Source organism: Aeromonas media (assembly GCF_000819985.1).
Taxonomy (GTDB): Bacteria; Pseudomonadota; Gammaproteobacteria; order Enterobacterales; family Aeromonadaceae; genus Aeromonas; species Aeromonas media.
This window is the reverse complement of record NZ_CDBZ01000155.1, coordinates 1-48,828: the sequence shown is the minus strand read 5'-3', so window position 1 is coordinate 48,828 and position 48,828 is coordinate 1. Positions and strand designations below refer to the sequence as shown.

The window sequence follows — 48,828 nt, the reverse complement described above, 5'->3', positions numbered from 1 at the left end:
GGGCGGAGGCATCCGCCACATCGTTGCCATCCAGGCCCACATAGGGCAGACCGACCGCCAGCGTGGTGGCCTTGGGGTTGAACCAGGTCACGGGTTCGAGTGCGATCAGGGAGCGAACCAGCGGGAATTGGGTAATGAGTGGTTGGACGTCGATATTTTTCATGGGATGTCTCGGTCTTGTTACACGATATAGGAGAGCAGGAAGGTACCGGCCAGCGCCATCAGGGAGGCGACAAAGGTGGCACTGGTGTAGTACTTGAGCGTTTCGTTCAGGGTGGCACCGCAATACTGTTTGACCAGCCAGAACAGGGAGTCTGTCACCATGGTGCAGCCGATGGCGCCTGAGCCGATGGCGAGCGTCATGATCTCGGGGCTTATCTCGGGGTAGTGCACCATGATGGGGGAGACGATGGCGGTGGCCCCCATCATGGCGACGGTGGCCGAGCCCACGGCGGCGTGCAATATGATGGCGACCAGCCAGGCCAGAAGTATGGGGTGCATGTCCAGCTGGGAGAGGATGGTCGCCAGGCTGTCCCCCAGGCCGCTGGCCTTGAGTACGCCGTTGAAGGCGCCACCCGCGCCGATGATCAGCAAGATGTTGGCAATGGAGGAGAAGCACCGCTCTGTCTGGTCCAGCAGCCCTTCCATCTTCATGCGCTGACGGATCCCCAGCACGTAATAGGCGGTGAAGGCGGCGATGAACATGGCGGTGATGGGGTTGCCGATAAACTCCAGCACGGTATAGAGGTGGCTTGCGTGATCCATGTTGAGCTCGGCCACCGTCTTGGCCAGCATCAACAAGATGGGCAGCAGCACGGTGAAGAGGGAGGCACTCAAGGTAGGGAGGCTTGCCTCATCGCGGGCCTGGATGTCGGCAAAGGCGGCGGGTACCTCCTTGAATGGCACCCGTTTACCCAGCATTTTGAGGAACAGCGGGCCGCCCACCAGGGAGGCAAAGAGTCCGACCGCGAGACCATAGACGATGACGGATCCCACATCGGCACCCAGCTGGTTGGTGACATAGAGGGCGGCCGGGTGGGGCGGCACTATGCAGTGCACGGCCATCAGGGCGGTACAGAGCGGAATGGCCAGGGTCAGCAGCGAGGTTCTGGTCTTGCGGGCGATGGAGAAGGCCAGCGGAATGAGCAGCACCACCCCGACCTCGACAAACAGCGTGATGCCGCACACCAGACCGACCAGCACCATGATCACCTGGGGCGAAAGCCAGCGGCACTTCTGCAGGGCGAGGCCGATGCGCTCCGCTGCCCCCGACACCTCCATCATCTTGCCGAGTATGGTACCAAGGCCGATGACGGCGGCGAGAAAGCCCAAGGTGCCGCCTATGCCCTCTTCCATGGCATTGACCATCTTGACGGGGTTCATTCCCATCATGGTGCCGACATAGAAGCTCGCCAGCAGCAAGGCGAGGAAAGGATGTACCTTGCCCTTCACTATGGTGACGACAATCAGAATGATGCTAGTCAGCAAGGTACCGACGACCCACACTTCAGAATTCATACTGCGCCTCGACAAGGATGATTAGAGATAAATGATGGGCCTATTGAACGGGAAGGGCGTCGGGCTGACAAATGATGAAAATGGCCTCTTGGATGAGCTGAGTTGATGCAAAGGTGCCACATTCATCACATTTAGCCGTATTTATGTGACTTGGGTTCGGTTAATTCATCTTAAATCGAGTCGTCCGGGATATCATGGCTGCGATGTTGAGCCGGTGATGGGGAAGGCTGATGTATACCGAAGACAACTATGTATCGAGAAACAAGCTGCTCAGCGGCTATCAGCTCGCCAAGCTGCACACCTTCGAGGCGGCGGCCCGCCATTGCTCGTTTGCACTGGCGGCGGATGAGCTGGCACTCAGCCCGAGTGCGGTGAGCCACAGGATCAGCGCCCTGGAAGAGGAGCTCGGCTTCAAGCTGTTCCAGCGCTTTCATCGCAAGGTGGTGCTGACGACGGAAGGGCAGCGGGTGTTCTGGGCGCTCAAGTCATCGCTGGAGTTCATCAACCAGGAGATCCTGGAGATCAAGAACCAGGAGCTGTCCGGTTCCCTGACCGTCTACTCCCGTCCCTCCATCGCCCAGTGCTGGCTGGTGCCGCGGCTCGCGGATTTTTCTCGCCTGCATCCCCAGATCGATCTCAACATCATGACAGGCAACGAGAACGTCAATCTGCACGGCTATGGTATCGATCTGACGATCTATTTCGATGACAAGGTGCCGGAGCGGCTCGCCATCCACCCGCTGATGGATGAATACATGGTGCCGGTGTGCAGCCCCGAATATGCCGAGCGACACCAGTTGCTGAATAACCCTGATCATTTGAGCCACTGTCGCCTGTTGCACGACAGGCAGGCCTGGGGATATGACTCGGATACCGACGAGTGGTGCAGCTGGGCCCGTCAGGCGGATGTCTCCCTCGATGGCTGCCAGTCGAGCATGGGCTTCGATCGTTCCGATCTCGCCATCATCGCCGCCATGAATCACGCCGGCGTGGCCATGGGCCGCAAGAACCTGGTGCGCCAGCGGCTGGAGCGCAACGAACTGGTGGAGCCTTTCCCGGGCAAGGCGGTTCGCTGCAATCAACGTTACTACATGGCCACGCTCCCCCATCGCCAATGCCCCAAGATCCAGGCATTCATCGAATGGATAAGCGCCCAGGCAAAGGAAATTGGCTGAGCCAGGGAGAAGAGTGCCCTTGATGCATGGCGCTGCACGGTTTGGCTATGGTGCTTTTTCATCCGATGCCCGGATGGTGCGGCCAATATTTGTACATGGAACACCGAGCTGTGTTGATGGCGAAATGGGGTGGGATATATACATGGCGGTGCTTGGATGGCACCTCTTTTATCTGGCTGATGAATACTTTGGGAAACTGGCACCGATTAAGCTGTGTTGAAGAAATAATGTCTGTTGAGTGGACCATCTGATAAGAGTGACGGCGTGAATTAACCACAGGGAATAATGACATCCAGGTGCCAGGAATTGCTCCGGCACTATAAAATCATTATGTTGTTATCGAGCGGACATGCTATTCTCAGAATGTGTAATCCCTGTGACATACAAAAATAATTCTGTGAGGAAGTAATGAACGAGTTTCTGAAGGTTCTGCTGAACATTCGCAGCTTGCGTGCTGCCATTCGTGAACTGCCGTTTGAGCAACTGCAAGAAGCGAAAGAAAAGTTTGATCTGGTATATAACGAGCGTGCCGAGTACGTAGAGCAAGAGCGGGCCGAGCAGGAAGAGCGTCAGCGCAAGCTGAGCGAGTTTACCGAGATGCTGCAACAGGCTGGCATCGATCCGCGCGAGCTGATCGGCAGCGTGGCCGCTCCGGCAGCTGCTGGCGCGACCAAGAGCAAGCGCGCTCCGCGCCCTGCCAAATACAAGTATCAGGAAGATGGCCAGGAGAAGACCTGGACCGGCCAGGGCCGCATGCCCAAAGCCATTGCCGAGCAAGTTGCGCTGGGCAAGGATCTGAACGACTTCCTGATCTGATTGCCAGGATCGCTTCATCAATAATGCCGCCCAAGGGGCGGCATTATTATTTTCAGGATCCTGTTGTTCTATTGTCCAGAGAAGATGACACCGAATTACGATTACCTATCCGGAATAGCCATGACCATCATGGGCCAATAAAAAGGATCCATTAGCGGGAAGCTAATCTCTGTGGCGTGTTGTCAGCCACACGATGAGGACTCATACAGCCCATTTGTTATCTCTGATGGCACAAGACAACAAATTAGCGGGCGTCACGATGGGATGAAATAGGTGGGGTTGCCGGTGTATCTCTCGCTCTGCCTGTCTGCCCATTTTTCTATCATGGGGAGACATTGTCCCTCTTGTACCAATTTCTTCCCTCATGACTGCTCTATTTGGCACCCTTGCCAGGACAATATGTGAATGTCATTTACCCAGGCCGAAGATGTGAATCGGGGTCTGGCGACCCCGCTGTGGAGAAATAGGCAATGTGTTAGCTGACAGGCTGGCTGACTTCATTGCGAAGGGGAATGGCGCGCCTGTTTGAACATTGACGACGCGCCTCGATGGCATCGGCCAGCATGGCCAGCAGGGTTTCACTCTCCTCCCAGCAGAGGCAGGCATCGGTGACCGACAAGCCATATTGCAGTTCACTCAGTGGCGCCGGTTTCTGGCTGCCCCCCTGCAGGAAGCTTTCGACCATGACGGCGGCGATGGTATTGCTCCCGCCCCGCAATTGGCGGCAGAGCTCCTCGGCGACCCGAAGCTGGTTCTGGTGCAATTTCTGGCTGTTGCCGTGGCTGCAATCCACCATCAGCCGAGGGTTGAGCCCCTGGCGCACCAGGCGCTCGGCCGCGTCCATCACGTCGCTCTGGTGGTAGTTTGGCAGGGTACCGCCACGCAATATGATATGGCCGCTTGGGTTGCCCTCGCTCTTGATCACCACCATGCCCCCCTGGCTGCCGGGGGCGGTGAACAGATGGGAGGCCTCGCTGGCCAGGATGGCATCGATGGCCACCCGGATGTTGCCATCCGTGCCGTTCTTGAAGCCGACCGGACAGGGCAGGGCCGAGGCCAGTTGTCTGTGTACCTGGGATTCTGTGGTGCGAGCACCGATCGCTCCCCAGCTGACGAGATCCGCCAGATAGAGGAAGCTGGTGGTATCGAGAAACTCGGTGGCGGTGGCCAGCCCCAGCCGGTTGATGTCGAGCAGCAGCTGGCGGGCCAGGCGGAGCCCGTGACCGATGTCGTTGCTGCCATCGAGATGAGGATCGAAGACCAGCCCCTTCCAGCCGACTGTGGTGCGCGGCTTCTCGAAATAGGTGCGCATCACTATTTGCAGCCTGTCCTCATAGGCGACGGCGAGCCGTGCCAGCCTCTTGGCATAGTCGAGGGCGGCGACGGGATCATGGATGGAGCAGGGGCCTATCACCACCAGCAGGCGATCGTCTGCCCCACTTAGGATCTGGCGCACCTGGTGGCGGTGGTGGTCAATGTGCTGCGCCATGTCGGCCGAGCAGGGATGCTGTGCCAACAGGTCGGCAGGGGTGGGGAGCGCCTCCACCGCGAAGGCGCGCATTACCGAATTCAAAACAGCCATCTGGGATTACCTTGCTGTGCAAATGGGGTCGACGACGTGTCTGGAACGCTCGGGCGTTTGGATCTGGGATCTGCGTCCGGCACACATCATCATTGTTGAGAGTGATTATCATTATCTTGCTGTCCGTCTCAAATGCAAGCACTACCGAGAGGATCACCAGAGATGGGGGGCGGGCCGTAAAAAGGAGGGGCGAATGGCAACCAGGCCCGCGCCCGAGCGGGAGAAGGCCTGATAAGTGCAAGGAATACAGGGTGTTATCAGCTATCCATCACGACGTGACGATCCTGATGGTAGGCGTCTTCATCCTTGCCGCTGCGCCAGTAAGGCACCGCATAGACCTGTGAACGATCTATCTCCAGCGCACGCCTGACATGACGGCGCAGAGGCACCACCAGACCCTCTTCCCCCCCGAACCAGAAATAGCTCCCCTCGGCGGCCATGGGCAGGGTGGTGAAGTGCTCCACCAGAGGGCCGGTCTGGTCCGGCGTGCCGACAAACCAGCGCAGGCTGACCCCTTCGGGCAGCGACAGATCCTGCACATCTTCCTGATGGGGCACCAACAGCGCGATATGGCCCCGGGCCTCTGCCGGCATCACCTCGGCCATGGCGCTGATGGCGGGCAGGGAGGTGAGATCGCCTGCCATGTAGTAGTGCTTGGCCACCTGCAACATGGGGTCCGGGCCGCCCGGGCCCGAGATGGCGAGCCTGTCCCCCGGCTTGGCGTGGAGGGCGAAACGGCTGGCGGGGCCGACATCGCCGTGCAGGGCGAAGTCGATGTCGATCTCCAGGGTCTCGCGGCGGAAGGCGCGGATGGTGAAAGTGCGGATCACGGGTTTCTGGCTCGGATCTTCCCAACGGGGCCCCTTGGGGGTCGGGGTTGGCAGCACTACCTCGCTCTGGCCCGGCCGGGGCAGCATGATCTTGATATGGGCACCGCCACAGCTGAAGGGGTAATCCGCCAGTTCAGGGCTGGTCAGGCAGACTCGGCGCAGATGAGGACTCACATCGTGGACATGCTTGACGGTGAGCAGGCGAGGGCGATTGACCGGGGCGGACTGTGACATTTGAGTACTCCTGACAGACGAGAGCGCTCATTTTTCATTAAATGAAAATTATTATCAATTGCTTTGTGGCGGGTGAGGGCAAGGGCAGCCAGCATGGAGGCCATGCTGGCTGCCGTGGGGTTGACCTGGCTCTAGCTCCGATCGCTGCCTCCCAGCGCCCGGTAGATCCCGGCCATGGTCTTTAGCTGGCTCTGTTGCTGGGCCAGCACGCCGAGCTCGGCATCCCACAGTCGATTCTGCTCGTCCAGCCAGGGCTGAACCCCGGTGGCGCCTGCCAGGAAACGGGCCCCCGCCAGCCGCTCGGCCTCTTTGGCGTAGGCCAGCTGCTGCTCGAGATAACGCAGTCGCTGCTCCCCCTGCTGGCGAGCGGCCAGGCCGTCTTCCACCTCCAGCAGGGCCGTATAGAGCTGCTTGCGAAACTCGGTCTCGGCTATCTGATAGTCAATCTCGGAGCTCGCGATGGAGAGCCGGGTCTTGTTGTACTCGAGGAAGGGAAGCGCCAGGGTCGCACCCAGGGTCCCCACCGGGTTCTGCAGCACCTGGGTCAGGGTGTCCGAGGTGGTGCTGGCGCCACCGGTGAGGCTGAGGGTGGGGTAGAAACCGGTACGGATCTCGTCACCCCTGGCCAGCGTCTTGCGAAGGCGCAGCTCGGCGGCCCGCACGTCTGGGCGCCTGCTCAGCACATCGGCCGGGATGCCGACCGCCAGCGTCGGAATGGGGCCCATGGCGAGGGAGGTCGGGGCGAACTCCAGCGGACCGCTGCTGCGGCCGAGCAGCAGGCGCAGGGCATTGCCGGCCTGCTCCCGTTGCAGGGTGAGGGAGGAGAGCTCCGCCTGTTTGCCGGCTTTCTGTTGGCTGGCCTGCACCAGATCGAGGCGGGTGACGGCCCCGGCGTCATATTTTGCCCGGGTCAGCCGCTCTATCCGCTCGTAGTTGGCCAGCTGACGCTCGCCCAGGGAGATGGCCGAGCCGAGGTAGGCCAGCTGCCAGTATTGCTCCAGGGTCTTGCCGATGAGCAGCAATCGGGTGGCGGCCAGATCCTGTTCGCTGGCTTGTGCCTCCCACTGCGCCTGATCCCTTGCCGCGGCCAGTCTGCCCCAGAGATCCACTTCATAGCTCAGGTTGAAGGAAGGGCCAAGGTTGCTGCTGGCGCTGCCATCCTTCATGTTCTTGTTGCCGCTCGCCCCCAGGCTGGCGTTGACCGACGGGGTGAGGTTGGTGTCGGCGAGATCGGCACCGAGCAGGGCGCTCTTGAGCCTGAGCCCCGCGACCTGCATGTCCGGGTTGGCCGCGAGCACCTCATCGACCAGCTGGTCGAGGGCGGGATCCCGGAACCCCTGCCACCAGAGCCCGGCCTGCAGGCCGCCAAGATCCCGGGCATCCTGCTGCCACGCTGGCGCCACGTCCAGTTCGGGCCTGTGGTAGGTGCTCTGCTGGCTGCAGGCACCGAGGCAGGTGGTGAGCACCAGGCTGAGCGCCATTCTCGACAAGAGGCTGCGCTGTTGGTTGGATGAGAGGCGAAGCCTCGGGCCGGACAAGTTGTGCATCATCATTCCCTCGCCAGTGCCTCGACCGGATCGAGCCGGGCCGCATTGCGGGCGGGCAGGTAACCAAACAGGATCCCGATGAGCGAGGAGCAACCGAAGGCCATCAGGATGGAGAAGAGCGAAAAGCGCATCTGGAAACTTTCCACGAGCAGGGAGAAGACAAACCCGATGAACATGGCAAGGCCGATACCGAGCAGGCCCCCCAGCAGGCTGACCATCACAGCCTCGATCAGAAACTGCTGCAGGATGTCGGACTGGCGGGCGCCGACGGCGATGCGGATCCCTATCTCGCGGGTGCGCTCCACCACGGACACCAGCATGATGTTCATCACCCCGACCCCACCGACGATGAGGGAGATCACCGCAATGGCGGAGACCAGCAGCGTCAGGGTGGCCGTGGTCTTCTCCACCGACTTGACGATGCTGTCGCTGCTGAAGGTGAAGAAATCCTTCACCCCGTGGCGCTGGGTCAAGAGCGCCACTGCGGCCTGCTCGGCCAGCGCGGGCTGGACCCCGTCCTTGACCCTTATGGTGATCTGGCTGAAGTGGCTCTGGGAGATGAGGCGGCTCATCACGGCGCTGTAAGGCAGCCAGACATTGACCGACTGGCTGCTGCGGCCGAAGCCGGTCTCCTGGCTGACGACCCCCACGATGCGCACCGGTAGGGTGCCGACCAGCACCACCTGGCCGACGGGATCCGTCTTGCCGAGCAGGCTCGTGATGGTCTTGCCATCCACCACGGCCACCGCCGCCCGGCTGCGGATGTCCCGCTCGTCGAGCAGTCGGCCCTGGGTGAGGGTCATCCCCTTGACCCGAAAGAAGTCGCTGCCGACTCCCACCACGCTGCCACTGCTGGTCTTGTTGCGATAACGGAGCTGACCCGAGGTGGCGATCTGGGGGCTGGCCCCCTCCAGATAGGGCTGGCCGAGCAGGGCGTCGAGATCCCGCTCGTTCAGGGTCTGGATGCTGGCGGCCTTCTCGTCGCCCCAGTCCTTGCCGGGGAAGATGTCGATGGTATTGGTGCCCATGGCGTTGATGTCGTCGATCACCTTGGCGCGGGCCCCCTGGCCCAGCGCCACCACGCTGACCACGGCGGCGATACCGATGATGATGCCGAGCATGGTGAGGAAGGTGCGCATGCGGTGGGCCAGCATGGCGTGCAGGGCCATGCGACCCGCCTCCCGGTAGCGATCCCAGCCCTGGCTGCCGCGTCTGGCGACTGACGCGGCTGGGATCCGGTCCGGCGCTGGCTCGTGGGCTTTCTGCCCGGCGGCTGGGTCGGTGGCGGCTTGTGCTATCTGCTGACGCTCTTCCACCCCGTGGGCTTTATCCGGGGAGATGGGGGAGCTGGCAGCCAGCTGGCCGCTGTCTTCCACCACGCGTCCGTCCCGCAGGGTGATGATGCGATTTGCGTGGTTGGCCACCGCCATGTCGTGGGTCACCAGAATGATGGTGTGACCCTGGGCGTGCAGTTCCTTCAGGATGGCCATCACCTCCTTGCCGCTGTGGCTGTCGAGGGCGCCGGTGGGCTCGTCCGCCAGGATCACCTCGCCGCCATTGGCCAGCGCCCGGGCTATGCTGACCCGCTGCTGCTGGCCGCCGGAGAGCTGGCCCGGCCTGTGGTGGCTGCGATCGCTCAAGCCCAGGCGGGTCAGCAGGGTGCGGGCACGTATCTGGCGCTCGGGGCGGGAGGTGCCGGCATAGATGGCGGGGATCTCCACGTTGGCGGCCGCATCCAGATGGGGCAGCAGATGGTAGCGCTGGAAGATGAAGCCGAAGTGGTGGCAACGCAGTCGTGCCAGGGCCAGGGCATCCAGGCCGGCGGTGTCCTGACCACGAAACAGGTATTGGCCGCCGCTCGGGCGATCGAGGCAGCCCAGCAGGTTCATCAGGGTGGACTTGCCAGAGCCGGAGGCACCGACGATGGCCACCATCTCCCCCGCCGCTATGGCCAGATCCAGCGGGTGCAGCACGGTCACCTCGTGCTCCCCGCTCTGATAGCGGCGCTCTATGCCCTTGAGCTGGATCAGGGGCTCGCTCACGGTGCCATCTCACTCTCATCGTGCTGGACGGGCTTGCCCTGATCCAGGATGACCTTGTCCTGCTCGTTCAGGCCGCTCACCACCTCTATCTTGATGTCATCCTTCATGCCGGTCTTGATGCGGCGGGTCTCTTTCTGCCCGTCCTCCTTGAGCAGGGTGACTTCATATTCGTGCTCCCCCAGCTTCTTGCCGAGGGCGGTCTGGGGGATGGCCAATACCTGTTTGCGTTCACCCAGCACTATGGTGACCTGGGTCGTCATGGCGACCCTCAGCTGATGGTCGGGGTTGGGCACATCGAACAGGGCGTAATAGTAGATGGCGGCATTGCTGGTGGTCGTGGTGTTGGCGCTCTGCTCGTTGATGTTGGTGGGGGCCAGCTCGACCGTGCGCAGGGTGCCGTGATAGCGGCGGTCCGGGTCTCCGATCAGGGTGAAGTAGACCGGCATGCCGGCTCTGACCTTGGTGACATCCGCCTCCGAGATCTGCGCCTTGACCGTCATGGTATCGAGGTTGGCGAGCTTGAGCAGGGTCGGGACCGTCTGGCTGGCGGCCAGGGTCTGCCCCTGGCGGGTCACTATGCTGACCACTGTGCCATCCATGGGGGCCTGGATGCGGTTATAGCCGAGCTCCGTCTTGGCACGCTCCACCTTGATCAGGGCGTTGTCTATATCGGCCTGGGTGCTTTGCAGTTCGGCCCGGGTGACGGCGAGCTGCGCTTCGGCGCTCTCAAGATCTGCTCGAGAGCTCGCCTCCTGCCGGAACATCTGCTGCTGGCGGCGCCAGGTCAACTCGTTCTGCTTGAGCTGGGCCTGCTTGATCTTGAGCTGGGCACGGCGGCTGACCAGTTCGGCCTCCGCGGTCTTGAGGTTGTTCTGGGCGATAAGGGGATCTATCTCTGCCAGCAGATCTCCCTGCTTGACCTGTTGCCCGGCTTCCACCGCCAGATAGGTGACCTGACCCGAGACTTGGGCTCCCACATCCACCTGCTCTATGGCCTGCAGTACACCGCTGGCCAGCACCGTCTGCTCCACATCCTGACGGGTCACTGTGGCGGTTAGCACCGGGCCCTGGGTCTTGCCGGGCCAGGCCAGCCAGACCACGAGGGCCAGCAGTGCCAGGGCAAGCAGGGCATATTTGCCTGGTTTTGGAAGAGTCTTCATTTATCACCTGAACGAAACGAGCGAAGGCGTGCAAGGGCGATATCCTGCAGCAAATGGCACTTAAAAAGAAGCGAGCAATGTGTAAGAAATCATGTAGATGAAGTTGTCAATTAAGGGGCCGGGTGACCGCCGGAGGAGAGGGGGAGGCCGGCATGATATCCGCTGGGGGCTGTGCAAGGGGGCGTGAGGTCTACCGAGGGGAGAAATGCAGGGAGCCCGCTCGTTGAGCGGGCTCCCGGGTACTCAGCCGACGGCCTTGAGCTGCTCGGCATAGGGCTCGTGGCAGATCTGGATATCGACGGGCAGCTTGTAGATAAGCAGGCGGGCCAAGGATCCCTCCATCCAGTGGTGGCGGCTGCCGACCAGCAGGAGCGAGGCAGGGTGGGTGCTCAGCCACTGGCCCAGATCCCTGACCACGTCATCGACCACCAGGCAGTGGTAATCCACCGGATGGGGCAGCAGGGTGATGAGTTCGCTGATGATGGCCTTGGCATCCAGGGTTCCCTGGGCACTGCGCTCTTCCTCGGACAGCGACAGGCTCTTGCGGCGCACCTTGCTGCTGTGCGTCAGGTGCAACAGGGTCAGAGCGCACCCCAGCCCCTGTGCCAGGCGGCTCGCCTTGGCCAGCGTCTCCTGCTCGTAATCCTTGCCTTCCAGCAACAGCACTATGTTGGTGTGGGTCATCAGCAGTTCTCCTTGGCATGGCGCGGGTCACCGGGGACAAAGGATCTGCCCCCTACCACAATGATCCCGCCCTGTATTGCATGGTTCTCACTCGTCTGTCTTGAGCGCCAGACTTCATCCTTTGTCGGGGAGGGCGCGCAAAATCACCTTTGTTTACATCAGCATAACAGACGCAGTTGAATGGAAAATGAAGACATGCCGTCCATGGCCCCCTTGATGGAGGAATGAGATTGGTAAAGGGTCCATGGGTAGCACAGCCGTGGGGTTTATCTTGGCTGTGCCTGGGGATCATGCTGCTCACCCGGCTTCGAGCCAAGGTGCAGGGATCCTATGCCGAAGGGGGGCAACCACAGTGGCGGTCGGCGGGCCGCCACTGTGACAGGGCCTGGCTGGGGGCTTATGACAGCTGTCTGGTCAACCAGGGAAGCCCCTCTTTCTTGCGGCTGAGGGCCCCCGCCAGGTGAACCGGCTCGGCTGGCAGTATGCCCCTGCTGGCAAAGTGGAGCTCGCTGCTCCCCCTGGCCAGATCGGTCAGCATCAAGACATAGCCGTCCAGCGAGTCCAGGGTCAGCCTCTGAGCCATGGCGTGATGCAGCTCCTCCATCCGGCTGTGGATCTGGCTCGGGTCCATCACGCAGATCTGGCTGACCATGAGGGAATGGCTCGCTATCTGATAGGCCTTCTCGTCGGCAACGAGCAGCTCACACAGGGGGGTATCGCCCAACTGGGTGCGCCGCTCCAGCAGGGTCTGGGCAAAGGGGGCCAGGACCAGATCGGCGATGGGCAGCAGCCGCTCGACCGCGAGCCTGTCCTCTGCCGTGGTGGTGGGGGAGGTGAAGTTGAAGGTGTCGCTGATGATGGCCCCAAGCAATAACCTGGCCTGGGCGCGGGACAGATTGTCATGGCCCATCAGCTCCAGCAGCACTGTGGCACTGCACCCGACCGCCCTGATCCAGGCGTCGAGGGGGCCACGGGTGATGAGGGTGCCGATGCGGTGGTGATCGATGAGGCCTTGCACATCGGCCTCGGCCAGCCCCTCCGGCCCCTGCTCCAGTTCGCTGAAATCCACCAGAAAGACCGGCTTGTTGGCGACGCTGCCCGTCAGAACCGGGGGGGCCGCCACGCCCGCCGTCTCCAGGATGAAGCGGGTCTCGGCAATGGGTTCACCCAATGCATAGGCCTGGGCGGGACGACCCTGACGGTTGAGCCAGTCGGCGGTGACCAGCGCGGTGCAGATGCTGTCGCTGTCGGGATTCTTGTGGCCAAAGACATGAAGCATGAGGTGGTTCCTGATGTCGGGTGATGGTCTCGGCCGCATGTCGCGGCGCCGGGCCAGAGGGGGCCATGGGGCCCGAGTCGGTTCCACTCTACTGTCTGGCGGCCAGGGGGGCAAATTCGGCCTCTCTTCGCTTGGGGCGCCGAGGGTTGGGGGAGGTGCCGGGAGCACGCCATCGACCCAAGCCCTTGGTAGTACTTGGCGCCTGGCTGCCAAGGCATAGGGTGGCTCTGTGCTAGTGCCGGGGGCTATGACTCTGCGCCTCGGGCGGGCCGTACAAGGGGGCCAGGATCCGCTGCTTTGGTCAGGCAACCGGGGCGGTTGATCACTGACCCCCGTACCGGTCGCCGGGTGGCTTGGTGGCTCTCCCTCCGGTTAGGTCACCATGAAGGTTGATGACATGCCACTTAGAGCTGGCGTCGGAAGGTTGATGACTCACTTACGCTCATGTCGACGAAGACTGGATGGCTCGCCGCCCCTGAGGCGGCGAGCGGCGTCGATGGCTTGCCCACTGCCCTCATGAGGCAAGCAGCTCGCGGGCATTGGCCAGGGTGTTGTCGGTGATCTGATCCCCCCCCAGCAGACGGGCCAGCTCGTTGAGGCGGGCACCCTGGTTGAGCGCCTGCATCTGGGTCTCCGTGGTCTTGCCGTCCGTGTGCTTGCTGACCACCATGTGCTGGTGACCCTTGCCGGCCACCTGGGGCAGGTGAGTGACCACCATCACCTGGGTGGATTCGCCGAGCTGACGCAGCAGGCGGCCCACCACGGCTGCCGTCGGGCCGCTGATCCCCACATCCACCTCGTCGAAAATCAGGGTGGGGGTGGAGATCTTGCGGGCACTGATCACCACCAGGGCGAGGCTGATGCGCGACAGCTCGCCGCCGGAGGCCACCTTGCCCAGCGGCTGGATAGGCTGCCCGGGGTTGGTGGTGACCATGAACTCCACCCGGTCTATGCCGAGGGGGGAGAGGCTGCTCTGGGCGTCGGGGCGCACCTCGATGGCGAAGCGGCCATCGGGCATCGCCAGTTCGTGCATGCTGGCGGTCACCTGGGTGGCCAGCTCCAGAGCATAGCGCTGACGGCTCTGGCTGAGCACCTCTGCCGCCTGGACAAAGGCCTGACGGGCCTCGGCCAGTTCATCCTCCATCCCCTCCAACCGCTCCTCATCGGAGTGGAGGCGGGCGAGATCGCTGGCCAGATCCTGGTGGAACTGGGCCAGCTCGGCGGGTTTGACGTGGTGCTTGCGGGCCAGGTTGATCGCCTTGGAGAGGCGGGCCTCCAGCTCGTTGAAACGCTCGGGGTCCAGCTCCAGCAGATCCAGATAGCTGCGCAGCTCGCTGTGGCTCTCCTGCACACCGATCAGGGCTTCATTCAGCATGCCGAGCACATTGCCAAGGCGGCTGTCCATGCCGACCAGGGTCTCGGCTCTGTCCACCGCCACCTGCAGCAGGCCGGCGATGGTGGTCTCTTCGTTGTCATAGAGCAGGTCGAGGCAATAGCCGCACTCCTGCATCAGCTCGGTGCCGTTGGCGAGACGCTGGTGCTCCTCTTCGATGGCTTCAAACTCCCCGGGTTGCAGGGCGAACTCATCCAGCTCCTGCACCTGATACTCGATGAGCTGGCGGCGGGCCTCCCGCTGCTGCTGCTCGGCCTTGAGGCGGTTGAGCTCGTTCTGCAGCTGGCGCCACTGCTGATAGTGCTGGCGCACTTCATCGAGCAGCAGGTGGTGACCGGCATAGCCGTCCAGCAGGGCGAGCTGATAGTCGGGTTTGAGCAACAGCTGATGCGCGTGCTGGCCGTGAACGTTGACCAGCAACTGGCCCAGGCTCTTGAGCTGCACCAGGGGGACGGGGACGCCGTTGATGTAGCTGCGCGAGCGGCCCTCGGCGGAGAGCACCCGCCGAACGATGCACTCCCCGTCGTTCTCCAGCTCGTTGGTGGCAAGCCAGGCGCGGGCGGCGGGATTGCCGTCCAGCAGGAAACGGGCACTGACTTCCGTCTTGTCGCTGCCCGGTCGCACCATGCTGGCTTCGGCCCGCTCGCCGAGGCAAAGGCCGAGGGCGTCGATGGCAATGGATTTGCCTGCCCCCGTCTCCCCTGTGATGCAGGTCATGCCGGATTGCAGATCGAGTTCGAGAAACTTGACGATGGCGAAGTTGTTGACGGTCAGCTGGGTCAGCATGGTCTCATCCTGTATGGGTCAACATTACTGTGTATGCATCCAGTATATACTGGTCTTATATACAGTAAAGTGTGCGTGGCGGGATTTTTTGTCGAGCAAAGGGATAAGGGGCTGTGCGAGGAGGTTGCGCAGAGAGTGACACTGAGCCGTCATGGCATCCCATGGGGGATGTGATCCTGAGGCAAGGTGCGCGATGAACCTGAATTCGTTCACCTTTATGGGGTCTTGTCGAGGCAGTGAACTTGTGGAGTCGGGGTGACTGAGACACACTCGAGACAGGCATGGCTCAGGTTCAACGGGCAGGCCACCGTGCCTCACACCAAGGATGCGTCACGATGATCCACACCCCGACCCTGCTGCTGATCTCCCTGGCAATCAATCTGATGTCGGCATTGCTCATGTTGTTCATCCACTTCTTGAAGCCGGGTCGGTGCAACTTTCTGTTCTGGTCCCTGTCGGCCTTTCTCTTCTCCCTCTCCATCCTGTTGCTCAGCCTGGGGATAGGGAGTGGTCATCCGGCCCTGGGGATCAGGGTCGGTGGCCTGGTCTCCCTCCTGAGCATATTGCTGTTGCTGGCCGGCTTTTATGCCCTCTATGGTCTGTCCTGGCGCCCCCGCACCCTGTGGGGAGGGGTTGCCCTGTTGCTGCTTGCCTATCTGGGGCTGTCTAGCCGCTTCGAGGTGCGCATTGTGCTGGCCCTGATGGAATCGGTGGTCTACCTCTGGTGTGCCTGCCTGATTGTCTCCCTCAGCCGGCACCAGAAGCGGGTGCTCCATGCCGTCGCTGCCATTTATCTGCTGCATTTCACCATACTGCTGAGCCAGGGGGTGCTGCTCTTGCTGGGGCCTGATAGTCGCATGGGCAACGGAGACGGGCTGCTCGATGGCATCTTCTTCATGCACATGGTGCTGACCATAGGCTCGGTACTGCTGTTGCCCCTGGTGGCCTATGTGGAGGCGGAGCAGGCACTGCTGGCCCTCTCGGAGCGGGATCCCCTCACCGGGGTGCTCAACCGGCGCGGCCTGTTCAGGCTGGGGGAGCGGGCGTTGCCGGGGCAGATGCGCTGCGTGGTGGTGCTCGACATAGACCATTTCAAGCGCGTCAATGATCGATTTGGTCACGGCTGTGGTGACGAGGTGATCCGCTACGTGGCCAGGGTGCTGGTGGCCGAGGCGCGCAAGGATGATCTGGTGGGGCGCATAGGTGGCGAGGAGTTCGCCCTCATCATGGGAGGGGTGAACGGCCAGATGGCCCATGACATCTGCGACCGGATCCGCCGTCAGATAGAGACGGGCTCCCGTCAGGGGGCCTGCCCGCCGTGCGAGGGGGTGACGGTCAGTGTGGGGGGCGTCTGCGCCTGTGCAGAGACAGGGTTGGCGCACTTGCTGACGAAGGCCGACGAGGCCATGTACAGGGTCAAGGCAGCGGGGAGAAATGGCGTGCATCTGCAGCTCGAACCCGGACCGCTTCGGCTGGTTGAGGGCGGCGAGGGCTAGGCCCTCGCCTTCAGGCTCGCGTCGGCCAGGGCCCGCTTTCTAGAACAGCTTGCTGCCCCAGCCGAGCTTGTTGCGCAACACGTGGAAGTAGCTGTAATCCAGCGGATGCACCAGGTGCAGCTTGTGCTGGCTCTTCTTGATGAGGATCTCGTCCCCCGGGTGGACCGCCAGGGTTACCTGACCGTCGCAGCTCACCTGCATGGCGTCATCCTGATTGTCCGGCGAGACCAGCAGCCGCACTTCGCTGTCCGCGTCCAGCACTATGGGACGGCTGCTCAGGGTGTGCGGGAACATGGGCACCAGCGTGATGGCGTTGAGCTTGGGGGTGAGGATGGCGCCCCCCGCCGACAGGGAGTAGGCGGTGGAGCCGGTGGGGGTGGCGACTATGATGCCGTCCGAGCGCTGGCTGTACATGAAGCTGCCATCGATATAGACCTCGAACTCTATCATGTGGGCTATCTTGCCCGGGTGCAGCACCGCCTCGTTGACCGCCAGGTTGCTCGACTTGCGCTCGCCGTGGCGATAGACGGCAGCCTCCAGCAGGAAGCGGTGCTCGCTCTTGAAGTGGCCGGAGAGCACCTGCTCCAGGGGCAGCAGGTAATCCTGGGGGGAGAGATCGGTCAGGAAGCCGAGGTTGCCCCGGTTCACCCCTATCACAGCCACATCGAACCGGGACAGCACCCGGGCCGCCCCCAGCATGTTGCCGTCACCGCCGACCACTATGGCCAGATCCGCCTGCTCACCGAGCTGCACCAGATCCATCACGTTGTCACCCAAGAGCCCTAAGGTCTGGGCGACCCGGCTCTCCAGCAGCACCCGAAAACCGCGGGTACTCAGGTATTGATGCAGGCCGCTGAGGGTCTGGTTGGCCCCTTCATGATGGGGCTTGCCGATCAGGGCGATGGTTTTGAACGGAGAATCCATAGGTTATCGGGTCTGGGGAAGTCTTGCGGGGAGTATACCGCGCTTTGCCGGGGATTTGTCTGTCTCCATGCCCCTTGGCGCAATCGGCCCCGAAAAGCGGCAACCTGGCCGGCTGGTGGCAGGCATTGCGCCTGATATGCCCTTTTCCCCTTGAAAGACGGGGCTGCGTCCCCATAATAGCGCCAACACAGGGTCCGTTGACGCGTGTCGCTTACCTGAACGTCAGCAACCCCTCGTAAGTAACCCCTGAATATTGGAGATGTCATGAGCCACGAAGAACAAAAGGTTGAAGCGATGGAGCAAGTGGAAGCCCAGCCAGTCGAGCCGACCGATGTAGACAGTGAAGTGACAGCCGAGCAGGCCCGCATTGCCGAGCTGGAGGCCCAGTTGGAGGCAGCCCAGCAGGCTTCCCTGGAAGAGCGTGAACGCGCCGTGCGTGCCGTCGCCGAGATGGAAAACCTGCGTCGCCGCGCCGCTCAGGACGTGGAGAAGGCCCACAAGTTCGCGCTGGAGAAGTTCGCCGGCGAGCTGCTGCCGGTGCTGGACAACCTGGAGCGTGCCATCGAGCTGGCCGACAAGGAAAATGAGGCGCTCAAGCCGATGATCGAAGGGGTCGAGCTGACCCTCAAATCCATGCAGAGCTCGGTGGCCAAGTTTGGCCTGCTCCCGCTGGATCCGCTGAACCAGCCGTTCGATCCCAACGCCCATCAGGCGATCAGCATGATCGACAATGCCGAAGTGGCGGCGAACACCGTCATCGCCGTGATGCAGAAGGGCTATGAACTCAACGGTCGGGTGATCCGTCCGGCCATGGTGATGGTCTCCAAGGCCCCGGCCTGAGCTCCGTCGCTGTGCTGAGCCCGCCGCTCGGCGGGCTTTTTATTGGTAGCGGCGCCATCAGGGTATTTTCTGGCGCCATTTGGCAAGCACTCTTGCGCCCAAGGGGCAAGAATGCGCGGTTTTTTAAGGTCAGGGCTTGAAGCGTCGGCTCGAGACCCCATATAGGTGGCAAGGCCACGGCGGCATCTGATTTCAGTGGCATGGAAACTTAGGTGACACGGAAAGAATTTGATGTCGGGTGCTTGAAAGCCACAGTGGCAGGCCCCACCTAGCCGTTAACGTATTTAAGGCGAGCCCCTCGCCAGTTTATTCAAAGTATTTGGAGATTCGTCAAATGGGTAAAATCATCGGTATTGACCTGGGTACTACCAACTCCTGCGTTGCTATTCTGGATGGCGACCATGCTCGCGTGATCGAGAACGCGGAAGGCGACCGTACTACTCCGTCCATCATTGCCTATGCCGATGACGGCGAAATCCTGGTTGGTCAGCCGGCCAAGCGCCAAGCCATCACCAACCCGAAAAACACGCTGTTCGCTATCAAGCGTCTGATTGGCCGTCGTTTCGAAGATGAAGAAGTACAGCGCGATCTGAAGATCATGCCGTACGCCATCGCCAAGGCTGACAACGGTGACGCCTGGGTAGAAGTCAAAGGCAAGAAAATGGCACCGCCGCAGATCTCTGCCGAAGTGCTGAAGAAGATGAAGAAGACCGCCGAGGATTACCTGGGCGAGCCGGTGACCGAAGCGGTCATCACAGTACCGGCCTACTTCAACGACGCCCAGCGTCAGGCCACCAAGGATGCCGGTCGCATCGCCGGTCTGGATGTAAAACGCATCATCAACGAACCGACTGCTGCGGCCTTCGCCTATGGCGTGAACAAGGTCAAGGGCGAGCGCAAGGTTGCCGTCTATGACCTGGGCGGCGGTACCTTCGACATCTCCATCATCGAGATCGACGAAGTGGAAGGTGAAACCACCTTCGAAGTACTGGCGACCAACGGTAACACCCACCTGGGTGGTGAAGACTTCGACAACCGCGTCATCAACTACCTGGTAGACGAGTTCAAGCGCGAGCAGGGCATCGACCTGCGCAACGACCAGCTGGCTCTGCAGCGTCTGAAAGATGCCGCCGAGAAAGCCAAGATCGAGCTCTCTTCCGCCCAGCAGACCGACGTCAACCTGCCGTACATCACCGCAGATGCCACAGGTCCGAAGCACATGAACATCAAGGTGACCCGCGCCAAGCTGGAATCCCTGGTGGAAGACATGGTGAAAGACTCCCTGGAGCCGGTCCGTGTCGCCCTGAAAGACTCCGGTCTGGCAGTTGGCGAGATCGACGACGTCATCCTGGTGGGTGGTCAGACCCGTATGCCGCTGGTTCAGAAGACCGTTGCCGACTTCTTTGGCAAAGAGCCGCGTAAAGACGTCAACCCGGACGAAGCCGTGGCCATGGGTGCTGCCATCCAGGGTGCCGTACTGTCCGGTGACAAGACAGACGTACTGCTGCTGGACGTGACCCCGCTCTCTCTGGGTATCGAAACCATGGGCAGCGTGATGACTGCGCTGATCGAGAAGAACACCACCATCCCGACCAAGAAGTCCCAGGTGTTCTCCACTGCCGAAGACAACCAGTCTGCCGTGACCATTCACGTGCTGCAGGGTGAGCGCAAGCGTGCCAGCGACAACAAGTCCCTGGGCCAGTTCAACCTGGAAGGCATCCGTCCGGCACCGCGCGGTCTGCCGCAGATCGAAGTGACCTTCGACATTGACGCCAACGGTATCCTGCACGTCTCCGCGAAAGACAAGGAGACCAACAAGGAGCAGAAGATCACCATCCAGGCCTCCTCTGGTCTGTCTGATGACGAGATCGAGCGCATGGTACGGGAAGCCGAAGCCAACGCGGCGGAAGACAAGAAGTTCGAAGAGCTGGTGCAGACCCGCAACCAGGCTGACGGTCTGGTCCACTCGGTCCGCAAGCAGGTCACCGAAGCCGGTGACGCCCTGCCTGCCGACGACAAGACCAAGATCGAAACTGCACTGTCCGAGCTGGAAGCCGTCATCAAGGGTGACGACAAGGCTGCCATCGAAGCCAAGCAACAGGCTCTGATGGAAGCGTCCCAGAAGCTGATGGAGATTGCCCAGCAGCAGGCTCAGGCGCAAGGCGCCGGTGCCGAGGCCGGTCACTCCTCTTCTTCCGCCAAGGCTGACGACGACGTGGTCGACGCCGAGTTCGAAGAAGTGAAAGACGACAAGAAATAAGCCCAACCCAGATGGGCAGAGCAGACTCTGCCCATCGGCTCAGTCAATGATTTCACGGGCGTTGGGTAACCAACGCCCGTCTGCATAACGGCTTAAGTAGAACAGGATGAGTATGTCGAAGCGCGATTTCTACGAAGTGCTCGGGGTATCGAAAGGTGCCGACGAGCGCGAGATCAAGAAGGCGTACAAGCGTCTGGCGATGAAGTATCACCCGGATCGCAATCAGGGTGATGCCGCATCGGAAGAGAAGTTCAAAGAGGTCAAGGAAGCCTACGAGGTCCTGACCGACGAGAACCTGCGTGCCCGCTATGACCAGTACGGTCATGCCGGCGTGGATCAGAGCCAGGGCGGCGGCCACGGTGGTGGTGCCGATTTCGGTGACATCTTCGGCGATGTGTTTGGTGACATCTTCGGTGGTCGTGGGGGTGGTCGTCGCGGCCCGGCCCGTGGCTCCGACCTGCGCTACAACATGGAGCTGACCCTGGAAGAGGCGGTGCGCGGGGTCTCCAAGGAGATCAAGATCCCGACCCAGGTCCATTGCGAGGTCTGCAACGGATCCGGTGCCCACACCGGCAGCCAGGCCCATACCTGCCCGACCTGCCACGGCTCCGGTCAGGTGCAGATGCGCCAGGGCTTCTTCGCGGTGCAGCAGGCCTGCCCCCACTGTCACGGTCGCGGCAAGATCATCAAGGATCCGTGCCGCAAGTGCCATGGGGAAGGGCGCTACCAGAAGACCAAGACCTTGTCGGTGAAGATCCCGGCGGGCGTCGATACCGGCGATCGCATCCGTCTCTCCGGCGAAGGGGAAGCGGGGGAGGCCGGCGCACCGGCCGGGGATCTCTACGTACAGGTCCACGTCAAGGAGCACGAGATCTTCGTGCGTGACGGCAACGATCTCTACTGCGAGGTGCCCATCAGCTTCACCACGGCGGCGCTCGGCGGCGAGATCGAAGTGCCGACCCTGGATGGCCGGGTCAAGCTCAAGGTCACGGCGGAAACCCAGACCGGCAAGCTGTTCCGCCTGCGGGGCAAGGGCGTCAAGTCCGTGCGCTCCGGCCAGGTGGGGGATCTGATGTGCAAGGTGGTGATCGAGACCCCGGTCAAGCTGACCGAGACCCAGAAAGATCTGCTGCGCCAGCTGGACGAGTCCTTCAGCGGTGCCGCCGCCAAGACCCACAAGCCGAAATCCGAAGGCTTCTTCGAAGGGGTGAAACGCTTCTTCGACGATCTGACCAAGTAATCGCTACCCGCGTGACCCAAGCCGGCCTTCAGTGCCGGCTTTCTTTTTGCCTGCCATTTGCCCCGGATCCGCCCTATTGAGTGGATCCCGATGAGGGATCCTCCTCACAACTCCCGGCGGTTTTCTCTGTGCAAACGTTACTCTGATCACAAGTGGCTGAAACGGTTTAGCTGGCATATTGAGTTAGCTAAAGCGGTTTAGCTATTCTCTGCTCGTCCATAACAACAGCGCCCGGACGGGCGGCAGATGACAGGTGAGGAAGATGACGATGTTCAAGAGCAAGTTGGCGCTGGCGGTGGCGCTGGGATTGGGGATGAGCAGCCCGCTGTGGGCGGCCGAGGGCGGTATAGAGGCGCGTCTGGCGGCGCTGGAGGCACGGGTGCAGGCGGCAGAGTCCCGCGCCGCCGCCGCCGAAGCGCGGGCCGACGAGGCCCAGAGCAAGGCGAGCGAAGCCCGGGAGACAGCCGTGGTGGCCAAGGCCCAGAGCGAGAAGGTGGACAAGCAGACCGCCGGTGCCCAGGGCTTCGAGTTTCACGGCTACGCCCGCTCGGGCCTCCTGGTCAACAGCAACGGCAACGGCGGGCGCGGCGGCCCTTACGTGACGCCGGCCGGCTCTGTGGGCGGGGCCGTGGGTCGCCTTGGCAACGAAGACGACACCTACATGGAAGCGAATCTGCTGAAGACCCAGACCTTTGATGACGGCAGCTGGGCCCGCTACAAGCTGATGCTGGCGGACGGAGTGGAGACCAGCAACGACTGGACCGCCAGCGATTCCAGCCTCAACACCCGTCAGGTGTTTGCCGAAATCGGCGACCTGGCGAGCTTCAGCGGCCCCTTCCAGCACTCTGTGCTCTGGGCGGGCAAGCGCTTCGATCGGGACAACTTCGACATCCACTGGCTCGACTCGGACGTGGTCTTCCTGGCCGGGACAGGTGGCGGCGTCTACGACGTGCAGCTGGCCGACAGCTGGAAGGCGAACTTCTCCCTCTACGGCCGTGACTACGGCGACATCAGCGCCAGCGGCCTCTCGGACATAGAGAGCTACATCCTCACCATGAACAACCGCTTCGGCAACTGGCAGTGGATGCTGAACGGCCTCTCCGCCAAGGACAACGAGGCGCGCATCAACGACGGTGGCGTTGGCAGCGAGGCGGCGAACAAGGGGGCGCACACCCTGGTGGCCTACCACGCCGACAGCTTCTTTGGCATCAACCCCGGCTTCTCCAAGGCGGCGGTGCTCTACGGTCATGGCCTGGGGGCCGAGCTCAAGGGGCTGGGCTCCGACAGCGAGTTGCTGGCGGACGCCGATGCGGTGCGCCTGGCTGTGTTCGGTGCAACCGATCTTGCTCCGCGCTGGCGTGTCGCCCCGGCCCTGCTGGCGGAGCAGAGCCTGGATCGCTACGTGAAGGGGGACGAGTATCAGTGGCTGACCCTCAACACCCGGGTGGCCCAGGTGCTGAGCCAGAACGTGGAGCTAGTCTACGAGGCCGCCTGGCAGTACATGGACCTGGATCCCAAGGGCTACAAGGGACGTCAGGCGGTGAGCGGCAACTTCACCAAGCTCACCTTCGCGCCCACCTTCAAGGCGCAGACCGCCGGTTTCTTCGAGCGGCCCGAGTTGCGGGTATTCGCCACCTGGATGGACTGGTCCTCCGAGCTCGACAGCTACGCCAGCGACGACGCCATGGGCCAGAACGATTTCACCGCCGGGGGTGAGTGGAACTTTGGCGTGCAGATGGAAACCTGGTTCTAGTTCGTTATCCCGATCACAAAAATGGCAGCAGGTGCCGGGATCTGTTGGTTAGCTAAAACGGTTTAGCTGATAATGCCGACCAAGAGAACAGAGCCCGGCTCTGGCAAATCCTGTGCAGCAGTGGAGTAGCAAGGTGACGAATCGTGTGTGGGTAATGGGGGATGCGGTGGTGGATCTTATCCCGGAAGGGGAGGTGCACTACCTCAAGTGTCCGGGTGGTGCGCCCGCCAATGTGGCGGTCGGGGTGGCACGGCTTGGTGGCGATGCGGCCTTTATCGGCCGGGTCGGCGCCGATCCGTTTGGCCGCTTTATGGCCGAGACCCTGGTGGCGGAGGGCGTCGATATCCGTCATCTGACCCAGGATCCGGCCCATCGCACCAGCACAGTGCTGGTTGCGCTCGATGACGAGGGTGAACGCAGCTTCACCTTCATGGTGCGCCCCAGTGCCGATCAGTTCCTGAGCCCCGCCGATCTGCCGGTCTTCCAGGCCGGGCAGTGGCTGCTGACCTGCTCCATCGCCCTGGCTAACGAGCCGGTGCGCGGCAGCTGCCGGCAGGCCATGGCGACCATACGGGCGGTCGGGGGGCGGGTCTGCTTCGACCCCAACCTGAGGCCCGAAGTGTGGGGCAACTCCGCCGAGATGCTGCCCGTGGTGCGCGAAGCCATCGCCCTGGCGGATGTGGTCAAGCTCTCGGTGGAGGAGCTGCAACTGCTGAGCGGTCTGGACGATCTGGCTGGGGGCTTGGCCACCATACAAGGGCCCGCCCTGGTGCTGGTGACCCGGGGGGCGGCCGGTGTGGTGGCCCGTTTGGGTGGAGAGCTGCTGGAGTGGGTAGGGCCCAAGGTGACCCCGCTCGACACCACGGGGGCAGGGGATGCCTTTGTCGCCGGTCTCCTGGCGGCGCTGGCCGGGCGTTCGTCACTACCGACGCTGGTCGAGCTGCCCGCCATCCTGGCTCAGGCCCACGGCTGCGGGGCGCTCGCCACCACCGCCAAGGGGGCCATGACGGCGCTGCCCACCCGCACCCAGCTGGATGAATTTTTGCTATTGGGCGCGATCGAGCGCAAGCGGCCGTTGATCTGCGGCTAGAACCACAGCTCAACAGCCCTTAATCTCATATGACAAGGGCCCGCCAACTGGCGGGTCATAAGAGGAATAATATGAATATCAGTGCGATAGCCAAGGATCTGGTGCCCCTGCTCGGGGGCAGTGAGAACATCGTCAGTGCCGCCCACTGCGCCACCCGGCTGCGGCTGGTGCTGGCGGACGACAGCAAGGTGAACAAGGCCGCCATCGACAAGCTGGACGGGGTCAAGGGGTGCTTCAGCAACGCGGGTCAAATCCAGGTGATCTTCGGCACTGGCCTGGTCAACAAGGTCTATGCGGAGTTTGTGGCGTTGACCGGTACAGGCACCGCCAGCAAGGCGGAGTTGACCGACATGGCGACGGCCAAGCTCAACGTGGCCCAGCGCCTGGCGCGGACGCTCTCCAACATCTTCGTCCCCATCATTCCAGCCATCGTCGCCTCGGGTCTGCTGATGGGGCTGCTCGGCATGGTGCGCACCTACGGCTGGGTCAATGCCGACAGCGCGCTGTTCGTCATGCTCGACATGTTCAGCTCGGCGGCCTTCATCATTTTGCCGATCCTGATCGGCTTTACCGCGGCGCGGGAGTTTGGCGGCAACCCCTACCTCGGGGCAACGCTGGGGGGCATTCTGACCCACCCGGCCCTGACCAACGCCTGGGGCGTGGCGGGCGGCTTCAAGACCATGGACTTCTTCGGCCTGGATGTGGCCATGATCGGCTATCAGGGCACCGTCTTCCCGGTGCTGCTGGCGGTCTGGTTCATGTCGCACCTGGAGAAACAGCTGCGCAAGCGCATTCCGGACGCCCTGGATCTGATCCTCACCCCGTTCTTGACCGTCATCATCACCGGCTTCGTGGCGCTGCTCTTCATCGGCCCCGCCGGGCGCGTGTTGGGGGATGGCATCTCCTTCGGTCTGAGCGCCCTCTATGAGCAGGCAGGCTGGCTGGCGGGGCTGGTGTTTGGCGGAACTTATTCGCTGATTGTCATCACCGGCATCCATCACAGCTTCCACGCTATCGAGGCGGGGCTGCTCACCAATCCGGCCATAGGCGTCAACTTCCTGCTGCCTATCTGGGCCATGGCCAACGTGGCCCAGGGCGGGGCCTGCCTGGCTGTCTACTTCAAGACCCGCGACGTGAAGATCAAGGCCATTACCGTGCCAGCGGCTATGTCCTGCCTGCTCGGCATTACGGAGGCGGCGATCTTCGGCGTCAACCTGCGCTACATCAAGCCCTTCCTCGCCGGCCTGTTCGGCGGGGCCTGCGGCGGTGCCTACGTGGTGGCCGCCAAGGTGGGCATGACGGCGGTGGGTCTGACTGGCATCCCCGGCATGGCCATCGTCCAGCCCATGAGCCTCATCCACTACGTCATCGGGCTGGTGATCGCCTTTGGCGCCGCCTTCGCCGCCTCCTACCTGCTCAAGTACAAGGTGGAGTGATGAAGGAAAGCCATTTTCTCAACCAGGTTGTCCGGTCACTGCTGGCCGGACAGCTCAAGGCGGCGGCCGATCCCCATCGGCCCCGCTGGCACCTGGCAGCCCCAGTGGGGCTGCTCAACGATCCCAACGGCTTTATCGAGCACGACGGGCGTTATCACCTCTTCTACCAGTGGAATCCGCTTGGTTGCGAGCATCGCAACAAGGGCTGGGGCCACGTCAGCTCCACCGATCTGCTGCATTGGCAGCACGAGCCGGTGGCGCTGTTGCCCACCGAAGCCTATGAGAGCCACGGCTGCTATTCCGGCTCGGCGGTCAGCGACGAGCAGGGGCGCCTGACCCTCATCTACACCGGCAACGTCAAATACCCGGATGGCAGCCGCACAGCCTATCAATGTCTGGCCCGCGCCGACGGTGAGGGCGGTTTTGCCAAACTGGGGTCTGTGCTGGATTTGCCGCAAGGCTACAGCGGCCATGTGCGAGACCCCAAAGTGTGGCACGACGGCCAGCAGTGGCTGATGGTGCTGGGTGCGCGCACCCTGGACGACAAGGGCGAGGTGCTGCTCTATCGCGGCGATGCGCTGGATGCCTGGACGCTGGTGGGCCCCATCGCCGGCAGCGGGCGCTGCGGCCTCGGTGAGTTTGGTTATATGTGGGAGTGCCCGGATCTGTTTGCGCTTGGTGAGTGCCATGTGCTGATCAGCTGCCCGCAGGGGATTGCCCCTATGGGCGAGGATTATCGCAACCTCTACCAGTGCGGCTGGCTGGCGGGCAGCTTCGATGGCACGCACTTCGCCCACGGGGCTTTCCACGAGCTGGACAGGGGCTTCGAGTTCTATGCGCCGCAAACCACCCAAGACAGTCAGGGGCGTCGCCTCTTGTTCGGCTGGCTGGGGCTGCCGGAGGAGAACGAGATGAGCCAGCCCACCATCCCCTATGGCTGGATCCACCAGATGAGCTGCCCGAGGGAGCTGTTCTGGCAGGATGAGTGGCTCTGCCAGCGGCCGGTGGCGGAGCTTGAGGCGCTCAAGGGAGAGCAGACCCGCTTCGAGGGGACGCTCGGCGAATTTCCGGGCCTTGCCATCGACTCGGCCTGGCTCGATCTGGATCTGTGCGGGGAGGGTAGCCTCTGGTTTGGCGCCGTGGCCGAACTGGTGTGGCAGCCGGGGCGTATCAATTTGCGGCGCCAGAACTGGCAGAACGGGGAGTGGGAGACCCGCAGCAGCCCATGGGCTGGCGGGCGGATCACCGTGCTGTGCGATCGCTCCAGTCTGGAGTGCTTCATCGATGACGGTCGCCAGAGCCTGTCTGCGCGCTACTTCCCCGGAGAAAAGCCGCAACTTTCATCGGGTAACGGCGATGATGGCTGCAAAATTTGCCTTGATTACTGGCCGCTGGCGGCCTGCCTAGTACAATAGCCCGGTTCTAGTCAGCCGGGAGGCCAGGTGGAGAAGAAGAAACGGATCACGATTGCCCAGATAGCCGAACTGGCGGGGGTGTCCAAGGCGACCGCCAGTCTGGTGCTCAACGGCAAGAGTGCGGAGTACCGGATCGCCGACGATACCCGCAAGCGCATTCAGGCGGTGGCGGACGAGTGTCACTACCTGCCGAGCTTTCACGCCCGCTCCCTGCGCGAGACCCGCAGTTACACCTGGGGCTTGGTGATCCCCGATCTCACCAACTTCGGGTTTGCCAGCATAGCGCGCGCCCTCGAGGCCCACTGCCGGGAGGCGGGCATCCAGCTGTTGATCGCCTGCTCCGAGGATGATCCCGCCCTCGAGCAGCGGGTGGTGGACAACCTGATCAGCCGTCAGGTGGATGGGCTGATTGTTGCCTCCAGCGGCCACAGCGATGACATCTATGCCCGCATTCACGACCGCCTGCCGGTGGTACAGCTCGACCGTCACATCGGGGAGTCGCGCCTGCCCATGGTGATCTCGGATGCCTGCAAGGCCACCGCCGAACTGGTGCGGGACATGGCGAGCGAGTGCGACGCCGAGATCTACTACTTTGGCGGCCTGCTGGATCTCTCCCCCAGCCGCCATCGGCTGGCGGGCTATGAGCTGGGGCTTCACCGCGCCGGGCTGGAGGCAGACCCGGCCCGGGTGCGCCATAGAGACTATCAGCCGAGCTCAGGTTATCAGCTGATGGCCGAGCTGGTGGCCGAGCTCGGTGCACCGCCCCGCGGGCTCTTCACCGCCTCCTTCACCCTGCTGGAAGGGGTGCTGCGCTACCTCAACGAGGCGGGATTGATGGAGACGGGGATGCGGCTCTGTACCTTCGACGATCACGACCTGCTTGACTGCATTCCCATGCGCATCGACTCGGTGGCCCAGGATTGTCCGGCGCTGGCCCGCGCTGCCTTCGAACTGATGCAGCAGCTGATTGCGGGTAACCCTCCTGCGCAGACCGCCCAGGTGATCACCCCCCGGGTGCGCTGGCGCAGTCGCCGCTAGTCACGCCGGCTCGTCAGTCCGATATGGAAAAGCCCCGCCAATCCTGGCGGGGCTTTTTGTTGGCCGACATGGCGGGCCTGCACCCTTCAATCCGTGGTGCTGGCGCGCCAGAAGATCTGCTTGATGCGGGGATGCTCTCCCAGCGTCTTCATCAAGGCGTCCAGCTCGTCGCCGTCGATGGAGGTGGCGAGCAGCACCGCCGAGATCTCGATGTCCTGGTCCCCGAACGGCTCGATATCCAGCTCGCTCAGGGGGTAGTTGGCCTGTTCCAGCTTCTGCTCAAGCCAGGGCAGCACCTCCTTCTGATGAGTGCGGCGGATCAGCGCCGTGACGCGGTAAGTCACCTCGGTGTCGGTATTGTCCACCGGATGACGGTTGATCTGATTGACCAGAGGACGCAGCAGGGTGTTGGCGGCCAGCACGAACAGGGCGCCGAGCACCGCCTCCATGGCGAATCCGGCGCCGCTGGCCGCCCCGACCGCCGCCACGCCCCACAGGGTGGCGGCGGTGTTGATGCCGCGGATGTTGCCCGATTCGCGCATGATGACGCCGGCACCGAGAAAGCCGATGCCGGAGACGATGTAGGCCACCACGTGCACCACTCCGTAGCTGCCGCCGTACAGGTCATAGATGCGTTGGGCCAGGTTGACGAACAGGGCCGCTCCCACGGCGACCAGCACGTTGGTGCGAAGGCCGGCGGTACGCTGTCGGTACTGACGCTCCAGTCCGACCAGGCTGCCCAGCACGAAGGCGAGCAACAGGCTGGCCAGGGTGTCGAGCAGGGCGAGAAAATCGAGTTGTTGCCACATTCTCATGAGGTACTCCTTCTGATCAGTGATGGCCTCGCGCAATCCATGATGGCACGCCAGGTGAGATGGCGGATGAATCGCAAGGATGTGCGTGCGATAGGCCTGCATGAAAAATGCACGCTGGGACGCGGTTCTGGCTCCGGGCATGCCAAGGGGGAAGGGAGCCTGCCTGGCCGGCCCCCGATAGTGCCGATGACCCGGATTACTGCGTGGGCAAGGTGAGCGCCGTCAGGTGCGCTCGGGATCGCCGTCGCGGCGCGGACGCAGTTCCCAGCGTACCGGATGGTCTGCCCCGACCTGATGGACAAATTGCACCAGATAGCGGCGCTGGGGCGGGGTGCACTGGAGGTTGAGCACCAGCTCACGCCCGCCACTGCGACCCGGTGTCATGGACTGCATGGGGTGCAGCCCGGCCGGTTGCAGGGTGTGGCTCACCATCTCCAGCACCTGCTCCATATCGGCGCGATCCTCGCAGCGGATCTGCAGCCGGTAGTGGTGCTGGCGCGGTTTGCCGCCCAGCCAGCGCGGCAGCATGCCAAGGCCGAGCTTGCTCAGCAGGGGATGAGCCCGGGTAGCAACGGAACCTGTTGCGACCGCGCGATCCGCAGCCGGTTTGATTGAGATAAAACGCATAGCAGCCTCCTTGTGGGAAGCAGAAACTATGCAGGCAAGGCGCCCGTGGCGGTTGGCCAGGGTCACCCGACGTCAAGTGTAAAAAGAGAAGAGGGGAGTGGATTTCCGCTTCTCGCAGGGTTGCGAGTTGCGGCAGAGGGACTCTGCGGCTAGCTCGCGACCGAGGTGCCGACGATGAGGGTCGGCGTGCATCTGTCACTTGATGAGTTGCCCACCGATGGTCTCCGCTAGTGATAAAGAGGCGATATGGTAGCCGATGTGGCAACTGGGGTAAACCTTGGGGCTCTGACAGCAACATATTGAAACAAAATGGGGTTTTACCACGAGGGAGCCATAGCTCCCTCGTTTTCATCGTCCGGTCTAGGCTATTTCATGCCCATGCGCTTCAGGATCATGGCGGCGGGGCAGAAGCCGGTGAACGCACTCTGTATCAGGTTGACCCCGACAAAGACGCTCAACCAGACAAAGCCCGGGTGGACCCAGGCCGTGAGCAGCAGCGACAGCAGCAACATGCCACCCGCGACCACTCTGACTCCGTTATCGACGGTCATTTCTCGTCTCCTTTTGTTTAGTGATTGCTAATTTAGAGTTGTTTTATACAATAGAACAAATATCAGCAATTGCTAATTTAATCTTATGAGCCACTTCGACGAGATGAACCGACATGCGACAGCCGCCGCCGGCCTGCTCAAGGCGCTGGCTCATCCCGTACGCCTGATGGTGCTCTGCCAGCTGGTGGAAGGGGAGAAGGGGGTCGGGGAGCTGCTGGCCCACAGCCAGCTCGGGCAGTCGGCCTTCTCCCAGCAACTGTCGGTATTGAAGCGCCAGGGCCTTATCCGCTCGCGCAAAGTCTCCCAGCAGATCTACTACTCCCTGGTGAGCGAGGCGGCGGCCGATGTGCTGGCGGCGCTGCAAACCCATTTTTGTCACTCAGATGAGGAAATTCGATGATGGAAAGCCAATGGCTGCTCTCGTTGGGGGGCGGCATGCTGGCGGGGCTCTCGGCCCTGATCCTGATGTTGTTCAACGGCCGGGTGGCCGGGATCAGCGGCATTCTGGCCGGTGCAATGCAGTACAAGACGCCCTGGCGGGTGCTGTTTCTGCTGGGATTGGGACTGGGGGCCTGGCTGGCGCTGACCCTGGGTTGGGCCACCATGCCCGCCTTTGATGCCTTGCCCGGCTGGCCCGTGGTGCTGCTGTCCGGCCTGCTGGTGGGCATCGGCACCCGCCTTGGCAATGGCTGCACCAGCGGTCACGGCATCTGCGGCATGGGGCGGCTGTCGACGCGCTCCGTGGTGGCGACGCTCACCTTTATGGGGATGGGCGTGGCGACCGTGTTCTTTACTCACCACATGTTTTGACGGGTTGATTGCCATGAAATTGCTGACAAGTGTGTTTGCGGGTCTGCTGTTCGGGCTGGGAATGGCCCTCTCCGGGATGATGGATCCGGCGCGGGTCACCGGGTTTCTCGATCTGGCCGGTGCCTGGGATCCCAGCCTGGCCTTCGTGATGGGAGGGGCCCTGGCTGTCTTCATGCCGGGCTACTTCCTGCTGGTGAAACCCCGTCGTCTGAGCCTGCTGGGGGAACCCATGGCCCGGGTTCCCGCTCCCGTGCTGGATCGCCGCCTGATTGGCGGGGCCGCACTGTTCGGGATCGGTTGGGGCCTGGTCGGCATCTGTCCAGGGCCTGCCTTGAGTCTCATTTCCAGCGGACAGCCCATGATATTGTTGTTCATCGGGGCCATGGCGGCCGGGATCCTGCTGGTGGACAAGGTCTGGAACAGGGTGCTGGAGAAGGCTCGCCAGCACCGTATTGCCTGAGTTTTCAAGGTGCCAATGAGCCAGGGAAGGAGAATCATGATGAACACAATCCGGTTGCTGGTGACCACCCTGCTGGTCATGACATCCCCCCTGGTGGTGCCCGAGGAGGCCAAGGGGGCGCTGACGCTGACCCCGCAGCGCGTCACCGACTGGCTCACTTTGAGCGGTACCGTGAGCGCCATTCATCAGGGGACGGTCGCGGCCCAGACCAGTGGCCGCGTCTCCCGCATGCTGGTGGATGTGAACGACGAGGTACAGGCCGGGCAGCCCCTGCTCGAGATAAGCGGCAAGGAGCAGTCTGCCGCCGTGACCGGCGCCGAGGCGCGGGTGGCCAGGGCCCAGGCCCAGCAGGTGGAGGCCGAGCGCCAGCTCACCCGTTATCAGGCCCTCATCGCCAAGGGGGTGATCACCCGGGCCCAGCTCGACAACGCCCAGGCAACGGATCGGGCCGCCCGCGCCGAGGTCAATGCCGCCGAGGCCGCCCTCATCCAGGCCCGGGAAGCCTACGGCTATACCCGTATCCTCGCCCCCTACGCCGGGGTGGTGACCAAGCGGCTGGTGGAGCTGGGGGAGACGGTGGCCCCCGGTACGCCGCTGCTATCCGGTTTCTCCCTTGGCGAGCTGAGGGTGGAGCTGGAGCTGCCCCAGTCCGCACTGGCTCTCGCCGGCCAGCCGTCGGATGTGCAGGTGCTGCTGCCCGGTGGCAAGGCCGTGGCTCCCGTCAAGCTGACCCGCTTCAACTACGCCGACAGCCAGAGCCACAGTTTCCGGTTGCGCCTCGATCTGCCGCCGAACACGACAGGGGGGCTGCCCGGTATGTGGCTCAAGGTGCAGCTCAAACAGGGTGAGCGTCAGGTGTTGCAAGTGCCGGAGCCCTCCCTGCTGCGGCAGGGGGAGTTCAACGGCGTCTACCTCAAAGAGGGGGAGGGCTGGGCCCTGACCCCGGTGCGGGTCGGCCACTGCGAGGCTGGGCTGTGCGAGGTCCTGGCGGGTCTCAAGGGCGGTGACACCCTGGCCCCCGATGCCTGGACCCGTCAACAGGAGGTGTCCCATGAGTAGCGAGCTGAACGGCAACCATGGCCACCTGGGGCCGGCGGGTCGGCTGGCGGCCCTGTTTCAGGGCTCGGCCATCACCCCGCTGCTGGCGCTGGTGGGGCTCTTGCTCGGCCTCTTTGCCGTGCTGGTGACCCCCAAGGAGGAGGAGCCCCAGATCGATGTCACCTTCGCCGACGTCTACATTCCCTTCCCGGGGGCCAGCCCGGCAGAGGTGGAATCCCTCGTCACCACCCCTGCCGAGCAGGTGGTCTCCCAGATAAAGGGGATAGATACCCTCTACTCCTTCTCCCAACCCGATGGTGCCCTGCTGGTGGTGGTGTTCAAGGTGGGCGTGAGCCGGGAGCAGGCCATCGTGGATCTCAACAACCAGCTCGACTCCCATCGAGACTGGCTGCCCCAGGGGCTGGGGGTGGGTCAGCCACTGGTAAAACCCCGGGGGATCGATGATGTTCCCATCGTCAGTCTGACCCTCTGGAGCAAGCAATTGGGGGCCCCCGATCTGACCCGGGTCGCCCATGAGCTGGAGACCGAACTCAAGCGCATTCCCGGTACCCGGGACATCTACAGCCTGGGGGGCCAGCGCACCGTGCTGCGGGTGATACCGGACCCGGTGGCCCTCAGCGCCCATGGCATCAGCTGGGGCGAGCTGAGCCAGCGACTTGCGGCCGCCAACCGGGTGGGCAGCGAGCAGGCCGTGGTGCAGGATAACCGGGAAATCAAGGTGCAGGTGGGGCAGTTCCTGCAAAGCGAGCAGGAGGCCCGCGAGCTGGTGGTGGGGTTGCACGACGGCAAGCCCGTCTATCTCGGTGAGGTGGCCCGGGTGGGGCTTGGGGAAGAGACCCCGGTCCAGCGAAGCTGGATGGGGCAGGGGCAAGCCAGCTACCCGGCGGTGACCCTGGCCATCGGCAAGCAGCCGGGGCAGAACGCGGTGGAGGTGGCCAAGCGGGTGGAGGCACGGGTCGAGAGCCTCAGGAACCGGCTCATCCCGGCTGGCGTCGAGGTGACGGTGACCCGTGACTACGGCGTCACCGCCGAGACCAAATCCAACACCCTCATCGGCAAGCTCATCTTTGCCACCACGGCGGTGGTATTGCTGGTGCTGGTGAGCATGGGGTGGCGCGAGGCGCTGGTGGTGGGGGTCGCCATCGTCATCACCCTCGCACTGACCCTGTTCGCCTCCTGGGCATGGGGCTTTACCCTCAACCGGGTGTCCCTCTTTGCGCTTATCTTCTCCATCGGCATCCTGGTGGATGACGCCATCGTCGTGGTGGAGAACATCCACCGCCATCGCGGCCTGGGCAAGGGGTCCCTCAAGGATCTCATTCCGGGCGCGGTGGACGAGGTGGGGGGGCCGACCATACTGGCGACCCTGACCGTCATCGCGGCCCTGCTGCCCATGGCCTTCGTCAGTGGCCTGATGGGCCCCTACATGAGCCCCATCCCCATCAATGCCAGCATGGGGATGCTCATCTCCCTGCTGGTGGCCTTCATCTTCTCCCCCTGGCTGGCCAATCACCTGCTCAAGCGCGAGGGGCATGTCGCCCACGGGGAGGCCAAAGTCGGGCTCTTTCACCGTCTGATGACCCCTTTCCTGATGGGGGCGGGTGCCAAAAGAGCGAGACATAAGCTCTGGCTGGTCATTCTGCTGCTGGTGGCGGGGGCGGCCGTCATGCCCGTGGTGCAGTGGGTGGTGCTCAAGATGCTCCCCTTTGACAACAAGTCGGAATTCCAGCTGGTGCTCGACATGCCGGAGGGGGCGACCCTGGAGCAGACCGAGCGCACCCTGCTGGCGGTGGGTCGGGAGCTTGCCAGGGTGCCCGAGGTGAAGGATTACCAGATCTACGCCGGCACCGCCGCCCCCATCAACTTCAACGGGTTGGTGCGCCACTACTTCATCCGCAGCGGCGCCAACGTGGGGGACATCCAGGTCAATCTGGTGGACAAGCATGAACGGGATCGCAGCAGTCACGAGATTGCCCGGTCGGTGCGTGCGCCCTTGCAGGCCATCGCCAGTGCGGCAGGGGGCAATCTCAAGGTGGTGGAGGTGCCCCCGGGACCGCCTGTCTGGTCACCCATCGTCGCGGAAGTGTATGGCCCGACGCAGGCCGCCCGTGAGGCAGCCGCTCGCGCCGTTCAGGCCCGCTTTGTGGCCACGGCGGATCTGGTGGACGTGGATATCTATCTGACCGACCCGCAGCCCAAGTGGCGGCTGGTGGTGGATCGCAGCAAGGCGGCCCTGCTCGGGGTCGATCTCGGCGATCTGGTGAACACCCTCAATGGCGGGGTGGGTTATCAGGATGCCAGCTGGCTGCAGGGGCATGGCGCCAAGTATCCGGTGCCGATCCGCATCGAGCTGGCCCCCGGTGACAAACGGGATCTGGCGGGTGTGCTGGCGCTCAAGGTGCGCAGCCTGAGCGGCCAGCTGGTGCGGGTCTCCGAGCTGGTGAGCCGTCGTGACGAGGTCGCCCCCAGCTACCTCATGCACAAGAATATGCAGCCCATGGTGATGGTGGTGGCTGACATGGGCGGCCATACCGACAGCCCGCTCTACGGCATGTTTGCCGCCGGTGCCGACATCTCGCTGCCACAGTATTACGTGCATCAGCCCGATAAGCTGGGGGAGGTGGCGCTCTTGTGGGACGGGGAGTGGAAGATAACCTACGAGACCTTCCGCGACATGGGGCTGGCCTATGGGGTGGGGATGATCCTCATCTACCTGCTGGTGGTGGCCCAGTTCCGCTCCTATCTGGTGCCGCTCATCATCATGGCCCCCATTCCGCTCACCCTCATCGGGGTGATGCCGGGTCACGCCCTGCTGGGGGCCCAGTTCACCGCCACCTCGATGATAGGGATGATTGCGCTGGCCGGGATCATCGTGCGCAACAGCATCCTGCTGGTGGATTTCATCGAGCAGCAGCGTGCGAGTGGCATGGCGTTCGAGCAGGCGGTGATCGAGGCGGCGCAGGTGCGAGCCAAACCCATCATGCTGACGGCGCTGGCGGCCATGATAGGGGCGCTTTTCATCCTGGATGACCCCATCTTCAATGGCCTCGCCATCAGCCTGATCTTCGGGATCCTGGTTTCCACCCTGCTCACCCTGGTGGTGATCCCGCTGCTCTACTACAGCCTGCTTGTGCGCCGAAGTCAGAGGTAAACACAGGGGGCCAATGCCCCCTGTTTTCTGGCATCACACCGCCTCGCGGGCATCGCAGGTTTTCATCAGGGGGAAATAACGGCGATCCGCCTGGCTCATGTGACCCACGACCAGCTCCTGGATGATGAAGTTGAGCAGGGCGTCGTTGCCAAGGGTGCCCGCCTGTGCGGCCGCCATCAGCTGACCGGCTTTTTTCAGCAGATGCTGGTGCTCCTGGCGATGGGCCGCCAGCTCCTCATAGCCATATTGCGCGAGGACCTGCTCTTCGAGGAGGAAGTGCTGGCGCGCCATCTCGAATATCTGCGCCATGTCTGCCAGCAAGGCATCGGGATGGATGCCGGGATCCTGCATGTGCTCGAGCAAGCGGTTGGCCAGCAGGTAGAGCTGGCGGTGGTCCGCATCGATGCGGGGGTGGCCGCATGCGTGGGCGGGCTGCCATTGCAGGGTGCCGGGGAGGGGATCCTGCCCGGTGGAAAACAGGCAGACCCTGCCCCGGCCATGGTGCTTGGCTTGATACATGGCCTGATCGGCGTGGTGCATCAGGGTCTTGGGGTCGGTGCCGTGATCCGGATAGAGGGCGACCCCTATGCTGCCGGAGATGCGCAGCGCCTGCTGCTCAAGCTGGAAGGGGTGATGCAGGCAGTGGTGCAGCTTGTCGGCGACCGCGAGGGCCGAGGCATCCGTATCGGGCAGCATGATCACGAATTCGTCCCCCCCAAGGCGTGCCACCAGGTCTTCTTCTCTGACGCACTCCCCCATGCGCTCGGCCACCAACTTGAGCAGCAGGTCGCCGGTTTCGTGGCCGAAGGTGTCATTGATGGGTTTGAAGTGGTCGAGATCGATGAAGACCAGGGCCAGGGGCTGCTGGGGAGCCTGCTCCAGGGTCTCCTTGAGCCGCTGTTGCAGCAGGCGGCGGTTGGCCAGGCCGGTGAGGGGGTCATAGAAGGCGAGGCGGCGCATCATCTCCTCCCGGGCCGAACGTTCGGTGACATCCCGGGTCACCCCCAAAATGGCGTCCGGTCTTGTGCTGGTGCTGCCGTGCAAGGTGGTGACCGTCTCGATGGTCACCAGATGACCCTGCTTGTGGCGCAGCTGGGAGTGGATGACGCACCGGGTCTGCCCATGATCCCCCCGTTGCCAGGCCTCGAGGGAGGCGGTGATGCCGTCGCGAAGCTGTTTCCAGGACTCATCGGGGAGCAGCTGGCGCAGGGAGAGGGCAAAGAGTTCTGCGGGCTCATAGCCGCTCAGGGACGCGATGGCGGGGCTGATGTAACGAAAACGCAGGCTGTCGGTGTCCATGGTCCAGATCACGTCGCCGCTGTTCTCCGCCACGAAGCGGTAGTGCTGCTCGCGCTGGGCCAGTTCCCGGGTGAGCCGCTGTCGGTCACTGGCCTCTTCCCGCAGACGCAGATAGAGGTGCAGGAAGACGCCGAGCAGGGCCAGCAGGGAGAAAGAGATCAGCATGGCGATGGCCACGCTCCTGTCGAGCAGTTGGCGCTGCTGACGAAGGCTCGCCTGGGTACTGTTGTAGAGAAAGGGGGTGAGGTTGGGCACCGCCTTGATCATCCCGGCCTCCTGGTAGGTGCGGGCGATCTGCTGCCAGCGATCCTGCTGCATGTAACCGGGCTCGATGATGTCGGGCTGCATCAGGGCCCGGGTTTCACGGGCCTCGAAGGCGAGCGCCTCGCGCCCGGCCCCGCTGGGGTAGTGCTCCAGGATCAGGTTGATCATCTCCTCGGGATGATCCATGGCATAGCGCCACCCCTTGAGGCTGGCCTGCAAGAAGCGCTGGACCCGCTCCTGCTGGTTGATGACCTCACTCTCCGAGGTGAAGAGGTTGTCTCCGTAAAAGTCGTAACCGATGTCGCGGGGGGTGAACACCCGGAAGGGAATGCCCTGTTGCTGCAGGGTGAAGGGCTCGGTTGTGCTGTAGGCGCTGATGACGTCCGCCTGGCCCCTCAGCAGTGCCTGGACCCCCCGTTCGTAGGGCAGGGTCTCCCACTGCCGGCTGCGGGTGTAGCGATGCAGGTAGGTGAGCAGCTCGTTGGAGCCGGGTTCGAGCATCAGCCGCTTGTTGGCCAGATCGCCCGGGGTCTGGATATCCGGCCGCTCCAGGGTGATGAGCATCAGGGGGGAGTGCTGCAACATGGCGGCGAGCACCACCACAGGGCGGCCTGCTGCCCGGGCCAGCAGCAGATCGCTGCCGCGGATGCCGAACTGGGCGCGACCCGTGGTGACTTCATTGATGACGTCGGTGCCCGGCCCCGCCTCCCGCAGGGTGACCTGCAGGCCGGCCTCCCGGTAGAACCCCTTGGCGATGGCGGCGTAGTAACCGGCAAACTGGAACTGGTGCTGCCAGGGAAGTTGCAGGATGACGCGCTCATCCGCCCTGAGGTGAGCCGTGGTCAGGGTGGCAATCATCACCCAGAAGGGCAGAAGCCAGCGTACAGGCTGGCGAGATGCATCGGACTCCGTCATACCGCTGTTCTCTCGGGAGGTGCTCTTCTGGCTAGAGTCAAACAATTTCCTGTTATTCGCAAGGGGAGCAAGCCCCAATAAGATGGGGCGCGGGAGGCATTAAAAGTCATTTTTGTGTCATTCATCACGTCAATGGGCGTCACGGCTCATTTTGAAACCTTGTCAACCCGTCACCGGCCGGTGACAAGGGCATTAGGTGTCATTCCAGGAGGGATGGCTGCCGCCTCTCTTCTCGCCTGTTAATGACAAACTGCGTGTTTTCTGCAATTCCCTCTTATCTTCTCCTGTCGTATCAGAAGTTGATGCTCTTGTCCGTGTCGGGTGTCGACCTGTGGCGGTCGGGGGACGCCTTCCTTCGTTCAGGGTGGTATGGTAGTCATCCGTTTCCTGTTTTCCGAGAAGGTCCTGTCATGTCTTCCTTGCGCCTGCTGCTCTCCGACTCCCACGATCCCCTGTTCAACCTCGCGGTGGAGGAGTGCATCTTTCGCCAGATGGACCCGGCCCAGCGGGTGCTGTTCCTGTGGCGCAACGACAATACGGTGGTGATAGGCCGGGCCCAGAACCCCTGGAAGGAGTGCAACACCCGCCGCATGGAAGAGGACGGGGTGACCCTGGCCCGGCGCAGCAGCGGGGGCGGCGCCGTGTTCCACGACCTTGGCAACAGCTGTTTCACCTTCATGGCGGGCAAGCCCGGCTATGACAAGAGCGTCTCCACCGCCATCGTCATTGATGCCCTCGCCAGACTCGGCGTGAGTGCTTTTGCCTCCGGGCGCAACGACCTGCTGGTGGCGACCCCGGACGGGGATCGCAAGGTGTCGGGTTCGGCCTACCGGGAGACCCATGATCGCGGCTTTCACCACGGTACCCTGCTGCTGGACGCCGATCTCGGCCGCCTCGCCCACTACCTCAATCCCGACCCCAAGAAGCTGGCGGCCAAGGGTATCAGCTCGGTGAGAAGCCGGGTGGCGAACCTTGGCGAGCTGTTGCCTGGCCTGGGTCATGAGCAGGTGGTGCAGGCCCTGTGCGACGCCTTCTTTGCCCATTACGGTGAGGTGGTGCCGCCCGAGCACATCTCCCCCGAGCGGATGCCCGACCTGCCCGGCTTTGCCGAGACCTTTGCCCGCCAACGCAGCTGGGAGTGGAACTTCGGCCATGCTCCCGCCTTCAGCCACCTGCTGGAGGAGCGCTTCCCCTGGGGCGGGGTCGAGCTTCATTTCGACGTGGAGAAGGGGGTGATAGGACGGGCACAGATTTTCAGCGACACCCTGGACCCTGCGCCCCTGGATGACCTGGCCGCACGCCTGCCCGGGGTGGCCTATCGTCCCGAGGCCATCGACGAGTTGCTGCGTCAGTGGCGGGCGACGTTTTCGGCCAACCCCGAGCTGGAAGGGTTTTCGGCATGGCTGCTGACCGCCCTGCGCTGACCTTGCCCATGACCAGGATCACAAGATGAACAGGGGAAAAGAGGGAAGAGGGGGCGCGGCGCCCCTCAGGGCGCCAACATGACAAAAAGTAGGGCAGACCATTAGTTATTGTCTCTGTTGATAGAGGTGTCACTGGAGTATAAAAACCGCACCTCAGCAGTATCAATGGTATAAAAATGAATCACTTGGTCTATCTGAAAGATGAGGGCGTCAACGCCGTCTCCCCCGAATTCGCTCGCCGTTTTGCCACCGTCAAAGCCCACTTCTTCTCGCGCAACCCCGATCTCTGGCCGGTCTTTCGCGAGCCCGGTTTTGCCACCCTCAACGAGTTTCGCGCCCGTGGACTGGCCCCGGCTGCGCGCCTCAACGCCTGGCCCGATGGCCGCGCCCGTCTGGCGGATCTCTGCGAGACCATGCCGGTGCCAGCCACCATGCGCACCCCGGGCGAGCCCATGGCCGAGCTGCTGTTTGCCGGCGCCTTGTCAAAGGACTGGGAGAACCCCTCCAGCGTCGAGAACGTCATCACCATGTCGGCGGATCCCGCCATCTACGGCGCCCAGATGGGGATCCTCGCCAACCCCAACCTGGTCTACTCCGAGTATGCCGGGGTGGCCGAGGAGCTGGAGAAGAAGGTGGTGCGCCAGATAGCGCTGCTGGCGGGTTACGACCCGGCCCGCGCCACCGGCATCTTCACCCAGGGGGGGACGTTTTGTAACCTCTATGGCTACCTGCTCGGCATCCGCAAGAGCCTGCCACAGGCCAAGCACAAGGGGCTAGGCCACTATCAGGATTACCCAAAAGCACCGTAAAGCCCCGTCATTCATGGCGGGGATATAAGGTGTGAATGGCGTAGCCGTTCCATGGTTAATGAGGTGTTTGCTGTTGCTCGATGTACTGCCGGATGATCTCTATCGGAGCGCCGCCACAACTCGATGCAAAGTAAGATGGCGACCACAACATGCCCTTGTAGTAGAACTTGGCGGCGATGTCTGGCCGCTCTTTTCGCAGCACCCGACTGGATGCCCCTTTTAGGCTGTTCACCAGCGCCGATACTGCCACTTTTGGCGGGTAATTCACCAGCAGGTGAACATGATCAACCTCTCCATCCATCTCTTTTAGCTCTGCTTCAAAGTCAGCGCAGATCTTGGAGAACAGCTCTCTAAGGCGGTCGATGGCGGCGTTGTCGAATACTCTTCTGCGATATTTCGTCACGAAGACCAAATGAACATGCATAGAGAAAACGCAGTATCTGCCAGTTCTAATGTCATTGATTTTGCTCATAGACCAAAGTATATTATAGCCATGCAACGACTTCAAGCCTTCAAATATGAACTTCGGCCAGACGGCCAGCAACAGCTGCGAATGCGCCGCTTCGCTGGTTCATGCCGTTTCGTGTTCAACAAGGCGCTGGCGTTGCAGCAGGAGCGCTTTGAACAGGGCGAGAAAAAGCTTGGCTATGCGGAGCTGTGTAAACAGCTCACCCAATGGAAGTCGGAAGACTCAACCGCTTGGCTTGCCGAAACGCCATCCCAACCCTTGCAGCAAACGCTAAAAGATCTGGAGCGAGCCTACACTAACTTCTTCGCCAAACGCGCCGATTTCCCTCGCTTCAAAAAGAAGGGTTTATCCGACAGCTTCCGCTATCCGCAAGGTTTCAAGCTCGATCAGGCCAATAGCCGTCTGTTCCTGCCTAAGTTGGGTTGGCTACGCTACCGCAACAGTCGGGATGCGCTCGGGGTGATCAAGAACATTACCGTGAGCCAATTAAGCGGTAAGTGGTATGCCGCTATCCAGACCGAGCGAGAGGTTGATGTGCCCGTTCATCAAGGCACAGCTGTTGGCCTCGATATGGGGATTAAACGCTTTGTCACCCTGTCAGATGGCAGCCACAAAGACCCACTCAATAGTTTCAAGGCTCACGAAAAAGCCTTGCGCAAAGCGCAGCAGGCGATGAGCCGCAAAGTCAGATTCAGCCGCAATTGGAAGAAAGCGAAAGCCCGTATTCAGCGCATCCAGACTCATATCGGCAGTGCCCGCCGCGACTACTTGCATAAGATCTCGGCCGCCATCAGCAAAAACCACGCGCTGGTCTGTGTTGAAGATTTGCAGGTGCGAAATATGTCCAAGTCAGCGGCGGGCACAACTGACACGCCTGGGCGCAACGTGCGAGCCAAGTCGGGCCTGAATAAGGCTATTTTAGATCAAGGCTGGGGCGAGTTTCGGCGTCAGCTCGACTACAAGCTGGCTTGGAATGGCGGGCATTTGATAGCGGTGCCGCCGAAGAACACCAGCCGAACGTGCCCATGTTGCGGGCATATCTCGGCTGATAATCGTCAAACACAAGCTACGTTCGAATGTGTGGAGTGTGGTTTTAAAGAAAACGCCGATCTGGTCGGCGCGATCAATGTGTTAAGGGCGGGACACGCCCAGTTAGCCTGTGAAGTGAGTGGTGCAATAAGGCCGCCAGCAGCAGGAACCCACCGAAGCGAATTAGGCGTAATCGCCTAACCGCAGTAGGAATCCCCGTCCTTTAGGGCGGGGAGGATGTCAACGCATCATCAACTCCCAGGGCGGCCACTACTCCAACATCACCAACCTCTCCCTGCTCGGGGTGGACATCGAGAACAAGACCATCCGCATCCAGGTGGGCGAGAACAACGACATCGATCTCGACCACCTCGAGCGTACCCTGACCGCCTGCTTCGCCCTTCATCACGTGGTGCCCACCATCATGCTCACCATGGGCACCACCGACACCTTCGGGGTGGATAGGGTCAAACCCGTGGTCGAGCTGCGGGATCGCCTCTGCGAGCGGTTCGAGGTGGCGGTCAGGCCCCACATCCACGTCGACGCCGCCATCGGCTGGTCGATGATCTTCTTCCTGGACTACGACTTTGCCGCCAACCCGCTCGCCATCAACGCCGCCACCCTGGCGGGGATCGAGCGCAACGTGAGCCGCTTCGCCGAGCTCAGATACGCCGACTCCTTCACCGTGGACTTCCAGAAGTGGGGCTATGTGCCCTACACCTCCAGCTTGGTGATGATAAAAGAGCAGGACGATCTCAAGGCGATGGAGAACGATCCGGAGCACTTCTCCTACTTCGAGCGGGACATCCAGGGTCAGACCCACCTGCAATCCACCATCGAGTGCTCCCGCGGGGCGAGCGACCTGTTCGGTGCCTATGCGGCCCTCAACTACCTGGGGGTGGAGGGGTATCGCACCGTGCTTGCCCACTGCCTGCAAAACGCCAACTACTTCCGCTTCCGGTTAAGCCAGCTCGGCAACGTCAAGCTGGTGGCCCAGGAGAACCAGGGGCCCAGTGTCGGCTTCAAGATCTACAACTCAGAGTGGGTACAGGACCCCGAGGCCGAGTTCGCCTTCGAGCTGGCCCGCTCCAGCGATCCCGCCTACAAGGCGCGCCTGCAGCGCAACACCGACTACCACCGCAGCCTGTTCAAGGGACGTGGCAAGGTAGGGCTCTACACCAACTGGGTGGAGGCGGTGGCACACTCGGAATACGACGAGCGAGGCAAGTATTCCTACATCGCCGGCGAGAAGGCGGTCTTCATGAACCCCGCCTGCGGCCGCGAACAGATCGACGCCTTTATCGCGCATATTCGTGGCTGAAATAGCCACATGTTGTGATGTCATAAATAAAGACGGCGGGATGATCCCGCCGTCTTTTATTGAAATCAGTCTGTTTACTGTTTCTGGATGGCTGTCACGGTGAGCTTGCCGGCTGGGTTCTCGGCGTGAAAGCGCACCGCATCCCCCACTTTCAGATCCTGGAGCAGAGCCGGATCGGCCACCCGAAAGACCATGGTCATCGCTGGCATCTTGAGGTTGTCGATCGCCTCGTGCTTGATGCCGACCTTGCCGTTGGCCGCGTTGATGCGGCTTATGACCCCCTGGGTCATCGCCATCTCGCCCATCTCGTTCATGCCTTCCATCTGGCTCATCTGGCCCATGTCGTGGCCGGCATGGTTCATCATCTCCTCGGCTTGCAGGCTGGTGTGGGTGGCAAGGCCCAGCAGCAATGTCAGGGTCAGCGTCTTGTAGTTCATGGTGTTTTCCTTCAATCGTTCAGTCGAAAAGGGTTGGGAAATCGGGTCATTCGGATTGTTGATAAGCAGGCAGGTTGCTGCTGCGCCACAGGTAATAGGCGGCGGGCAGCACCAAGAGGGTCAGACCTAAGGCGCTCACCATGCCGCCAATCATGGGGGCGGCGATGCGCTGCATCACCTCGGAGCCGGTGCCTTGGCTCCACATGATGGGCAACAGGCCAGCGATAATGGTCACCACCGTCATCATCTTGGGGCGCAGGCGCAGGGCGGCGCCGTGGATCACCGCCCGGTGCAGGCCCGCCTGGTCCGGCTTGCCGCTGGCCACGAGGTCATCCCAGGCGTGGTTGAGGTAGACCAGCATCAGGACGCCGGTCTCCACCGCCACCCCCGCCAGGGCGATAAAGCCCACCCCGACCGCCACCGAGAGGTTGAAGTCCAGCAGCCAGAGGGTCCAGATCCCCCCCACCACCGCCAGCGGCAAGGTGGTGAGAATGAGCAACACCTCCTGGAAGCGGCGAAACGCCAGATAGAGCAGCAGCACGATAATGGCGACGGTTAATGGCACTACGTAGGCGAGGCGGGCCTTGGCCCGCTCCATGTACTCGTATTGGCCAGACCAGGTGAGGGCGTAGCCCGCTGGCAGCACCAGCTGCTTGTCCACCTCGGCCTTGGCCTCTGCCACAAAAGAGCCGATGTCGCGGCCACGAATGTCGACGTAGACCCAGCCGTTGAGGCGCGCGTTTTCACTGCGCAGCATGGGGGCTTCGTCGCTGATATAGACCCGCGCCACGTCCGCCAGGGCGATACGAGCGCCACTCGGAGTGACCACCGGCAGCAGCTCGAGGCTCGCCACCGAATCGCGATAGCTCTGGGGATAGCGCAGGTTGATGGGGTAACGCTCGCGCCCCTCGATGGTCTGGCCCACTTCCATGCCGCCCACCGCGGTGGCGAGCACCGCCTGCACGTCGGCGATATTGAGGCCGTAACGGGCCGCTTTCAGCCGGTCGATGTCCACCTTCACGTAGCGGCCACCGGCCACCCGCTCGGCGTAGACCGATGAGGCGCCCTCCACCTTGCCGACGATCTGTTCCAGCTGCTGGCCGAGCTGCTGGATCACCTTGAGATCGGGCCCCGCTATCTTGATGCCGACCGGGGTCTTGATGCCGGTGGCCAGCATGTCGATGCGGGTCTTGATGGGGGGCACCCAGGCGTTAGTGAGACCGGGGAAGCGGATGAGTGAGTCAAGCTCCTCCTTGAGCTTCTCCGGGGTCATGCCGGGGCGCCATTGGTCGCGTGGCTTGAGCTGGATGCTGGTCTCCATCATCACCAGATCGGCGGGGTCGGTGGCCGATTCGGCGCGCCCCGCCTTGCCGAACACGTTCTGCACCTCGGGCACGGTGCGAATGAGCTTGTCGGTCTGCTGCAAAATCTCCCGCACCTTGCCCACCGAGATATTGGCCGCGGTGGTGGGCATATACATGATGTCCCCCTCATCGAGCGGCGGAATGAACTCGGAACCCAGGTACTTGAGCGGCCAGAAACCCGCCACCGTCACCACGGCGGCGATGGCCAGAGTGGTTTTCGGACGAGCCAGCACGGCTTTGAGCAGCGGCACATAGCCCTGGCTCAGCCAGCGGTTGAGGGGGTTGGCCTGCTCCGCCAGCACCTTGCCACGGATGAAGTAGCCCATGATCACCGGCACCAGCGTGATGGCGAGCCCGGCCGCGGCGGCCATGGCGTAGGTCTTGGTGTAGGCGAGGGGGTGGAACATCCGCCCCTCCTGTGCCTCCAGCGCGAACACCGGCAGGAAGCTGATGGTGATGATCAGCAGGGAGAAGAAGATGGCGGGCCCCACCTCTATGCTCGCCTCGGTGATGATGCGCCAGCGGTTCTTGTCGGTGAGCGCCTCCCGCTCCATGTGTTTGTGGACGTTCTCGATCATCACGATGGCACCGTCCACCATGGCGCCGATGGCGATGGCGATGCCCCCCAGCGACATGATGTTGGCGTTGATCCCCTGCAGGTGCATCACGATGAAGGCGGTCAGGATGGCGATGGGCAAGGAGATGACTACCACCAGGGATGAGCGCAGGTGAAACAGGAAGGCGAGGCAGACCAGCACCACCACGGCGAACTCCTCCACTAGCTTGCCGGAGAGGTTGTCGATGGCGCGCTGGATAAGATCCGAGCGGTCATACACGGTGACGATCTCCACCCCTTCCGGCAGGCTGTTCTTGAGCTCTGCGAGCCGTTTCTTGACCCCGTCTATGGTGTGCTGGGCGTTCTCGCCGAAACGCATGACGATGATGCCACCGACCACTTCCCCCTCGCCGTTAAGCTCGGCGACGCCGCGTCGACTCTGGGGGCCGGTGACCACATCCGCCACGTCACCCAGCAGCAGCGGGGCGCCGCGTACATTGGTACCGAGCGGGATCTGCTTCAGATCCTCCACGCTCTTGAGGTACCCGTTCGAGCGCACCATGTACTCCGCTTCCGCCATCTCGATGACGGAGGCGCCGGTCTCCTGGTTGCCCTGCTGGATGGCGGTCTCGATGAGGGAGAGCGGGATGCCGTAGGCACGCAGCTTGTCCGGGTCGACCCGCACCTGATACTGGCGCACCATGCCGCCCACGGTGGCGACCTCGGAGACGCCGTCCACCGTCTGCAGCTCGAACTTGAGCAACCAGTTCTGCAGCGACGTGAGCTCGCTCAAGTCGTGCTTGCCGGTTCTGTCCACCAGCGCGTACTGGTAGACCCAGCCCACCCCGGTAGCATCGGGGCCGAGCTGGGGGCGGGCGGAGGCGGGCAGGTTGGGCGCAACCTGGCTCAAATACTCCAGCACCCGGGCACGGGCCCAGTAGAGGTCGGTGTCGTCGTCAAACAGCACATAGACGAAGGAGTCGCCGAAGAAGGAGTAGCCACGCACCGTGGTGGCCCCCGGCACCGCCAGCATGGCGGTGGTGAGCGGGTAGGTCACCTGATCCTCCACCACCTGGGGCGCCTGGCCCGGGTAGGCCGTCTTGATGATCACCTGCACGTCGGAGAGATCCGGCAGGGCGTCCACCGGGGTCTGCTTGACCGACCAGAGCCCCCAGGCGGTAAGCATGACGGTCAGCAGCAGCACCAGAAAGCGGTTGCCCACGGACCAGCGAATGATGGCAGGAATCATGATTGGACTCCTTTCTCATTGGGCGCAGAGAGTGAAGAGCGGTTGTTGGCAAAGCCGCGAATGATGGAGGGGATCATGACTTGGCTCCCATATTGTGCTGGCTATGGTCCATGCCTTCCATCTTGTCCATCTCATCCGTCGCGGGTTTAGCTGCGTCGCCGCTTGCTGGCGCTTTCTCCTGATGGATGGTGGTGATGCGGTACTCATCTCCCTCCTGCATCACCTGCAGATGCAGGGTCTGACCCTCGGTCAGCTTGCTCATGTCGACCCCGTCCGCCACGGTGAACTCCATCTCCATGGCGGGCCACTGCCACTCGGGGATGGGCTGGTGGGAGACCATCAGGGTGCGGTTGGCGAGATCGATGCTTTCAACCTCGCCCTGGGTCCACACCTGAGCGGGGCGCACCGCCGTCATGCGCTGGAAGTCCGAATCGATGGCCGATTCGGAATCGAGCAGGAACTGGGCCGAGCTGACGATGCTGTCCCCCGCTTCAACCCCCTCCTGGATGGCCACCTTGTCGCCAAACTGGGGGCCCAGGGTAACGGCCACCGACTTGAAGCTGCCATCTCCCAGCGCCAGCACCAGCCTGTCCTGGCTGCCGGTGCGGATCACTGCCTCGCTTGGCACCACCAGCCGGGGCTCTCCCTGACCAGTACGAATGTTTACTTTGGCGAACATGTTGGGTTTGAGGAACTCGTCCGGGTTGGCAAAGCGCAGCCGTACCTTGAGGGTGCGGGTGGCGGCATCCAGGGTGGGATAGAGGTAATCCACCTTACCTTGCCAACTGCGACCGGGAGCGTAGTCCAGGGTCATGGTGACCGGATCGCCCACCTTCAGCTGCGCCGCCTGGCGCTCGAACACCTCGGCACTGACCCACACCTGCTTGAGGGTGCTGATGTTGAAGAGCGCCGCGGCGGGCTCCACGTACTGGCCTTCGCGCACTTTCAGCTCGGAGACATAACCGCTGCTCGGGGCATAGATGCGCACCGTCTCCTGCACCTGACGGCTGCGCTTGAGGGCCGCTATCTGATCCGCCGGCACCTGCAGGGACTTGAGCTTGCCCTCGGCGGCGCGCAGCAGCAGGGGGTTGGCGGTGTTGAGAGCGAGCAGATACTCGTGCTGGGCGTTGACCAGATCCGGGGCATAGAGCTCGTAAATCAGGCTCCCCTTGCTCACTTGCTGCCCCTCGCTCTTGATGGCGAGGGTGCGGATCCAGCCTGCCATGCGGGCGTTGACCGCCTCCAGCCTGTCCTCGTCATAGCCGACGTAGCCCACCGTCTCGATCTGCTGGTGGATGGGGAGTTTCTCCACCTTGGCGAGCCGTACCCCCAGGTTCTGCTGGATCTCGGGGCTGATGGTGACTGTGCCCGGCGAGCCACCCTGTTTCTCCTCATAGACGGGGATGAAGTCCATCCCCATGTTGTCCTTGGCGGGGGCATCGCGCTTGTCGCGCGGATCCATGGGGTTGACCCAGTAGAGCGGCGTCTTCTCGGCGCTGGCGCCATCGCCAGGCAGGTGGCTGGCGGCCCAGTAGCCGCCACCGGCGCCGAGGGCGAGCAGCAACGCGGCCATTAACAGGGTCTTGTTCATGACAGGCCTCCGGCACACAGCGGGCGGGAGGGCCGGGCGCACGAGGGTGCGAACGTCTTGGGTGATGACATGGTACTTCTTCTCTCGTAT

36 protein-coding genes and 3 pseudogenes are annotated in these 48,828 nt (G+C 62.6%); 20 read left to right on the top strand and 19 right to left on the bottom strand.

The window, feature by feature from the left end; genetic code table 11:
* Both BN1127_RS22160 and dsdX read right to left on the bottom strand, forming a co-directional pair.
* Positions 1-163: pseudogene (locus tag BN1127_RS22160) on the bottom strand (D-serine ammonia-lyase); the annotation flags it as partial.
* Positions 164-180: 17 nt separating this feature from the next.
* Positions 181-1,518 carry a D-serine transporter DsdX gene (gene dsdX, locus BN1127_RS13715; protein WP_042649839.1) on the bottom strand — a complete coding sequence of 446 codons (1,338 nt, stop codon included), beginning with the start codon at positions 1,516-1,518 and terminating at the stop codon, positions 181-183.
* Positions 1,519-1,748: 230 nt separating this feature from the next.
* Here dsdX and dsdC point away from each other — a divergent pair, with 230 nt between their 5' ends.
* Both dsdC and BN1127_RS13705 read left to right on the top strand, forming a co-directional pair.
* On the top strand, positions 1,749-2,693 hold the full coding sequence (gene dsdC / locus BN1127_RS13710; protein WP_042649838.1) for a DNA-binding transcriptional regulator DsdC: 945 nt from the start codon (positions 1,749-1,751) through the stop codon (positions 2,691-2,693).
* Positions 2,694-3,101: 408 nt separating this feature from the next.
* The gene (locus tag BN1127_RS13705) at positions 3,102-3,509 is read left to right on the top strand and encodes an H-NS family histone-like protein (protein WP_042649837.1); all 408 of its coding nucleotides are present in this window, start codon (positions 3,102-3,104) and stop codon (positions 3,507-3,509) included.
* Between the two features lie 475 nt (positions 3,510-3,984).
* On the opposite strand, the gene BN1127_RS13700 is transcribed toward BN1127_RS13705, so the two are convergent.
* From BN1127_RS13700 to recN, 8 genes are all read right to left on the bottom strand, one after another.
* Entirely contained in the window at positions 3,985-5,091 is a 1,107-nt protein-coding gene (locus BN1127_RS13700) for a 3-deoxy-7-phosphoheptulonate synthase (protein WP_041205359.1), read from the bottom strand.
* 257 nt (positions 5,092-5,348) lie between these two features.
* Positions 5,349-6,155: a siderophore-interacting protein gene (locus BN1127_RS13695; protein WP_005332611.1), complete on the bottom strand. Its 807-nt coding sequence runs from the start codon at positions 6,153-6,155 to the stop codon at positions 5,349-5,351.
* Between the two features lie 131 nt (positions 6,156-6,286).
* Positions 6,287-7,636, bottom strand: coding sequence for an efflux transporter outer membrane subunit (locus BN1127_RS13690; RefSeq protein ID WP_005332609.1), 1,350 nt, complete (start codon positions 7,634-7,636; stop codon positions 6,287-6,289).
* Between the two features lie 68 nt (positions 7,637-7,704).
* A complete protein-coding gene (locus BN1127_RS13685) occupies positions 7,705-9,744 on the bottom strand; it encodes a MacB family efflux pump subunit (protein ID WP_042649836.1) in 2,040 nt (679 codons plus the stop codon).
* Positions 9,741-10,904, bottom strand: a complete 1,164-nt coding sequence (locus BN1127_RS13680) for an efflux RND transporter periplasmic adaptor subunit (protein WP_005332598.1) — start codon at positions 10,902-10,904, stop codon at positions 9,741-9,743. The genes BN1127_RS13685 and BN1127_RS13680 overlap by 4 nt, the downstream gene beginning before the upstream one ends.
* A 243-nt stretch (positions 10,905-11,147) precedes the next feature.
* A complete protein-coding gene (locus BN1127_RS13675; RefSeq protein WP_005332596.1) occupies positions 11,148-11,588 on the bottom strand; it encodes a universal stress protein in 441 nt (146 codons plus the stop codon).
* A gap of 397 nt (positions 11,589-11,985) precedes the next feature.
* Positions 11,986-12,867 carry a DHH family phosphoesterase gene (locus BN1127_RS13670; protein WP_005332594.1) on the bottom strand — a complete coding sequence of 294 codons (882 nt, stop codon included), beginning with the start codon at positions 12,865-12,867 and terminating at the stop codon, positions 11,986-11,988.
* A 514-nt stretch (positions 12,868-13,381) separates the two neighbouring features.
* A complete protein-coding gene (gene recN / locus BN1127_RS13665; RefSeq protein WP_042649835.1) occupies positions 13,382-15,046 on the bottom strand; it encodes a DNA repair protein RecN in 1,665 nt (554 codons plus the stop codon).
* A 335-nt stretch (positions 15,047-15,381) separates the two neighbouring features.
* On the opposite strand from recN, the gene BN1127_RS13660 reads away from it, so the two are divergent.
* Positions 15,382-16,542 (top strand): GGDEF domain-containing protein, encoded by a 1,161-nt coding sequence (locus BN1127_RS13660; RefSeq protein ID WP_042649834.1) that lies wholly within the window; start codon positions 15,382-15,384, stop codon positions 16,540-16,542.
* A 39-nt stretch (positions 16,543-16,581) separates the two neighbouring features.
* Here BN1127_RS13660 and nadK read toward each other — a convergent pair whose 3' ends face one another.
* Positions 16,582-17,466, bottom strand: coding sequence for an NAD(+) kinase (nadK, locus tag BN1127_RS13655; RefSeq protein ID WP_042649833.1), 885 nt, complete (start codon positions 17,464-17,466; stop codon positions 16,582-16,584).
* 264 nt (positions 17,467-17,730) lie between these two features.
* On the opposite strand from nadK, the gene grpE reads away from it, so the two are divergent.
* From grpE to BN1127_RS13615, 8 genes are all read left to right on the top strand, one after another.
* Complete coding sequence (gene grpE / locus BN1127_RS13650; protein ID WP_042649832.1) at positions 17,731-18,306, top strand: nucleotide exchange factor GrpE; 576 nt, start codon at positions 17,731-17,733, stop codon at positions 18,304-18,306.
* A 334-nt stretch (positions 18,307-18,640) separates the two neighbouring features.
* Entirely contained in the window at positions 18,641-20,566 is a 1,926-nt protein-coding gene (gene dnaK, locus BN1127_RS13645; protein WP_042649831.1) for a molecular chaperone DnaK, read from the top strand.
* Between the two features lie 112 nt (positions 20,567-20,678).
* On the top strand, positions 20,679-21,806 hold the full coding sequence (dnaJ, locus tag BN1127_RS13640) for a molecular chaperone DnaJ (RefSeq protein WP_042649830.1): 1,128 nt from the start codon (positions 20,679-20,681) through the stop codon (positions 21,804-21,806).
* Between the two features lie 262 nt (positions 21,807-22,068).
* Positions 22,069-23,559, top strand: coding sequence for a carbohydrate porin (locus BN1127_RS13635; RefSeq protein WP_082030107.1), 1,491 nt, complete (start codon positions 22,069-22,071; stop codon positions 23,557-23,559).
* Positions 23,560-23,671: 112 nt separating this feature from the next.
* Positions 23,672-24,649, top strand: coding sequence for an aminoimidazole riboside kinase (locus tag BN1127_RS13630; protein WP_081805653.1), 978 nt, complete (start codon positions 23,672-23,674; stop codon positions 24,647-24,649).
* 71 nt (positions 24,650-24,720) lie between these two features.
* Positions 24,721-26,085, top strand: a complete 1,365-nt coding sequence (locus tag BN1127_RS13625; protein WP_005330304.1) for a sucrose-specific PTS transporter subunit IIBC — start codon at positions 24,721-24,723, stop codon at positions 26,083-26,085.
* Positions 26,085-27,500, top strand: coding sequence for a glycoside hydrolase family 32 protein (locus tag BN1127_RS13620; RefSeq protein ID WP_005330303.1), 1,416 nt, complete (start codon positions 26,085-26,087; stop codon positions 27,498-27,500). Before BN1127_RS13625 ends, BN1127_RS13620 begins: the two co-directional genes overlap by 1 nt.
* Positions 27,501-27,527: 27 nt before the next feature.
* Positions 27,528-28,538 (top strand): substrate-binding domain-containing protein, encoded by a 1,011-nt coding sequence (locus BN1127_RS13615; RefSeq protein WP_042649828.1) that lies wholly within the window; start codon positions 27,528-27,530, stop codon positions 28,536-28,538.
* An 86-nt stretch (positions 28,539-28,624) separates the two neighbouring features.
* Here BN1127_RS13615 and BN1127_RS13610 read toward each other — a convergent pair whose 3' ends face one another.
* From BN1127_RS13610 to BN1127_RS13600, 3 genes are all read right to left on the bottom strand, one after another.
* Positions 28,625-29,353, bottom strand: a complete 729-nt coding sequence (locus tag BN1127_RS13610; RefSeq protein WP_042649827.1) for an MgtC/SapB family protein — start codon at positions 29,351-29,353, stop codon at positions 28,625-28,627.
* Positions 29,354-29,575: 222 nt separating this feature from the next.
* On the bottom strand, positions 29,576-29,980 hold the full coding sequence (locus tag BN1127_RS13605) for a hypothetical protein (protein ID WP_041205364.1): 405 nt from the start codon (positions 29,978-29,980) through the stop codon (positions 29,576-29,578).
* Positions 29,981-30,345: 365 nt separating this feature from the next.
* The gene (locus BN1127_RS13600) at positions 30,346-30,531 is read right to left on the bottom strand and encodes a YgaP family membrane protein (RefSeq protein WP_005330299.1); all 186 of its coding nucleotides are present in this window, start codon (positions 30,529-30,531) and stop codon (positions 30,346-30,348) included.
* An 85-nt stretch (positions 30,532-30,616) separates the two neighbouring features.
* On the opposite strand from BN1127_RS13600, the gene BN1127_RS13595 reads away from it, so the two are divergent.
* From BN1127_RS13595 to BN1127_RS13575, 5 genes are read left to right on the top strand one after another with little or no spacing between them, the layout of a single operon-like run.
* On the top strand, positions 30,617-30,931 hold the full coding sequence (locus BN1127_RS13595) for an ArsR/SmtB family transcription factor (protein ID WP_005330298.1): 315 nt from the start codon (positions 30,617-30,619) through the stop codon (positions 30,929-30,931).
* Positions 30,928-31,341, top strand: a complete 414-nt coding sequence (locus tag BN1127_RS13590; protein ID WP_005330289.1) for a YeeE/YedE family protein — start codon at positions 30,928-30,930, stop codon at positions 31,339-31,341. Before BN1127_RS13595 ends, BN1127_RS13590 begins: the two co-directional genes overlap by 4 nt.
* 13 nt (positions 31,342-31,354) lie before the next feature.
* On the top strand, positions 31,355-31,801 hold the full coding sequence (locus BN1127_RS13585; RefSeq protein ID WP_039039223.1) for a YeeE/YedE family protein: 447 nt from the start codon (positions 31,355-31,357) through the stop codon (positions 31,799-31,801).
* Positions 31,802-31,840: 39 nt separating this feature from the next.
* On the top strand, positions 31,841-32,860 hold the full coding sequence (locus BN1127_RS13580; RefSeq protein ID WP_042649826.1) for an efflux RND transporter periplasmic adaptor subunit: 1,020 nt from the start codon (positions 31,841-31,843) through the stop codon (positions 32,858-32,860).
* Positions 32,853-36,011 (top strand): efflux RND transporter permease subunit, encoded by a 3,159-nt coding sequence (locus tag BN1127_RS13575; protein WP_005330282.1) that lies wholly within the window; start codon positions 32,853-32,855, stop codon positions 36,009-36,011. Before BN1127_RS13580 ends, BN1127_RS13575 begins: the two co-directional genes overlap by 8 nt.
* Before the next feature lie 33 nt (positions 36,012-36,044).
* On the opposite strand, the gene BN1127_RS13570 is transcribed toward BN1127_RS13575, so the two are convergent.
* Positions 36,045-38,489, bottom strand: coding sequence for a diguanylate cyclase domain-containing protein (locus BN1127_RS13570; protein ID WP_042649825.1), 2,445 nt, complete (start codon positions 38,487-38,489; stop codon positions 36,045-36,047).
* 410 nt (positions 38,490-38,899) lie between these two features.
* On the opposite strand from BN1127_RS13570, the gene BN1127_RS13565 reads away from it, so the two are divergent.
* Positions 38,900-39,913: a lipoate--protein ligase gene (locus BN1127_RS13565; RefSeq protein ID WP_041205367.1), complete on the top strand. Its 1,014-nt coding sequence runs from the start codon at positions 38,900-38,902 to the stop codon at positions 39,911-39,913.
* A gap of 176 nt (positions 39,914-40,089) precedes the next feature.
* Positions 40,090-40,707 (top strand): annotated as a pseudogene (locus BN1127_RS13560) (aspartate aminotransferase family protein); the annotation flags it as partial.
* A gap of 70 nt (positions 40,708-40,777) precedes the next feature.
* Here BN1127_RS13560 and tnpA read toward each other — a convergent pair.
* Positions 40,778-41,194: an IS200/IS605 family transposase gene (tnpA, locus tag BN1127_RS13555; protein ID WP_042649824.1), complete on the bottom strand. Its 417-nt coding sequence runs from the start codon at positions 41,192-41,194 to the stop codon at positions 40,778-40,780.
* Between tnpA and BN1127_RS13550 the strand changes: the two genes are divergently transcribed.
* Together BN1127_RS13550 and BN1127_RS13545 are read left to right on the top strand one after the other, a co-directional pair.
* Entirely contained in the window at positions 41,135-42,421 is a 1,287-nt protein-coding gene (locus BN1127_RS13550; protein ID WP_231557488.1) for an RNA-guided endonuclease InsQ/TnpB family protein, read from the top strand. The genes tnpA and BN1127_RS13550 overlap by 60 nt on opposite strands.
* Positions 42,422-42,461: 40 nt before the next feature.
* A pseudogene (locus tag BN1127_RS13545) lies at positions 42,462-43,541 on the top strand (pyridoxal phosphate-dependent decarboxylase family protein); the annotation flags it as partial.
* 74 nt (positions 43,542-43,615) lie between these two features.
* On the opposite strand, the gene BN1127_RS13540 reads toward BN1127_RS13545, so the two are convergent.
* From BN1127_RS13540 to BN1127_RS13530, 3 genes are all read right to left on the bottom strand, one after another.
* Complete coding sequence (locus BN1127_RS13540; protein WP_041205372.1) at positions 43,616-43,978, bottom strand: copper-binding protein; 363 nt, start codon at positions 43,976-43,978, stop codon at positions 43,616-43,618.
* A 46-nt stretch (positions 43,979-44,024) separates the two neighbouring features.
* Positions 44,025-47,147 (bottom strand): efflux RND transporter permease subunit, encoded by a 3,123-nt coding sequence (locus tag BN1127_RS13535; protein WP_042649822.1) that lies wholly within the window; start codon positions 47,145-47,147, stop codon positions 44,025-44,027.
* 73 nt (positions 47,148-47,220) lie between these two features.
* Complete coding sequence (locus BN1127_RS13530) at positions 47,221-48,738, bottom strand: efflux RND transporter periplasmic adaptor subunit (protein WP_005330267.1); 1,518 nt, start codon at positions 48,736-48,738, stop codon at positions 47,221-47,223.
* Positions 48,739-48,828: the final 90 nt, after the last annotated feature.

What these genes read in the sequence shown, in the direction of transcription:
- BN1127_RS13610 (WP_042649827.1), bottom strand. Translation starts at nt 29,353, where the DNA reads ATGAGAATGTGGCAACAACTCGATTTTCTCGCCCTGCTCGACACCCTG.
- BN1127_RS13585 (WP_039039223.1), top strand. Translation starts at nt 31,355, where the DNA reads ATGAAATTGCTGACAAGTGTGTTTGCGGGTCTGCTGTTCGGGCTGGGA.
- BN1127_RS13550 (WP_231557488.1), top strand. Translation starts at nt 41,135, where the DNA reads ATGAACATGCATAGAGAAAACGCAGTATCTGCCAGTTCTAATGTCATT.
- BN1127_RS13620 (WP_005330303.1), top strand. Translation starts at nt 26,085, where the DNA reads ATGAAGGAAAGCCATTTTCTCAACCAGGTTGTCCGGTCACTGCTGGCC.
- BN1127_RS13680 (WP_005332598.1), bottom strand. Translation starts at nt 10,904, where the DNA reads ATGAAGACTCTTCCAAAACCAGGCAAATATGCCCTGCTTGCCCTGGCA.
- BN1127_RS13540 (WP_041205372.1), bottom strand. Translation starts at nt 43,978, where the DNA reads ATGAACTACAAGACGCTGACCCTGACATTGCTGCTGGGCCTTGCCACC.
- BN1127_RS13570 (WP_042649825.1), bottom strand. Translation starts at nt 38,489, where the DNA reads ATGACGGAGTCCGATGCATCTCGCCAGCCTGTACGCTGGCTTCTGCCC.
- BN1127_RS13535 (WP_042649822.1), bottom strand. Translation starts at nt 47,147, where the DNA reads ATGATTCCTGCCATCATTCGCTGGTCCGTGGGCAACCGCTTTCTGGTG.
- BN1127_RS13565 (WP_041205367.1), top strand. Translation starts at nt 38,900, where the DNA reads ATGTCTTCCTTGCGCCTGCTGCTCTCCGACTCCCACGATCCCCTGTTC.
- BN1127_RS13575 (WP_005330282.1), top strand. Translation starts at nt 32,853, where the DNA reads ATGAGTAGCGAGCTGAACGGCAACCATGGCCACCTGGGGCCGGCGGGT.
- BN1127_RS13600 (WP_005330299.1), bottom strand. Translation starts at nt 30,531, where the DNA reads ATGACCGTCGATAACGGAGTCAGAGTGGTCGCGGGTGGCATGTTGCTG.
- dnaK (WP_042649831.1), top strand. Translation starts at nt 18,641, where the DNA reads ATGGGTAAAATCATCGGTATTGACCTGGGTACTACCAACTCCTGCGTT.
- BN1127_RS13595 (WP_005330298.1), top strand. Translation starts at nt 30,617, where the DNA reads ATGAGCCACTTCGACGAGATGAACCGACATGCGACAGCCGCCGCCGGC.
- BN1127_RS13605 (WP_041205364.1), bottom strand. Translation starts at nt 29,980, where the DNA reads ATGCGTTTTATCTCAATCAAACCGGCTGCGGATCGCGCGGTCGCAACA.
- BN1127_RS13705 (WP_042649837.1), top strand. Translation starts at nt 3,102, where the DNA reads ATGAACGAGTTTCTGAAGGTTCTGCTGAACATTCGCAGCTTGCGTGCT.
- BN1127_RS13700 (WP_041205359.1), bottom strand. Translation starts at nt 5,091, where the DNA reads ATGGCTGTTTTGAATTCGGTAATGCGCGCCTTCGCGGTGGAGGCGCTC.
- dnaJ (WP_042649830.1), top strand. Translation starts at nt 20,679, where the DNA reads ATGTCGAAGCGCGATTTCTACGAAGTGCTCGGGGTATCGAAAGGTGCC.
- BN1127_RS13690 (WP_005332609.1), bottom strand. Translation starts at nt 7,636, where the DNA reads ATGGCGCTCAGCCTGGTGCTCACCACCTGCCTCGGTGCCTGCAGCCAG.
- BN1127_RS13530 (WP_005330267.1), bottom strand. Translation starts at nt 48,738, where the DNA reads ATGAACAAGACCCTGTTAATGGCCGCGTTGCTGCTCGCCCTCGGCGCC.
- BN1127_RS13635 (WP_082030107.1), top strand. Translation starts at nt 22,069, where the DNA reads ATGACGATGTTCAAGAGCAAGTTGGCGCTGGCGGTGGCGCTGGGATTG.
- dsdX (WP_042649839.1), bottom strand. Translation starts at nt 1,518, where the DNA reads ATGAATTCTGAAGTGTGGGTCGTCGGTACCTTGCTGACTAGCATCATT.
- BN1127_RS13670 (WP_005332594.1), bottom strand. Translation starts at nt 12,867, where the DNA reads ATGCTTCATGTCTTTGGCCACAAGAATCCCGACAGCGACAGCATCTGC.
- BN1127_RS13675 (WP_005332596.1), bottom strand. Translation starts at nt 11,588, where the DNA reads ATGACCCACACCAACATAGTGCTGTTGCTGGAAGGCAAGGATTACGAG.
- BN1127_RS13660 (WP_042649834.1), top strand. Translation starts at nt 15,382, where the DNA reads ATGATCCACACCCCGACCCTGCTGCTGATCTCCCTGGCAATCAATCTG.
- tnpA (WP_042649824.1), bottom strand. Translation starts at nt 41,194, where the DNA reads ATGAGCAAAATCAATGACATTAGAACTGGCAGATACTGCGTTTTCTCT.
- BN1127_RS13590 (WP_005330289.1), top strand. Translation starts at nt 30,928, where the DNA reads ATGATGGAAAGCCAATGGCTGCTCTCGTTGGGGGGCGGCATGCTGGCG.
- BN1127_RS13625 (WP_005330304.1), top strand. Translation starts at nt 24,721, where the DNA reads ATGAATATCAGTGCGATAGCCAAGGATCTGGTGCCCCTGCTCGGGGGC.
- nadK (WP_042649833.1), bottom strand. Translation starts at nt 17,466, where the DNA reads ATGGATTCTCCGTTCAAAACCATCGCCCTGATCGGCAAGCCCCATCAT.
- dsdC (WP_042649838.1), top strand. Translation starts at nt 1,749, where the DNA reads ATGTATACCGAAGACAACTATGTATCGAGAAACAAGCTGCTCAGCGGC.
- recN (WP_042649835.1), bottom strand. Translation starts at nt 15,046, where the DNA reads ATGCTGACCCAGCTGACCGTCAACAACTTCGCCATCGTCAAGTTTCTC.
- BN1127_RS13695 (WP_005332611.1), bottom strand. Translation starts at nt 6,155, where the DNA reads ATGTCACAGTCCGCCCCGGTCAATCGCCCTCGCCTGCTCACCGTCAAG.
- BN1127_RS13580 (WP_042649826.1), top strand. Translation starts at nt 31,841, where the DNA reads ATGAACACAATCCGGTTGCTGGTGACCACCCTGCTGGTCATGACATCC.
- grpE (WP_042649832.1), top strand. Translation starts at nt 17,731, where the DNA reads ATGAGCCACGAAGAACAAAAGGTTGAAGCGATGGAGCAAGTGGAAGCC.